Source organism: Myroides odoratimimus, assembly GCF_004337635.1.
Taxonomy (GTDB): Bacteria; Bacteroidota; Bacteroidia; order Flavobacteriales; family Flavobacteriaceae; genus Flavobacterium; species Flavobacterium odoratimimum.
On the sequence record NZ_CP037427.1, the window covers coordinates 587,843 to 645,513 of the forward strand.

Below are 57,671 nucleotides of genomic sequence, written 5' to 3' on the forward strand. Positions count from 1 at the left end.
AATAACTCAGCCATAATTCTCTTAGGATCTACTCCTAATCCGATTGGCTGAACGTGATTTCTATATGCTGTAATCATCTTGTCTTTAGACATGTCCATTGCATGTAAAGCTCCAGCCAATACTGCTTCCTGCCCATTATATAAATGCAAGAATCCTCTCACTTTTTGTTGAATATATAAAGCAGCAAGCTTATCTTCAAACTTTCTCCAAAATAGCATGTCTTCATACCACTTTAGATAAACTTCTTTTGTAATTTCTCTCATATGACTTTACTTTTCATAAACGGTCTCCCGTTTAAAATACAGACTTTCTCGTTTAACCACACTACTGTGGAGAAGCAAAAATAATATATCTACACTAGACTGAAAAATTTATTTGAAGTATTTTAGATTTGATAATATTTTAGACAATTAATTTAACAATACCTTATAATTAGATCGTTTAGTTACATTTCTATTTTTTAAAACTTAAACCTAAAAATCCCGTATATACTTTTTTAATTTTATTATAACAACCTTAATATTACTAATAACATCCTTATTTAAAGACACATAAATTATGCCATCTATCCAATAAAGGATAACTAGTCTGTAAAATCCTCTAAAAACTCCTATTATAGCTATTTTATAGTATTCACTGTATACTAATGTTATCATCTGGCTTCTATTAGCCCTAACTGTTCATCGCCTCTTAGTACATATAAGTTAATAGTACTTCTACCTCACCTCCATACTAAGTCCGTTTCTATCCTTGTATTAACGGACTCACTACAGACGCATAACGGACGCATAACAGACTCAACTCGCATCAGTTTAACATCACACCCAAATAAGTCTACATGAAATATCTAAAAAAGGAGAGAGTCTGTTTTCACAGACTCTCTCCTACATTATAAAATATATAATACACTATAAACACTCTCTAGCTTAATAAGCTATAATAGTGGATAAACTCAGTAGTTCTAGACAGAACTAATTTTGCCACCACATCTTATAATTAATATTATCGCCACCCATCTCTGCTACTTTTTTCTCATAATTACCTTTGTTCTGAGTACGTATATTGATTGGGTATGGGAATCTATTAGGCATATTCCCATCGTTTAGCATTGACTCTGTCTTAGGTAGCTTAGGATATCCTGTACGCTTATATTCGAACCACTGTTGATAATCGTTCATATACAATGCATAATACTTCTGTAACATAATGCGCTCTAATGTACCATTATACCTAGTACTTTCTAAAGTAAAATAATTAGTTGGCATCTCTAATCCCTTAGAGGTAATAGCCTCTTTCACCGCCTGCTCATAATAGCTCTTTGCATCTGATAAGTATCCCTTCTGAGCTAACTCCGCCTTTATAAATAATACTTCAGCATACGTTAGTATAGGTGCTTCTGTAGGATTAGCCGCCATAACATTATTCAATGTCGATGCTTCGTAATCAAACTGTGAATCCGAACCATCAAAGGCACTAGGTATTCCTTTATACCCTATATATACTTTATTCTTTCCTTCTACTCTATAGGCTTCTGTTGCATATAGTGGAAGTCTTGGGTCATTAAAATCATTTAAATTATCTATAAAGAAAGAAGCCATCTTACGACTCAATGTAAAATCTTGAATACGACTCCATGGAGAGATATTAGGTGTCACCCCTGTTATCTTTAGATTAGCCTGTGACTTCACGTCATTAATAATAGGATATTTATCTGGATCGTTAAGTATAGTCAGCATACGTTGATATGCATTCTTATTCTCTTTATTTGATATTCTCAACAGTAAACGCAAATGCAAACTATTCGTAAACTTCTGCCAATCATCCCAGTATGTTTTTGAATCTATGTATAAAATATCCGGATTATATAATAACTTTCTATTTAGGTCATATAAGCTATTTGCTCGTTCCAAATCCGCTAAAATACTATCATATATCTTCTCTTGTGAATCAAATTCTGGATAAAGAACTTTTTCTTCTCCCTTAGACGCCTCAAAATAAGGTACATCCCCGAATAAATCAGTTAAGTTAGAAGTGATCCACGCTTTTAGAGTTAGAGCCATCGCTTCATAGTTAGGATCGGCTACCTTCACAGCCTCATACTCCATATCTCTAGCATTCTTTAACCATCTGTAATAAGCATTCCACGATGACGCTCCTACATCATCACTTAGGTCATATCGTTGCATACCAGGTACATCACTAGGATAAACCACAATATCTTGCATTAAATGATTATTATGAGACCAACTGCGATACATATTATGACTAGCCATCTCGTAGATGATAGGGTTTAATAACGTTGCTGGGCTAATCTGTTGTAAACGGTTAGGATCAATATTCTTCTCTTCAAAATCAGAAGTACAACTCACAGTCAGCAATACTGTTGCTGATAATCCTAAAAATATATTTTTGATTTTCATCTGTCGTTTTCTTAATATTAGATATCTAGTTTAATACTAAAACCATAAGTAGCAGGTGATGGCATCTGCCCCATCTCTACTCCTGGCATCATAGAACCTCCATTTAAGGCTGCTGTCTCTGGGTCAAATAACGGGAAGTTAGACAACATCGCTAGGTTACGTCCATATACAGATACGCTTAGTTTCTTCAGGCGTAACTTATTTAATATTTGCTTAGAGAAATTGTATTCAAAACTCACTTCTCTCAATTTGATATAAGAAGCATCGAATGTATTAGACTCTAGATTAGCTCTTCTATAGTATTCTTTATAGTAGCTTGCTGGGTCTACCTTAGTCGTATTAGGTGAGAATGTACCATCTCCATTTCTCACTACTCCATCTCCGATGATATATCCTTGTTCTCTACCGTATAAGGTATGTTCTAGTTTACCTTGCTCACTCATCTTATGATGAGACTGTGAGTACACATTACCACCATACTGCCCATCTATCGTAAAGCTGAACTTAAATCCTTTATACTTAAATGTATTAGTCCATCCCATCGTCCAGTCTGCATAAGCACTACCGATATACTCTATTTCTTTAGATTGTTCAGGAAGTCCTTTATCTGTATATACGATTTGTCCTTGATCATCTCTCACAAATTTATATCCATATAAGTCTCCTGTAGTTCCTCCTACTTTAGCGATAATAGATGCCGTACCCGATGTAGCTAATACTTGCTGATCTCCTCCTTCGAACTCTTCTGCTAGGCTTAAGATTTTATTCTTATTCTTAGCCCAGTTCACTGAAGTATTCCAAGAGAAATCTTTTGTCTTAATAGGTGTACCACTTAACATTAGCTCAATACCTCTATTGCGTACATCTCCACCATTAATTACAGCCTTATTATATCCTGTTACATAATTTAATGGTACGGTAATAATTTGATTTTTTGTATTGGTTTCATAGACTGTCACATCAAAGCCCAATCTGTTGCCAAACATCTTATGCTCATATCCAATCTCAAATGAATTAGTACCTTCTGGTTTTAATTCACCATTATGTAAAGTGGTAGCAGACGTAGCAGAGCTAGCAAAGGCACTATTAGAATAATATTTCAATGTTTGATATGGTTTAGTACCATTACCTACTTTTGCTATAGACACTCTCAGTTTTGAATAATCAATACTCGCAGGCATTCTAAAAATATCATTCAACACAAAACTTGCGTTTAATGAAGAATATAAAAATGACCAATTCATTTTAGGCAATGTACTCGACCAGTCATTTCGAATAGTTCCATCTAAGAATACCATATTCTTATACCCTACCGAAGCCATCCCATAGACAGAGTTCACTTTATAGTCATCATCTAGAACATTAGTGATAGGATTATTGATACCATTCGCTAACATATATACACCAGGCGTAACTAGTCCATCTACATAAGATGTAACGCTGTGATATTTAGAATCAAGCATATTCCCTCCTATAGACCCACTATATGTAAATATATCTGAGTCATTATCAGTATAAGTTAATAAGACATCAGTATTAATCTCTTGGAAGTTTATCTGTTGTGTTCTAAAATATCCTTTACCAAACTTAGTGGTGCTATAAGGTCTGCGCTGCTCACGTTTATCATTACGCGAGTTAAGTGAGGTACGTAACATTAATTTTAATTTAGGTGCAAGAGTAATATCAGTCGATAGGCTTCCTGTTATAGTGTTTGTATTTACTGGATTGGTTGTCTCATAAGCGATTAGATAAGGATTTTCTATGTATGAGCTAAACGGATGAATCTGTTGTGTTTGATAGTAATCTTTCTGCCAGATAGGTCTATACCATTCTAAGTCAACATTAGGATTCTGAAAGATCATAAAATATCCTATCGTATGGTTACCATATCCTGTACCTGGTAGGTTATCACTCTTTCTGTTCGTATAACTAACATTCGCGTTTAAAGTAACTGCATCAGAGATATTATACTTAGCCTTCGTAGATAGTGTAGTTCTATCAAATCCTGTATTAGGCATTATCCATTCATTCTTAGAGTGCGTTATCGTCGTTCTAATATCTCCTTTATCACTTCCTCCTGATAGACCTAAAGTATTAGTTGTAGTAATACCAGTACGCCAGAAGTCTTTTATATTATTCTTATAAGGTTTCCATAAAGTTCTTTCTGCACCTTGAGACTCTGTTGTAGGATCGTATTGATAGTAATATTGTCCTTCAAACTTAGGTCCGAATGCACTACTAGTACTTCCTGTATTCGCACCATCATCTGATAAACCGTAAGAATAATACGGATTACCTTCTTTATCAAAGCTATTTCCACTACCTTGGCCATATTCGTATTGATACTTTGGCCACCTCTGAATTACATCAAAACTAACATTAGAGTTAAATGAGATACCTAATCCTTTATCTTTTTTTCCAGATTTAGTAGTTATCATTAATACCCCATTACTAGCTCTAGAACCATATAATGCAGCTGCACCAGGCCCTTTAAGCACAGAGATACTTTCTATGTCATCCGGATTTATATCAGCTATCCCATTTCCATAATCTACAGGAGCATCAGTACCTATATAAGAATCACCTGCTCCACTGCTCCACAAAGTACTATTGACAATCACACCATCTACTACCACTAATGCTCCATTGGCATCAGCATTCAATGATCGATCTCCACGTAACTTAATTTGTGTCGAATTCATTGGACCAGAACTAGCAGATGTCATAGTCATACCAGCCACTTTACCTTTTAATGCATCTGACCAAGTATTAGAACGAGTATTATCAAGTTGTTCACTGTTCAAAGTCTGTTGAGAAAATCCTAATTGTTTCTCTTCTCTCTTAATACCTAAAGCCGTTACTACAACTTCATTAAGCATGCTACTAGACTCTACTAAGGTCACATTCACAAAATCACCTTTACTAACGATCATTTTCTTCTCTTCAAATCCCATAAAAGAAATGATGATTTCACCTTTTAAGAAAGTATCAGGCACAGCTAGTGTGAAGTTACCATCTAGATCTGTCGATGTGATGTGCTTAGATCCTGACAGCTGAACTACTGCACCAGGTAGAGTCAATCCAAGGTTATCAATTACTTTTCCTTTTACGATCGAGCCACTACTTTGCTCAGAAGAAGATTTAGTGATAATACTATCTAACGCATCAGTTGAAACATTAGAAGCGAATAATGAATTTGATTGTAGTAATAAAACACTTCCTATAATCAAACAAATTTGATGACAATTACGTCTAACTTTTTTCATTACTTAAAATTGTGTTGTTGTTGGTTGTATTAAATACCTCACTTAATACAGTCACAAAAGAATGAAATGCCATTAGTCGGCACAACGTTTAATCATTACTAAACAGTTAATAACTGTTATATAATTGTAAACAAAAAAATACCTAAATTATTTTTTAGTCTAATCTAAATTATTAATTTAGCCATGTCTAATAAAAATAAAACTATAAGTAATGAAATTCAAACTTCCTGATTTGCCATATGATAAAAATGCTTTCAATTCTTTTATATCATCTGAAGGATTCGATTATCACTATGGAAAACATCATCAAACGTATGTAAACAACCTTAACCATTTAATAACAAATACAAAATGGGAAGATGAATGTTTAGAGAATATTATCACAGGTACTCAAGCAGAAGGAGAAGTAGCCATATTTAACAACGCTGCACAGCATTATAATCATTCTTTTTTCTGGAAATCCATCACTCCTAACCAAGGTGGTCAGCCTAGTGAAGAACTACTAGACATGACAGGAAAATACTTCGGATCACTAGATGAACTAAAAACTCAATTCATTGACAAAGCGACCAAATTATTTGGAAGTGGATGGGTATGGTTAGTACTAACTCCAGAAAATAAGCTGGAACTTATGAGTCTAAAGGATGCTGACACTCCCTTAGTTTATGGGAACACGCCTTTACTAACTATAGATGTATGGGAACATGCGTATTATATAGACCACAGAAATGCAAGGCCAAGCTTTATCCAACTATTTTGGAATGCAATCAACTGGGAATTTGTCAATAAAAATTTAGCAAAATGAGTATAGAATGTATTATGCACATAGAGAAAAGCTGTCAACTAAAGCAAGATCTTGCTAACGAGCAGCTCCAAAAAGGGAACAATAGTTTAGCAATTAACTATTATATCGAAGCCATAAGTCGACTAGAAGTATTGTGCGCTTCATATAACGCGTATCTAAAAACAGGTCCCAAACTCTATCTACAATACATAGATACATCTATTAGGTTAGTCACCTTATATAGAAAAGAACAAGAGACTGACAAGTACAAAAAACTAGTCTCTAAGCTTAACAGTTATATTGACAATGTCAAAGAGCTAATAAACAATGATCATGAAATGTCCATTACACTAGCTAACTTCAAGCTAAAGCTTAATAATATTTAAAACTAAAAGAGATTATTCCAATTAATTAGTAAAGCCATAATTCTAAAACAATAAGAATAAAAAACTCTTTTTAAACAAAAAAGGTCTACATTTAATGTAGACCTTTTTCATTTTGTTGATATTAAATCAACTATTCTATCGGATTTATGCTTCTCCTTTCGTACCAAACTTTATAGCTGACAATTCACTAGTAGCTTCAACATCAACTATACTTCCATTACTACCTTCATAGCGCTGGATATTCTCTTGTAAAGCAGTCATTAATCTTTTCGCGTGTTGAGGCGTCAAAATAATTCTAGACTTTACTTTACCTTTTGGCATTCCAGGCATTATGGTAACAAAATCAACCACAAATTCAGTATTAGAATGATTGATAATCGCTAAATTAGAATACACTCCTTCTGCTGTTGCCTCGTCTAATTCAAGGCTAAATTGATCTTGTACTTTTTCCATAATACTAGAAGTTTAAATCTGTTTCTTTATTTGCAAACCCTTCGTCATCTGAAGTACTAACAAGGATACTTTCGTACTCTCTCATACCTGTACCTGCAGGGATTCTGTGACCTACAATAACGTTTTCTTTTAATCCGTTTAATCCATCTACTTTACCTGCAACAGCAGCTTCGTTTAACACTTTCGTTGTTTCCTGGAACGACGCAGCAGAAATAAATGATTTCGTTTGTAAAGACGCACGAGTAATACCTTGTAACATTGGAGTACCAGTAGCAGGCATAACATCACGACTAACTACTAAGTTCTTATCCTCACGTTTCAATAATGAATTCTCGTCACGTAATTCACGCATAGTAATAATCTGTCCTTCTTTCAAATTATCAGACTCACCAGCATCAACTACAACCTTCATTCCATATAATCTATCATTCTCAGCAATGAAGTCAGCAGCGTGTGCTAATTGATCTTCTAAGAATAAAGTATCTCCTGGATCTTCGATTTTTACTTTACGCATCATTTGACGGATAACTACCTCAAAGTGTTTATCACTAATCTTAACCCCTTGTAGACGGTATACCTCTTGAATCTCATTTACTAAATACTGTTGAACAGCAGAAGGTCCTTGGATTCTTAAGATATCGTCTGGAGTGATAGCTCCATCAGAAAGTGGCATACCAGCTTTCACGTAGTCATTCTCTTGAACTAAAATTTGATTAGATAACTTAACTAAGTATTTTCTAACATCTCCTGTTTTAGACTCAACAACGATCTCTCTGTTACCTCTCTTAACTTTACCGAACGATACAACACCATCAATTTCTGAAACTACCGCAGGGTTAGAAGGATTACGAGCTTCTAACAACTCAGTAATTCTTGGAAGACCTCCAGTAATATCCCCAGCTTTAGATGTATGACGAGGAATCTTAACTAAAACTTTACCAGCCTTAATTTTATCACCATCATTTACCATTAAGTGAGAACCTACAGGTAAGTTGTATGAACGAATTAACTCACCATCTTTACCATAAATTAATAAAGTAGGAATTAACTTTTTATTTCTAGACTCAGTAATAACTTTTTCTTGGAATCCTGTTTGCTCATCAATCTCAACCATGAACGTCTGTCCTTGTTCGATATCTTCATAAGCAACTTTACCAGTAAACTCAGAAACAATTACACCATTATAAGGGTCCCATTTAAATAACGTAGCACCTTCCTCAACAACATCTCCGTCATTCACATAAATAGTAGAACCATAAGGAATGTTATTTGTTGTTAATAGGATACCAGTATTAGTATCAAATAATTTAGCTTCAGTAGAACGTGAAATAACGATATCGATAGCATTACCTTCATTATCCTCTCCTTTTACTGTTTTAAGATCTTCTATTTCTAAACGACCATTAAATTTAGCAGTAATACTAGATGTTTCAGAGATATTACCAGCAGTACCTCCCACGTGGAATGTTCTCAATGTTAACTGTGTACCAGGCTCCCCAATAGATTGAGCAGCAATAACACCTACAGCTTCACCTTTTTGAACCATTCTAGCAGTAGCTAAGTTACGTCCGTAACATTTAGCACATATACCAACTTTAGCCTCACAAGTCAATGGCGAACGAACCTCAATTGATTCAATTGGTGCCGCATTGATTGATTTAGCGATAGCTTCAGTAATTTCTTCTCCAGCTCCAACTAATACATCAGAGTTAAGCGGGTTAATCACAGCATTAAGAGCAACACGTCCTAAGACTCTTTCTCCTAATGATTCGATAACTTCCTCATTCTTCTTAAGTGGTTTAACTTCAATACCTCTCAATGTACCACAGTCAACAGAGTTAACGATAACATCTTGAGCTACATCATGTAGACGACGAGTTAAGTATCCAGCATCCGCTGTTTTTAACGCTGTATCCGCAAGACCTTTACGAGCACCGTGAGTAGAGATGAAATACTCTAAAATCGAAAGTCCTTCCTTAAAGTTAGAAAGAATTGGGTTTTCGATAATCTCTCCACCACCAGCTGTAGATTTCTTAGGCTTAGCCATCAAACCACGCATACCAGTTAACTGACGAATCTGCTCTTTAGAACCACGGGCTCCAGAGTCAAGCATCATATATACTGAGTTAAATCCTTGTTTGTCTTCACGAATGTTTTTCATTGCTAACTCAGTTAACATAGCATTTGTAGAAGTCCAAACGTCAATAACTTGGTTGTAACGCTCATTATTTGTGATAAGTCCCATGTTATAGTTCATAGTAATATGATCTACTTGTTGGTTCGCATCATCAATTAATTCCTGTTTACGCTCAGGAATCATAATATCCCCTAAACTGAAAGATAATCCTCCACGGAATGCGTAACCGTATCCCATGTTTTTAATATCATCTAAGAATGCAGCAGTAGTAGGTACATCAGTAATACTTAAAATACGACCGATAATATCTCTTAATGATTTCTTAGTTAATACCTCATTGATATATCCTGCAACTTCAGGTACTACTTCATTAAATAAAATTCTACCTGCAGAAGTCTCAATAATTTGATATACTAATTCTCCTTCAGCATTGTAATCTTTAGCTCTTACTTTAACGTTAGCGTTAAGATCAAGTTTACCTTCATTTAATGCAATATGTACTTCCTCTACAGAGTAGAAAGTCAATCCTTCACCTTTGATGATGTGCTCTGGAGTTGATTTACGTGACTTAGTCATGTAGTATAACCCCAGTACCATGTCCTGAGATGGTACAGTAATAGGAGCACCATTTGCAGGGTTTAAGATGTTGTGAGAAGCTAACATTAATAATTGAGCTTCTAAGATTGCCTCTGGTCCTAGAGGTAAGTGAACCGCCATCTGGTCACCATCAAAATCGGCGTTGAATGCCGTACACACTAATGGGTGTAATTGAATCGCTTTACCTTCGATTAACTTAGGTTGGAACGCTTGAATACCCAATCTGTGTAACGTAGGAGCACGGTTAAGTAAAACTGGGTGTCCTTTAATTACGTTTTCTAAGATATCCCAAACAACAGGTTCTTTTTTATCTATAATCTTCTTAGCAGATTTTACTGTCTTAACAATTCCTCTTTCGATTAACTTACGAATAACGAATGGTTTGTAAAGCTCAGCTGCCATATCTTTTGGCAATCCACACTCGAATAATTTTAATTCTGGTCCAACAACAATTACCGAACGAGCTGAATAATCAACACGTTTACCAAGTAAGTTTTGACGGAAACGTCCTTGTTTACCCTTTAATGAATCAGAAAGAGATTTTAATGGACGGTTTGATTCTGTTTTAACAGCAGAAGATTTTCTAGTGTTATCGAACAATGAATCAACAGCTTCTTGAAGCATACGTTTCTCATTACGTAAGATTACTTCAGGAGCTTTAATTTCCATTAAACGTTTCAGACGATTATTTCTGATAATTACACGACGATATAAGTCATTTAAATCAGATGTAGCAAAACGACCTCCATCTAGTGGAACTAATGGACGTAATTCTGGTGGAATAACAGGAATAACTTTCAAGATCATCCACTCTGGTCTATTCTCACGATTCAAATTAGAATCACGGAAAGACTCAACTACTTGAAGACGTTTTAACGCCTCTGTTTTTCTTTGTTTAGATGTTTCGTTATTAGCAGCGTGACGTAGAGTATAAGATAACTGATCTAAGTCTGTAGTTGCTAATAAATCCATAATACACTCAGCACCCATTTTAGCGATGAATTTATTTGGATCTGTATCATCTAAATATTGATTTTCCATCGGAAGAGTATCACAAATGTTTAAGTACTCTTCTTCAGTTAAGAAATCTAATCTATTGATAGGTTCACCATCAACGTTTTTAGCAATACCAGCTTGGATTACCACATAACGCTCATAGTAAATGATCATATCTAATTTCTTAGAAGGAAGACCTAAGATATAACCAATTTTGTTTGGCAATGAACGGAAGTACCAGATATGCGCAATTGGCACAACTAAATTGATGTGACCAACTCTATCTCTACGTACTTTCTTCTCAGTAACTTCAACACCACAACGGTCGCACACGATTCCTTTATAACGGATTCTCTTATACTTACCACACGCACATTCGTAATCCTTTACAGGTCCGAAAATACGCTCACAGAAAAGACCATCACGTTCTGGTTTATGAGTACGATAGTTGATTGTTTCAGGTTTTAAAACCTCACCTCTCGATTCTGCAAGAATAGACTCTGGCGATGCTAAACCTATTGAGATTTTATTAAACCTTTTTACGGTATTTTTCTCTTTATTTTTATTCATGGTAAACTTACTTGTTAAAGTGTATGATAAAGAGTAAGCAGTGCAACACTGCTTACCCTATAATCTTAGTTTATTCTTCTAATCTGATGTCTAGTCCAAGACCTTTTAATTCATGCATTAATACATTGAATGATTCTGGTAATCCTGGTTCTGGCATAGTCTCTCCTTTAACGATTGCTTCGTAAGTTTTAGCTCTACCAATAACGTCATCCGATTTTACCGTCAAGATTTCACGTAATGTACTAGATGCTCCATAAGCCTCTAATGCCCAAACCTCCATCTCTCCGAAACGTTGACCACCAAACTGAGCTTTACCTCCTAATGGTTGTTGCGTAATCAATGAGTAAGGACCTATAGAACGCGCGTGCATCTTATCATCTACCATGTGACCAAGTTTCAGCATATAGATAACCCCAACAGTTGCACGTTGGTGGAATCTCTCTCCTGTTCCTCCATCATATAAGTAAGTATGTCCAAAACGTGGTATACCTGCCTCATCTGTAAGAGCATTGATTTGATCTAATTCAGCACCATCGAAGATTGGAGTCGCATACTTTTTACCAAGTTTTTGACCAGCCCATCCTAATACTGTTTCATAAATCTGTCCAATGTTCATACGAGAAGGTACCCCTAATGGGTTCAATACGATATCTACTGGTGTTCCATCTTCTAAGAAAGGCATATCCTCATCTCTAACGATACGAGCTACAATACCTTTGTTACCGTGACGTCCAGCCATCTTATCTCCTACACGTAATTTACGTTTCTTAGCAATATATACTTTCGCTAATTTCAAAATTCCAGATGGTAACTCATCCCCTACAGTAATCATAAATTTCTCTCTTCTTAGAACTCCCTGAAGATCGTTTAATTTAATTTTGTAGTTGTGGATCAAATCAGTAATCATACCGTTTGTCTCCTCATCAGTTGTCCATTGTCCTTTAGTTAAGTGAGCAAAATCATCTACTGCAAATAACATTTTTTGAGTAAATTTCTTACCTTTTGGTAAAATCTCTTCTCCTAAATCATTCAATACACCTTGAGATGTTTTACCATTCACGATGAAGAATAATTTTTCAACTAAACGCTCTTTCAACTCATTGAATTTAACTTCAAATCTAGTTTCTAATAAAGCCAATTCGTCTTTATCTTTAGAACGTTTACGTTTATCTTTTACTGCTCTTGCGAACAATTTTTTATCTAAAACAACTCCTCTTAATGATGGAGAAGCTTTTAATGAAGCATCTTTAACGTCTCCCGCTTTGTCACCAAAGATAGCTCTAAGTAATTTCTCTTCTGGAGTAGGATCAGACTCTCCTTTTGGAGTGATCTTACCGATAAGAATATCACCAGGCTTAACTTCAGCACCAATACGGATCATACCGTTTTCATCTAAATCTTTTGTTGCCTCTTCAGAAACGTTAGGAATATCATTAGTTAACTCTTCGTTACCTAATTTAGTATCTCTTACTTCTAAAGTATAGTCATCAATGTGGATAGATGTAAAGATATCTTCACGTACTACTCTTTCACTAATTACGATAGCATCCTCAAAGTTGTAACCCTTCCATGGCATAAATGCCACTTTCATATTACGACCTAGAGCAAGCTCTCCTTGTTGAGTAGCATATCCTTCACAAAGTACTTGACCTTTAGTAACTCTATCACCTTTTCTTACGATTGGTTTTAAGTTGATACTTGTACTTTGATTTGTTTTTCTAAACTTAATTAAGTTATATGTTTTCTCATCTGGATCAAAGCTAATTAAACGCTCTTCATCCGTACGATCATACTTAATGATAATCTTCTGAGCATCCACATACTCAACAGTACCTTCTCCTTCAGCATTAATTAAAACACGAGAATCTGAAGCTACTTGTCTTTCTAATCCAGTACCCACGATTGGAGATTCTGGACGTAATAAAGGAACTGCTTGACGCATCATGTTCGATCCCATCAACGCACGGTTGGCATCATCGTGCTCTAAGAAAGGAATTAACGAAGCAGAAATAGAAGCAATCTGGTTCGGTGCAACGTCAGTATAGTGAACATCTTTTGGCTCAACTACAGGGAAGTCACCCTCTTCTTTTACCACTACTTTTTGCTCAGTGATGAATCCTTTTTCATCAACAGGAATGTTCGCTTGAGCGATTAACATACCTTCTTCCTCTTCTGCACTTAAATAAATAGGATCATTAACGATATCTACTTGCCCTTCAACAACTGGACGGTAAGGAGTTTCGATGAATCCCATATTATTTACCTTAGCATATACTGCTAAAGATGAAATCAAACCAATGTTTGGTCCCTCAGGTGTCTCAATAGGACATAAACGTCCGTAATGAGTATAGTGAACGTCACGCACCTCGAAACCTGCTCTTTCTCTAGATAAACCTCCAGGTCCTAAAGCTGATAAACGACGTTTGTGTGTAATCTCTGCTAATGGATTCGTTTGATCCATAAATTGAGATAACTGGTTCGTTCCGAAGAATGAATTAATAACTGACGACAAAGTCTTAGCATTAATTAAGTCGATTGGAGTAAACACCTCGTTATCACGTACATTCATACGTTCACGAATTGTTCTCGCCATACGAGCTAAACCAACACCAAACTGAGCAGATAATTGCTCACCTACAGTTCTAACACGACGGTTAGATAAGTGGTCAATATCATCAATCTCAGCTTTTGAGTTAATTAATTCAATCAAGTATTTAACAATAGTGATAATATCCTCTTTTGTTAAAACTTGTTTGTCAATTGGAGTATCAAGATTAAGTTTTTTGTTCATTCTATAACGACCAACTTCACCTAGATTGTAACGTTGATCTGAGAAGAACAATTTATCAATAATACCACGTGCAGTTTCCTCATCTGGCGGTTCTGCATTACGCAACTGACGGTAGATGTGCTCTACTGCCTCTTTTTCAGAGTTAGTAGGGTCCTTCTGTAATGTATTATGTATGATGGCATAATCTGCCTGATTATTATCTTCTTTATGTAAAAGGATCGTTTTGACGTTAGCCTCAATGATTTCTTCGATATTATCTTTATCTAGGACTGTATCACGGTCTAAGATAATCTCATTTCTCTCAATAGAAACAACCTCTCCTGTATCCTCATCTACGAAATCCTCATGCCAAGTGTTTAACACACGTGCAGCAAGACGTCTTCCGCTATATTTTTTTAGTCCTGTTTTTGATACTTTAACTTCCTCTGCTAGGTCGAAAATCTCTAGGATATCCTTGTCTCTTTCGAATCCTATAGCACGGAATAATGTTGTAACAGGTAACTTCTTTTTTCTATCGATATAAGCGTACATTACACTATTGATATCGGTAGCAAACTCAATCCATGATCCCTTAAAAGGAATTACTCTCGCCGAATATAACTTAGTTCCATTTGCATGGAATGACTGTCCAAAGAAAACACCAGGTGAACGGTGTAATTGTGAAACCACAACACGTTCTGCTCCATTGATTACGAAAGTACCACTTGGCGCCATATACGGAATTGTTCCTAAATAAACATCTTGAACTATTGTTTCAAAATCTTCGTGTTCAGGATCAGTACAGTACAATTTTAAGCGCGCTTTTAGCGGAACACTATAAGTCAATCCTCTATCAATACACTCTTCGATTGAATAACGAGGAGGATCAACAAAGTAATCAAGGAACTCCAATACGAACTGGTTTCTTGTATCAGTGATCGGGAAGTTCTCCATGAAGGTATTGTATAAACCTTCCTTACCTCTCTCTTCAGATTTCGTTTCTAATTGAAAGAAATCTTTAAAAGACTTAACTTGAATATCCAAGAAATCTGGATACGCAGGTATGTTCTTTGTAGAGGCAAAATTTAATCTTTCAGTCTGATTTGTGATCATCAATGGACAAAAAATTTTGATTAGAATTTGAATTGTTTTTACGCAAAATCTCTTTATACGCAAAATGGTTTAGGCCTGTGGGAAGCTTCCCAAGACCTAAACCTAAAATATTTTTTAGAAAAAAACTATTTAAGCTCTACTACAGCTCCAGCTTCTTCTAATGCTTTTTTAAGACCTTCAGCCTCATCTTTAGAAACTCCTTCTTTGATGTTAGCTGGTGTAGAATCTACGATATCTTTAGCTTCTTTTAATCCTAAACCTGTTAATTCTTTAACAGCTTTAACTACAGCTAATTTAGAAGCTCCAGCTTCTTTTAATACTACAGTGAATTCAGTTTGCTCTTCAGCAGCATCACCTGCAGCACCTCCTGCAACTACTACAGCAGCAGCAGCTGGTTCGATTCCGTACTCATCTTTTAATATAGTTGCTAATTCGTTAACTTCTTTTACAGTTAAGCTAACTAATTGTTCTGCGAATTGTTTCAAATCTGCCATTTTTCTATCTTTTAATGATTTGTAAAAATATAATTTATTAATGTGCGTTCTAATGAACTTTAAAAACTAGATTTAGTCGTTGACTACTCTTCGTCTTTAAATTGGTTTTTAAGAGCTGAAATAACTCTTTGAGCTGGTGATTGAAGTAATCCAATGATTTCTCCAATAACTTCTTCTTTAGATTTAATAGCAACTAATGCATCTAAATTGTTATCTCCGATGTAGATTTCCTCATTGATATAAGCTCCTTTTAAAGCTGGAATATCAGATTTTTTTCTAAAGTCTTTGATAATTTTAGCAGGTCCATTTGCAACATCTGCAAATAAAACAGCACTGTTCCCTTTTAAAGTAGAAGGTAGCTCTTCATAATTTCTATCTGAAGCTTCCATCGCTTTTGCAAGCAATGTATTTTTAACTACTTCAATTTTAATTCCAGCTTTGTTACAAGCTCTTCTTAAGTTTGAAGTAACTTCAGCATTCAATCCTGATATATCAGCGATATAGAAGATATTAGCGTCAGCTAACTTAGCTTTTAATTCTTCTATCGCTACTGCTTTCTGTTCTCTAGTCATACGAATAATTTTTTATTTACCAATTATACTGCTTTAGGATCTAAAGCAATAGCAGGGCTCATAGTACTAGATATATTAATAGACTTGATATAAGTACCTTTAGCTGCAGTTGGTTTCAATTTGATTAATGTTTGGATTAATTCAGCTGCATTCTCAGTAATTTTATCAGCTTCGAAAGAAACTTTACCGATAGATGCGTGAACAATACCAGTTTTATCAACTTTAAAATCGATTTTACCAGCTTTCACTTCTTGAACAGCTTTCGCTACGTCCATAGTAACAGTTCCTGTTTTAGGGTTTGGCATTAAACCTCTTGGTCCTAAAATACGACCTAAAGGACCTAATTTACCCATAACAGCAGGCATAGTGATGATTACATCAACATCTGTCCAACCGTCTTTGATCTTTTGTAAGTACTCATCTAGTCCAACATAGTCAGCCCCAGCAGCTGTAGCTTCAGCTTCTTTATCAGGAGTAACCAATGCTAACACTCTTACATCTTTACCTGTTCCGTGAGGTAACGTAACCACACCACGAACCATTTGATTTGCTTTACGTGGATCAACTCCTAAACGTACAGCGATATCTACAGACTCGTCAAATTTTGCAGAAGCAACTTCTTTAATCAATGCAGATGCATCTTTCAAAGAATATAATCTATTCTTTTCAATTTTAGCAGCAGCCTCTTTTTGCTTTTTCGTTAATTTTGCCATTTCTTCTTTCTTTTACAATTAAAAAGGAGCTGTTCCTGTTACTGATATTCCCATAGATCTTGCAGTACCAGCTATCATACTCATAGCTGCCTCAACAGTAAATGCATTTAAATCAGGCATTTTGTCTTCCGCAATAGCACGAACTTGTTCCCAAGTTACGCTAGCTACTTTTTTTCTATTAGGCTCACCAGATCCAGATTTCACTTTCGCAGCCTCTAATAATTGAACAGCAGCAGGTGGCGTTTTAACAACAAAGTCAAATGATTTGTCTTTGTAAACAGTAATTTGTACTGGTAAAACTTTGCCTGGTTTATCTTGTGTTCTAGCATTAAATTGCTTACAGAACTCCATGATGTTAACTCCAGCAGCCCCCAAAGCAGGTCCAACCGGTGGCGATGGGTTCGCAGCACCTCCCTTAACTTGTAGTTTAACTACTTTACTAATTTCTTTTGCCATTTCTTAAAAAAATTTGGCACATCTCATTTGGAAGCCAAGATGTGACTATTGTAACATTATAATTTTTCTACTTGTGTAAAACTTAGTTCTAATGGTGTCTTTCTTCCGAAAATCTTAACCATTACTTCTAGTTTACGTTTTTCTTCATTAATGTTTTCGATTGTTCCATCGAATCCATTAAATGGTCCGTCGATAACTTTTACTGACTCTCCTATCTCATAAGGAATAGATCCTGTCTCTACTTTTACAGCTAGTTCATCAACTCTACCTAACATTCTATTTACTTCTGACTCACGTAAAGGAAGAGGATCTCCTCCTCTTTCTCCACCTAAGAAACCAATAACCCCTGTTATCGATTTAATAGCGTGAGGAACTTCTCCTGTTAAGTTAGCTTCAATCATAACATAACCTGGAAAGTAAACACGTTCAGTAGTTTTCTTTTTACCATCCTTTACAGTTACTACTTTTTCAGTAGGAACCAACACCTGTGATAAGTAATCTGATAAACCTAAACGAGCAATTTCAGTTTCGATATAATTCTTAACCTTATTCTCCTGTCCACTTACCGCACGAACCACATACCATTTTTTGACACTTGTATCAGCCATAATCTTTCTTTAATTTTCTCTATGCAGTAGCCCAATTATAAAATACTCCTAAAACTCTTCCAAACGCAGTATCTACACCCCACGTTGCTAAAGAAAACAAAATTGCAAAAATAGCAACTATTATAGTGTATCGTTGAACTTCTGACCACGGAGACCAAGTAACATTACTTTTTAACTCTGTGAAAGCATCAGATATGTAATTAAAAACCTTTGCCATGTTAATATTGTTTTTGCACGGGTGGAGGGATTCGAACCCCCATCAACGGTTTTGGAGACCGCTATTCTACCCTTGAACTACACCCGTTTGTTAATAAAAGTCAGTGGCCGTAACCACTGACTTTTGAAACTTATTTATACTAAATAATTAGTCAATAATTTCAGTTACCTGACCAGCACCTACTGTTCTACCTCCTTCACGGATAGCGAAACGTAAACCTACTGATAAAGCGATTGGGCTTAATAACTCAACAGTGATAGTTAAGTTATCTCCAGGCATAACCATCTCAGTACCTTCTGGTAATTGGATTGTTCCAGTTACGTCAGTTGTACGTACGTAGAACTGTGGACGGTAGTTGTTATGGAATGGAGTGTGACGTCCACCTTCTTCTTTTTTCAAGATATAAACCTCAGCTTTGAATTTAGCGTGTGGTTTTACTGAACCTGGTTTACAAATAACCATACCACGACGGATATCAGTTTTGTCAATACCTCTCAATAATAAACCTACGTTATCTCCAGCTTCTCCACGGTCTAAGATTTTACGGAACATCTCAACTCCTGTAATTGTAGAAGTTAATTTGTCAGCTCCCATACCGATGATTTCAACAGCATCTCCTGTATTAGCAACTCCAGTTTCGATACGTCCTGTAGCAACAGTTCCACGTCCTGTAATTGTAAATACGTCTTCTACTGGCATTAAGAATGGTTTCTCGTTGTCACGTACTGGCTCTTCGATCCAGTTGTCAACTTCTTCCATTAAATGTAATAATGCATCAACCCATTTTTGCTCTCCGTTTAATGCTCCTAAAGCAGAACCTTGAACTACTGGTCCATTATCACCATCATATTGGTAGAAAGATAATAAATCTCTTACTTCCATCTCAACAAGTTCTAATAACTCAGCATCATCAACTAAGTCAACTTTGTTTAAGAATACAACGATTCTTGGAATACCTACCTGACGTCCTAAAAGGATGTGCTCACGAGTTTGTGGCATTGGTCCATCAGTAGCAGCAACTACTAAGATAGCACCATCCATTTGAGCAGCACCAGTAACCATGTTTTTCACGTAATCCGCGTGACCTGGACAGTCAACGTGTGCATAGTGACGGTTTTTTGTTTGGTACTCTACGTGAGAAGTATTAATTGTAATACCACGCTCTTTTTCTTCTGGAGCATTATCAATTGAATCAAATGAACGAGCTTCTGAGAATCCTGCGTCAGCTAATACTTTAGTAATAGCAGCAGTAGTAGTAGTTTTACCGTGGTCAACGTGTCCGATAGTACCGATGTTTAAGTGCGGTTTCGAACGATCAAAAGTTTCCTTTGCCATGATTTAATAATTTAATCTTAGTTATATAATTAGTGTTCAAATATAATAAAAAAACCTGAGCCAATGACGGGATTTGAACCCGTGACCTCTTCCTTACCAAGGAAGCACTCTACCCCTGAGCTACACCGGCTTGATGCTTCTTATTCTCTGTGGGGAGAGCAGGATTCGAACCTGCGAAGGTTTCCCAACGGATTTACAGTCCGTCCTCGTTGGCCGCTTGAGTATCTCCCCTCAAACCATGTTTGATATTACTTTTCTTTGAGCCGATGGAGGGACTCGAACCCACGACCTGCTGATTACAAATCAGCTGCTCTAGCCAGCTGAGCTACACCGGCAAATGACTCAATAGAAAAAGTCCGCTATTTCTAACGGACTGCAAATGTATATATTTTATTGATTAAAAAAAACAATTTACTTATTTTTTTAAATTAATGAGCTTTGATTTTCTCTTTGTGTTTTACCACTAATCGCTCTAGTGCATCTGCTCCAGCATCCACACCTTCCTCGAAAGTTTTACACGTTTTTTTAACAATCATCTCATCACCCGGAACCAATACTTTTATTTCCGTAATCTTATTTTCTTTTTCATTTGTGTTCTCTAATTTAAAAAAAACATCTACTGAAACTATCTTATCATAATACTTTTCGATTTTTAACAAACGCTCGTTTGCAAAATCTACCAACTTACGATCCACATTGAAATTAATAGCTTGAATGTTTACTTTCATAATTAACGGTTTTAAAAGGTTATTTTTCTTTATTCTTCCCTCTTGGATGCGAGTTTTGATACACTTTCTTCAACTCACTTAGATTAATCTGTGCATATCCTTGTGTAGTTGATAAGCTTTCATGCCCCATTAGCTCTTTAATCGAGTTAATATCCGCTCCTCCTTCCAGAAGATGCGTAGCAAAAGAGTGACGCAACATATGAGGGCTTTTCTTCTCCTTCGTTGTTGCATTACTAAAGTATGAATTTATTACTCGATAAACAAACATTTCATCAACTTTCTTACCCAATTCTGTCACTAAAAGTATCTTAATCCCCTCCACAGAACCCAAGACCAAACTCCTTGCTTCGAGATATTTTTTTAATAACATTTCTACACTTCCTAATAATGGTACTATACGCTGTTTTGACCCTTTTCCTGAAACGCGAACTTGATGCAAATAAAAATCAACATCTTCTACTTCTAAAGCAACTAACTCCGCTCTACGAAGTCCAAGACAATACAACATCTCCACAATCAACAAATCTCTCAAAGAATTAAAATCTTCTTTTCCTTCAAACATGGCACGCACTGTATCTATCTCTTTTACCGAAAAAGGCAATTGTAATTTCTTTTCTACCTTTAATGATCGATGAAGGTACAGCGGATTAGTCTCCACCTCACCTATCTTCAGTAAAAACTTATAAAAAGAACTAAGTGCACTTGTCTTCCTGTTGATTGATCGATTAGTCAAGCCTTCTTCAGACAACTTCACTATCCATAGACGCACACCATCATACCCCGCCTTTAGATAATCTAAAGACAGTTGCTCTAAGAAAGAAACATAATCTCCAATATCGTTCTGATAAGCTATAACTGTCTTGTCAGAATACTTTCTTTCTTTCTGTATATACTCAATAAACTTTTCTAAATTTTCAAACATAAAAAAACCGTTGCAACAAAGTTAATACTTTATTACAACGGTTATTTTTTAATATTCAATACTTATTAGATTTCTACTGAATCTCTCAAGTGTTGAACGTATGCAGCTTTTTGCATTTTGTCTCTTTTAAGTACAGACGGTTTTAAGAATGCCTGACGAGATCTTAACTGACGTAAAGTTCCTGTTCTGTCAAATTTTCTTTTGTAGCGCTTAAGTGCTCTATCGATATTTTCTCCGTCTTTAATTGGAATGATTAACATGTTTTCATACACCTCCTCTCATTAGTGGTGCAAAAGTAAAACTTTTTTAATTCATGACAATAAAAAAACAACTTTTTTTATTTAATCAAAAGAATACTAATTAAATTTAATATTAACTACTAACTAATCAATCCCTACTTCAGATATAGTATAATAAAAAAAGAGAAAATCAACTTCTCTATTGACCTTCTCTTTAATTCTATCAAATTAATTCTCCGCTAACCAGCTCTTAAATTCACTCACTCTTTCTCTACTCACAATCACCTCAGCTGTATAATTCTTCATCGTTAGTTTTAACCGAGAAGTAGATAATTGTATAATCTGCTCTATATAATCGATGCTCACTACTTGAGATCTATTCACCCGAAAGAACTTCTTCGGACTAACCGTTTTAATAACAGCCTCTAGAGACTCCTCATCTAACAGATGAATCTTACCTTCCACTGTCGAAATATACACTCCTCTATCCTCTCTATAAAAACATACTACCTCATCCACCAACACCATCTTTATCTGCATCCCCACTTTTATCATCAGCCGTTTTGCATAGTTACTCCCCCCTATACTGTGTCTGAGGCTCTCTACCGTCTGTGTTGTACTGCGTTGTTGTGTCTTGTATTTATTAATAGCACCTAACAACTCTATTGGCTCTATCGGTTTTAATAAATAATCAATGCTATTTAGCTTAAATGCCTTAATCGCATAATGATCAAAACTTGTGACAAAGATAATAGCGCTCCTAACCTCTACTTGCTCGAATATCTCTAAAGATAATCCATCTGCTAACTGTATATCAGCAAATATCAAATCTGGATGCTCATGTTGCATCAACCAAGGTATAGCCTCTCCTACAGAATACAATATCTGCTGTACCTCGAATCCTAGCTTCTCCAGCTCTCTTGTCAGCAGTCTCGCTGCAGGTTTCTCATCTTCTATAATTACTATTTTCATCAACTCTCTATTCTAACTAAAGGAATTCTAACACTAAAACTATCTTCCAAATCACTTATCTCAATATCTTGCTTCAACATCAACTTGTTGCGCTTAGACAAATTCTGTAATCCCAGTCCAGATGAATACACTTCTTTGGGCTTAGCATATTTTTCATTCCACAGTACTAACCCTCCTTCTTCTATGCGCAATTCTACTCTAATACTTCCCTCCGAAGGAATTACATTGTGCTTTACTATATTCTCAATCAATAGTTGCAAACTCAAGGTAGGCACTTCTACATCATCATACTTCATCACCTCTTCACTAATGCTAAATGCTATTGCATTGTCATATCTCACATTGAGTAGATAGACATAATCTCTTATAAAAGATACTTCGTCAGATAAGTTACACAAGGGATAGTCTAACTTCTCTAATACATATCTATATATCTTAGAGAACGAACGGGCAAACTGTTCTGCCTTTACTGGATCTTCTTGGATTGTACTGATGAGTACATTCATATTGTTAAACAAGAAATGGGGAGACAGTTGTTCTTTCATCCCTTCTATTTGACTTTTTTGTAGCTCTATCTCCATCTCTCTATTCTTTAATTCTAACAACCTAAGTTCATCGTGATAGGCAAACGTAAACACAATAAGCAAAATAAAAGTACTTAATAACAATGCTCCTAAAAAATTGCCAAAACTTAAATGTTGCCCAAGAAAGAAAGCTTTAAAAGACAAGCTATAAAATAAATTCAAAAGTAGCGCCAAGAATAAGTAATAAGAAACTATAGATGTCATAATGCCATTGACAAAAAAAACAGCGTTACGAGTAATCTTACTCATAGCTATTTCATTTTTAGCATCTCGTTTATCCATTACCCTACACACCCATGCACTCGTTAATACATTAGCTGCGTAAATCAACATCGACAATACAAAAGACAAAAACGTATTTTTCAAAAAACGATAATTTATCAATAGCTCACCCAAGCTTAACTCGCTATTACGAAAAGTAAAATACGAAATAACCAAACTGATCAGTACCGATATACTACAGGCCAATACAATATGTCTACGCCAATTAATATTCATTTCTACTTTTTTCATATACTAATTTACTACAAACTCATCTAATTTACTTCACTTTACACATTTCTTGTGTTTTTAATGCCCAATCTTTCCCCCATGATGGATAGAATGGCACATCACTCTCCTGTTTATCGAATAGCTCTATCGACTTCTCTAGCATCTTACAGTAATAATCCATATCTACCTTCATAAACTTAGCACTATTAATCTGAAAACTTGCCACAGAATACACTGCTCTCGGATTAGTAGGATCTAACTCTATCGCCTTATCATACGCTTTATTAATAATTGGAGTCTGCACCATTCCCTTATTCATCGGATCAGTAATTAACTCTAGCGTCTCATTCATCCCTTTTAACACATACCACTCGCTTCCCCCCGTTTCTAACCATTGGTCTATTAGTACGCGATTAGCCATCACGATATCTTCTACGGCATCAGCCTGTGGATTACTAAACCCTCCTGTGATACTAATAAGCACCTTGTAGTACACCGGTATCCAGTTCTCTTTATCAGACATCGCTATACGGTCTAACATAGCCACTGCCTCTTTCGATTGCCCACTTTGCCATTGTTGCATCGCTTTTTGCATTCCTGCTTCGTATTTAGATTGTCCGAAACTCACTACACTAAATACACCGAATAATAAAATTAATAACTTTCTCATCTTTCTAATTATTTAATTACACAATAAATCTACACTGACGATTAAACCTTTAAAAAACGAACTGCGCGAACTGTTGTTTCTAATGTCTCTACTGTTTCTAATGTCTCTACTGTTTGTATTGTTGTTTTACAAATTCTCTAATTGGTTCTTCTTTTTATCTGCACTTATCGTCCACATAAATCCTACATATATAAATCGCTTCGCAGAGGCATTCGTTACATCAGGTTGTCCTCCACGTTGATTAAACTGATAAGCGTATACAGGATTTCTACCTAACAAATTATCTACTGATAAGTACACTATCTTTTGCCCACTGAATAGATAAGCCCAACTCATACTCACATTGTGTACCGGACTACTTTCATAAGTAGTTTTATTAGTAGTATTTATATCGTGGAAGTGACGTGGACTACTGTAGTTATACGTCATACTCACCTGAGATTTCCATTGATCTATCCAGTACTTCGTCACCACAGAGAGGTTGTGCTTTACTACATAAGACGGCTGTATCCATTCGTTCCAATACATCTCTTTGCGTTGAGAGTCTATGTAAGTATAGGTTACCCAATAGCTAAAATTCTTAAACGTGATATTATCTTTCCAAAACAAGTCAAATCCCTTTGCATATCCCTCTCCTAACTGTGCATACTCACTTGGCTTACCTAATGGCGTTAAGAGCAACTTACTATAATCTTTATAGAACATCTCTGCTCTCAATAGACGCTTTCTAAACTCATAAGTATAGTTCAGTATATAATGGTTAGCCTGCATCCAGTCTTCTTGTTTCACTGCTAATGACTGCTCTAAGTTCACAGCCTGATTAAACACGCCATACGAAAAAGACATCTGATGCTTAGGTGTCATCTGATAAGTCAACATCGCACGTGGCTCTACTGTCCAATCTGATATTTCTGAATACTTACTCGTTCTCAAACCTGCCCTCAATGACAAGTCTGACGTTATCTTCCAATTGTTCTCAAAAAACAGTGCCCATCTATTCGCATCCGTACCAAAGGCTTCTGCTCTACTCCCTTCACTTCTCGTCAAATCTAATTTAGAAGCCTGTACATCTACCCCTACAAAAGACTGAAACTGCCCATTCCACTGATAAGAAAACTTCACCTTCTGATTCACATCCCAACTAATCTTCTTTAAGCTCATATCATTGCTATCTCCTGTATAATCCATATACCCTAACCCTGTACCAATATCAAGTCGCATATAAGGAGTAAGCTTCTTAAAGAACACACTATTCATATACACATTACTCGACTTAAAGCCTAGTGTATCTACTCGATTACTTGGCTGTATCTCTTGCTCATACTTGATGGTAGAGAAGTCCACAGCAGTATATAGTTTATATCCACCATCTTTAATCTCGCGCTTATACATCATCTCTCCAGAAGCTGTAGAGAAAGGCTTTTTAGTATTATATCGCTGTTTTACCACTGTAGTATAGACTCCTAAGTTTAGATAGTTTAGACTATATGACAGCGAGTTCTTGCCCCACTGATGTGTCTGTGCGAAGCTCCCTCCTACAGTAGAGATAGAGTAGTCTCTACGCGATGGATCTATCTCATCCGAAGTATCTAACTGTAATACTCCCGATAACGCATCTCCAAACTCTGCACTATACCCCCCTGCTGAGAAAGATATTCCCTTAAACAGAAACGGATTAAACTTAGAGCGCACAGGCACATTACCTACAGAAGAAGTATAAGGCTGAAACACCCTTACACCATTGACGAATATACCACTCTCCTCTGCTCTACCTCCACGTATCAGTAGTCTACCATCCTCTCCATTCGTCTGCGCCCCTGGCATGGTACTTAGTACTCCCATAATATTACCGGGACTCCCTGCAGTACTCACTACATCCATTGCATTTAACCCAATACTCTCTGCGCGTTCTCTTTTATTCTTGCTATTCGCGATGATAAGGATTTCTCCCATCACCTCATCTTGACTACTTAACACAAAATGTTCATTATAATTCTCCTTTGTATTGATTTCTACATCGAGATTGCCATACTGTGCATGCATTAACTTCAGCACGCCACTCACTACTGTATCTGTAACTATAAAACTGAAATACCCTTTCGCATCAGTCAATGCTCCCTCGAAGCTATCTTCAAGGTACACATTCACATTCTCGATTGGTTTATTCTTATCGTTTACCACTGTACCCGATAGCAGAATCTGTTGTGCCTGTACAGCACCTATACATAAGGTTAATAACAAACATAGTAGTGTTCTCATCTTTCTTCTTGATTAATTCTATCACAAACGTAATCTGACAACACAACTTCTGAAAAAATGAGTGCGTGAATGGGAGTATTTACTGCGCGAACGGAGATTAGTTAACAGTTTATTGTTATCACTTCACGGTTTTAGTGATGTGTATAAACTAGAGCTAGGTATCTTGAGATGCTTATTTATTCTTGCTGACTTATAGCCATAAAAAAAACGATTAATAGCTTTTAACTATTAACCGTTTTGTTAAACATTTCGTCTACACTACATTTTACCATATAAATAATTCATATAATCAAATGCAAAATCAGACAGTACGATAACAGGTAAATTCTCATATGGTTGATTTTCCAATAATATTCCAGACTCTTTCTTAACTCTAGTTTCCCCAATAATATTCTCCGACTTAAAAATCAAACCTAAAGTTACAAGTTCATCTAAAATAAATCTAAACTGGCCTAAATCCAAAGAGAGTTCTTTTATTTTTAAAACATTATACAACGTGTTATAAGATAAATCTCCTATAAGTTCTTCTATACTGCAATTTTTGATATTTCTCAACAGCTGAATATGTTTTATAGTTAGTCTATCTGTAAGATTCAAATATGTAATACTGATATCATAATCAACTTCTTGATTTAGAAAATATCCTTGAAGTAATTTCTCAAACATACTTATCTTTTCATCTTGATGAGTCTTCATTACATTTTGATTTAAAACCAACAAATAACTAACTAATTCCTCTTCTTTATCTTCAGAAATCCACATTCCTCTATTTTGTATACTCTTACAAATTTCAATTACTTTTGGTATCCATAGCTTTTCTCTTTTAGACACAGGACTAATGAGGTTTCTATAACTCAACATAATTGCAGAAGTAACTGCAGGTATATTCTTTGAAGCTAAATAAAAATCAGCAAGAACTGCTCCTACCTCAAAAATATCAATATTTTTATCCAAACTATTTTCTTGCATATTAACACTTTTACAACAAAGATAAATAAACTAAGATTACTCCATTAACTACATACTCTACCTAAAAACTCAAATAATCTACTGTACCAGTCATTTCAGCCCATCGTGCTGATAAGAACTTAGCATATTGCTGTGCTGATAATCCATAGCTCCCTAAAGAGTGTCCTTCATTTACCTCAACTAATACAGTATCTCCTGTCTCAGTCACTCCAAAGTCTAAAGCATAGGCATTAGGTTGGTTGTCAAAATCAGCTATCGCCTGTCTCACTACCTCTACATCTATTACCTTATCCCAATCTCCTTTATATCGTCTGATATCAAGTATATCTCTATAGCGAATAAAACATCTATACTCTGCCTTAAAATCTACCAATTCAGAACACAACACTACAGTTGGTTTACCTTCATCTATTAATCCTATAAAATCTAGTTCACTATTAAATACCTTACCTGCAAACTTCTTAGTCTCTACATCAGGTTTGACGAATATACCAAAGCGTTTTTGTTCCAATATCTCTTCCAACGTACTTGTCCAAATCTCCCTCTTTAGATATTTTCTTAACTCTTGTGGATAATCTATTCCTGTCAAATCTAAATCAATCCCAATATTCTTTAATCGTCTTCTTACATTGCCTATTCCTCCTACAACAATATCTTCTGGATTAGTATCTACTATATCCTCTACATCAACGTATTTTATGGTTTCATACCCAAAATGTTTAAACCCTTCATTGGCGATAAAGGCATTCACATTATAATAGTTTCCTTCTTTATCTGTCTGTATATATGTTCTCATTATTATTCAGCTTTTTTAAATATTTAGTCAAAAAGTATTGCCACCTTTACCGTGTTATTACATACAATACGCCTATATGATCATCGAAGTCAAAATCGTTCTCATAGACTAGTCCTATCTTCTCTAATACTTTAATCGATGCAATATTCTCTTTCATTGCTCTACCAATAATCACCTCTAGTTTTAATGAACCGAAGCCATACTCAAGGCAAGCCTTAGCACTCTCTGTAGCATACCCCCTATTCCAATACTCCTCAAAGAAGCGAAAGCCTATATCTGTCCTATCTATATCAGCATTGTACTTCAGTCCACACCACCCTAAAAACGCATTATCTTCCTTTCGAATAACTGCCCATCGTCCATATCCATTTCTCTCATAATCACTATAATGAGCTAAAAAAGTATACGCTTCATCCACACTCTCAAAAGTATCATCTCCTGTGTAGCGCATCACATTAGGATTAAGATTTAACTGATAAAAGTGTTCAGCATCTGCAGTAGTTAATTCTCTTAGTACTAATCGATCTGTTTCTAAAACGCTCTTCATGCCTAGTCATATTTCTAATAGGTTAATATTACGAATATTTAATGAAGTAACAATTCATAAACTCCTTATAAACATCCTATTCATTTTACAGTTGACCTACTTTGGAGTAAATGATCTGATTTGGTTAAAATAGGTATTTATGAAAAAACGATAATCCTTATCACCTCTTTATTGACAAGGCTTATAAGAAATCTGTTATGCCTTACTAAGCACGTTGTTCGGAAATTGTTCGGAAAAACATCGGTATTTAGTAGGATAAAGACCCCTTTTCCGAACGATACTAAATCTGTCTCCGAACCAAACTATATCCACAAAAACATATCATTACGAACATCCTATATTATACCTCGTCCCCTCCACTACCATATATATGGTATATTCTGAAAATGACTAATAAAAAACAAGGTTTATAAATATCTTTGCTTTGAATAATTTAGTACTTTAATCAAAAATATAGGTATCAGAACATGAAGAAATTCTTTAGTAATACAATAGTAAAACTTTTACTAGGGGTGATAGTTGGGCTAGTCATAGGCCCATATCTTACAGACAGCTTACTACAAATCATCTTATCTACTAGACATATACTAGGACAAATTATACTTTTCTTAGTACCACTAATCATATTAGGATTCGTGGTTTCGTCTATCGCTAAACTAGACAAGGGAAAGACTAGCATAATCGGTTTCTCTATTATTATTGCTTACTTATCTAGTATCGGAGCAGGGTTCTTTAGTAGTACTTTAGGGTTTAACATTATCCCTCACTTACAGATAGAGAAAAATGTAGAGACTCTTAAGGAGCTTCCAGCAATGTTATTTAAGCTAGATATACCTCCTGTATTTGGAGTAATGACTTCTCTGACACTTGCCTTAATGATCGGTATCGGTATTCTATGGACAGAGTCTAAACCACTAGAGCGTGCCTTCGATTCGTTTAAAGATATCGTATTGTTATTAGTAAATAGAGTATTAGTACCTGTATTGCCATTCTATATCATGGCGAACTTTGCATTACTTAGTTATGAAGGGTCTATACAGTCACAGCTACCTGTGTTCTTAACTGTGATTCTTATCGTGATAGTGGCACACTTTATTTGGTTAGGTGTGTTGTATACGATAGCGGGTATATACTCTGGGAAGAACCCATGGGAAGTAATTAAACATTATCCTCCTGCTTATTTAACAGCAGTAGGTACGATGTCTTCAGCAGCTTCTCTAGGTGTAGCACTACAGTCTGCACACAAAAGTAAAGTACTGAAGCCTGAGATCACGAACTTCACTATACCGTTCTTCTCTAATATACACTTATGTGGATCAGTATTGACAGAAGTATTCTTCGTGATGACCGTATCTCAAGTATTATATGGCGGATTGCCAACTATGGGGACAATGATCTTATTCGTACTACTACTAGGTATCTTCGCTATCGGAGCACCTGGTGTACCTGGAGGTACTGTAATGGCCTCATTAGGTATCATTGCTTCCGTACTAGGTTTTGACGATGCTGGTATCGCACTGACCTTAACGATATTTGCATTACAAGATAGCTTCGGTACCGCATGTAATATTACAGGAGATGGAGCACTTAGCCTTATGGTAACAAAATACAGTGATAAATAAAGATAATGAGGGAAGGCCTGTGCTTTCCCTTTTTTATACCTCTATACTATGCTAAAGAAATTAGTAAACAATACTATCGTTAGACTACTATCAGGAGTAATTATCGGTCTATTTGTAGGGCCTTATCTAAATGATATTCTACTTCAAGTCATCTTATCTACGAAACATATTTTAGGGCAACTAATCTTATTTTTAGTTCCTTTAATCATCTTAGGATTTATCGTATCGTCTATTGCTAAGCTAGATCAGAAGTCCTCTGTTATTATAGGGTTTTCCTTAGCTATAGCTTATATATCGAGTGTCGGAGCAGGGCTATTCAGTGGTTCATTAGGCTACACTATATTGCCTTGGTTAGACATACCCTCTACCGCTGCTACGGGAAGAGCATTACCAGAGATGCTCTTTAAACTAGACATTCCACCTATATTCGATGTGATGACTTCCTTAGTACTTGCACTCATGATAGGTTTAGGTATTCTATGGACACAGTCTAAACCATTAGAAGTAGCCTTCGATCACTTTAGAGAGATCGTGTTACTCTTAGTCAATAGAGTACTAGTTCCTTTATTACCCTTATACATTGCCTGTAATTTTGCTTTGCTTAGTTATGTAGGTAGCATACAGTCACAATTACCTATCTTCTTAATCGTGATTATCATCGTGATTTTAGCTCATATCGTATGGATCACCATCTTATACACGATCGCAGGTCTGTATGCTAAAAAGAACCCATGGGAAGTACTCAGACATTATGGACCGACCTATCTAACAGCGTTAGGAACGATGTCTTCAGCGGCTAGCTTAGGTGTAGCACTACAATCAGCACATAAGAGCAAGGTACTAAAGCCAGAGATTACGAACTTCACTATTCCATTCTTCTCGAATGTACATTTATGTGGTGCTATGGTTACAGAGACCTTCTTTGTAATGACAGTATCCTTAGTCCTTTATGGGCATTTACCTAATGTTAGTACATTGATTCTATTTGTGCTTTTACTAGGTATATTTGCCTTAGGAGCACCTGGTGTACCTGGCGGAGCGCTAATGGCATCTTTAGGGTTAATAACCTCTATGCTAGACTTCGATGATACTGGGATAGCATTAGTATTAACCATATTCGCACTACAAGACAGTTTTGGTACTGCGTGTAATATAGTGGGGGATGGCGCCTTAAGTCTTATGGCAACAGCCTTTCACGAACGACAACAAAAAAGGGAAGCTCAGTAGCTTCCCTTTCTTCTATATCATCTAATCTGATTAGTCTTTTAAAATATTACGAGAAATAACTAATTTTTGAATCTCTGTAGTTCCTTCTCCGATAGTACACAACTTCGAATCACGGAAGAACTTCTCTACTGGGAAGTCCTTAGTATATCCATATCCTCCGTGGATCTGGATCGCTTCTGTAGATACTTTCACACATACTTCAGACGCATACATCTTCGCCATAGCTCCGATCTTAGTCATCGGTTTGTTATTGTTCTTTAAGAAAGCTGCTTTGTGTAATAATAACTCAGAACATTCAATCTCTGTAGCCATGTCTGCTAATTTAAAACCGATAGCTTGGAATTGGCTAATTGGTTTTCCGAATTGAACTCTCTCTTTCGAGTATTTTAATGCTGCTTCATAAGCTCCTTTAGCAATACCTAATGATAATGCACCAATAGAGATACGCCCTCCATCTAATACTTTCATCGCTTGAATGAACCCTTCTCCTACTTCTCCTAAACGGTTAGCATCAGGTACGCGACAGTTATCAAAGATAAGTTCTGCAGTCTCAGATGCACGCATTCCTAATTTGTTTTCTTTCTTACCACTAGAGAATCCTGGTGTACCTTTCTCTACTACGAAAGCTGTCATTCCGTGAGAATCACCTTTCTCTCCTGTACGAACGATAACAACTGCAACGTTACCAGAGATAGCGTGAGTGATAAAGTTCTTCGCTCCATTTAAGATCCAATGATCACCATCTTTCACAGCTGTAGTACTCATACCTCCTGCATCAGATCCAGTGTTGTGCTCTGTCAATCCCCATGCACCGATCCACTCCGCTGTCGCTAGCTTAGGTAACCATCTTTTCTTTTGCTCTTCATTCGCAAATGATAAAATATGATTAGTACATAGTGAGTTATGTGCTGCTACTGATAAACCAATAGACGAGTCTACTTTAGAAATTTCTTCTACGATAGTGATATATTCGTGGTAGCCTAGTCCAGATCCTCCGTACTCTTCAGGAACTAAAACTCCCATATATCCCATCTCTCCTAGTTTTTTAAATAAATCTACAGGAAAGATTTGAGCTTCGTCCCATTCCATAATATGTGGACGAATATGTTGTTCTGCAAAGTCTCTTATAGATTGAGCAATCATTGCTTGAGTTTCATTGTATTCAAAATTCATGGTTGATAGTTTTAATTCGTAAATCTCAAATATAAACTAATTATATCAATTTTGTCAATAGGGAATTTCTCAATTTGTAGTAATCCTTCTTTATTAACAAAATCTCCATTCATACTCCTATGCTTAACTACTTCTCTTGCGATATAGTAATTCATATAGGGTAATTCTTTCAATTGATTTATAGATGCTTCATTGATATTTAATGTTGTGACAATTGGTGCATTCATCACTTTAAAATGCCTATATAATTCATTTACAACTTCTTCTGAAAGCCCATACACAAACTTCAGCTGCTGTACGGACACAAAACCACCGTACTTCTCCCTTTCTTTCATAATCTTATCTGCATAATACGGCCCTATTCCTCTGACTTTCTGTAAGTCATCTAAAGTTGCACTATTTATACATATTGCTACTATGGGGACTTCTACTTTAGGCTTACTATAATCAACATATTCTCGCTGCACCTTAGGGGTATTCACCCAATCTGGGAACTTAAAATAAGTACTATAGGTCTTTAGCCATTCGTCAGATACTTGAGTAACTTGTTGAAATTCTTTAGCAGAATTGACATACTTATTCTCCTTTCGAAATGACAATAACCGATCTATCTCTGCTGTAGACATACCTAAAACAAAGCCACGATAATCTGTAATAAAGTTGGGGTTAAAAGGGTAGATCGTATCTCGCTTAGCTATGGCAATAGTATTAATACTATCTAATAAACTAATCTGCTTCTGATACTCATCGTTAAAAAGGGTGGAATACTGATCAACTATATGCTCATCAGATGACCTAGGGTAATAGATATACAACTGAATAGCAATCACAAAGAGTACTAAAAAGAAAAGGCCTCGCTTCTGTGACTTCGTGTAATAGTAAAATCTTTTTTTGTAATTAGATAGCATCTCCTATTTTTACAGGAAAATTACAAGATTACTAGCCAACTCACATATAGTATTCAAAGAGATTTATAGGTCGAATACTGATGTTCTCTTTGTATAGATTAAGTCTTTAATACGAGCTAAAAAAGCTAAAGTAAGGTATAAAGCAAAAGCTAATCCCAAGGTAAAGAATGATAAATAGATAAAAAATAGACGTACACTAGTAGCGCGCATCCCTAGTCTGTCTCCTAGACGGCTAGATACTCTGAATCCTCTTTTCTCAAAATAGTGTCTTAAACTAGTAACCATACTTATATCATATTAACTATACAAAGATAAACAATATCCATCACAGCAAAGTGAACTATGGTGTATGATTAGCTTTTTTTGAGAAATTCTTTCCCTATAGCACACTCTATACATCGATTACTATCACAGTATTTCTTCTTTAGATGAACTAGAGCTTGGCTATCTACAGCATTAATCGCTGTTACATTATAATTAGAGAATAAGCTTACGATACTGTTCTTCTCTGCTCTTACGCTTTCGGCTAGTGCTATAATATCACTAATATCAAAATCTTCATGTGATACGGACTTCTGATAAATAATCTGCATAGGTAAGATGACATTGATAATTACTAAATCAATAAAGTCTTTAGTCAGCTTTTTAACCTGTTTCTTACTTACTTTATTAAATACATAATGCGTCTCCCAATACGAACTTACTTTTATGTCAAATAATTTATAGAAGTAATTTAAATCTGTTGTTGTCACCATCTTTACAACAGGAATCTGCTGATGATATAGCCAACTACTCAACTGTGCTAATCTAATAGTAGGGAAATTAGGTGGTCTAAGCTGAAAGAATCTTATAGATAATGTAGTTGATACAACGATATTATACTTACTCTTTAAGAAAGCCCACTCTCTTTTTATTTCTTTTATATAGTCATCCTCTAGTTCTTGTTCTTCTTCTAACAGACCAGTTACTCCAAATAATAGAGCTTCTATCTGCAACAAGGATTGGGATTGTTTATAAATAGATTGTATCGGTAAATGTCTTACTGCATCATAGAATGCTTCGCCATTCGCGTTTAAGCCAAAACTCTTAGCTAGAAAACAAAAGAGTACATGTTCCCAATGATTATTTGTTTCTAAAAGCAATTGTTCCATTGGTATGGTTTTTTCTATCAACCGCTCTAGAAACAACTTCTCTTTCCAAAATGTCCAGATACATGGATCAACTGTTCCTATGCTATCTTCACAGTTTAGGTGATTTTTACGCAAAAAGAGTTGAGTACATTTCTCTACTACTTGTTGATCTACATAGTTCTTCAAAACGAAAACAGTTATCTCACTACCATCCAATCTAAAAACTGGAATGTCATACTCCCATACCACATGTAATATCACACTGTCATAACGCTGATCTCGCTCATGATGATGTGCATACCAATCAGAAGCCTTAATATGTATCTCAATATTACCCGCCCATTCCTGATCTCCAATGCATATTCTTGCATTAAAAAAGTCAGGTCCATCTAGACCAGTAAAAGTTCCTGTAGAAAGTATACTGAGAGATTCGTTAGATGTAGTATATAGGTCTTTAAAATTGAACAATTGATTTGCCCAAACATAATGTAGGAAAGCTTCTTTCATAAATATATTCGCATATTAGTTATATTCAATTCGTTTTCTCTATTTTTATAAAAACTATAATCACACCAACCAATCTTATGAGAATACTATTCTACATCATCAGCATTACTATGACCTTGTCTTCTAGTATTATATACGCACAAAAACCTAACCAAAATACACTTATAGAATACTATACTTACTCCAACAATAAAATAATCAATGTAGAAGACCCCATAATCCTGATAGCAAATGAGGATAATGCTTTTATAGCTAAGAAAAAACAACTCGACGTAGGACTAGAGAAATATCCTTATGAACAGACTTATATCGACTATAAAAACAATATTCAATACAGTGTGGCTCATCTAACTAAGAAGAATAAAATAAAGATGGTGCTTCCAAATACTGACCAATCCTTCACACATCATAAAGAGACCAAAACAATACAAGGCTATAAGTGTAATAAAGCGACTATAACAATTAATTCTAATAAAATCACCTTATGGTATACTAATGAACTAAAGATTAAAGGAAGTCCTATGTTATTAGGTGCTAACCTCGGTCTAGTGTTAGAAATAGATCGCAATGGGACATACAAAACAATAGCTAATAAAATAAACAAAGATTTAAAGCTAAATATAAAAGACTATATACAGCTAGAGGATAGTCATGAGGTAGATACTAAAACTTATAAAGCTGAACTATGGAAAAGCAGGTTTACTACAATTAAGTTATTCGAAGATGATTTGGTCAATTTCTCTGACTCTGTTATTAATAAGCCAAATCTAATGCGCTTCGCTAAAGGAACAGTGATTGTTACGAAAGTAAAAATACCTGCTATAAAACCGACTGATCAGATATTTGTCAACTTAACAGAACAGTCTAATGGTGATGCATATGATAGAACAGGTAGTGTGTTCTTAATACCTCATTATCACGAAATTTCTTTTATGGATGCTTTAGAACAAGGTATAGAGGTACTCCCAATCTATCAAAACCAAGATTCTACAGAGAAATTTCAAGGTGTTATCGCTACTCAAAACTATACTCCTCCTATAGAGTTAATGCGCTTCTTCACTCCATTTGGTGTCAAAGGCTTTAATCATATAGATGTACTTGATTATAAATGGCAAGAGAAGGTGTATTATAGACAAGAGATTTCTGAGTTTCAACCTCTACTAAGTAATAGTGAATGGTATGTAGGGGTATATATAGGCAATTATGATAAAGGTGGCCATAAGATAAGTGCTGATATTACTATCCATCCTGACGGACTGAGCAATGCTAATAAAACGACAACGATGATGCCTATCTTTAACACTACTAATCTAATGGAAATGGCAGGTCAGAACTATCCGATTATGTTTGCATCTCCAACAGGTTTAAAAATAACCTTTACGACAACTACTGATATCAAAAATGCTAGATTAAGGTATATCACTACGGGACATGGTGGATGGGAGAATGGAGATGAATTTAACCCTAAACTAAATACAATTACCTTAGATTCTACTAAAGTGTTAGACTACTTCCCATGGAGACAAGACTGTGGCTCTTATAGAGAATACAATCCAGCTTCTGGTAATTTTGAGACTGGATTATCTTCATCTGACCTCAGTCGTTCTAACTGGTGTCCGGGCACTGTCACACCACCTATTTGGGTTCCTTTAGGAGATATAAAGAAAGGTACACATACATTAGAAGTCAAAATACCGCAAGGAAGAAGAGAAGGTAATAGCTTTAGTTATTGGAATGTATCAGGTGTTCTCTTTGGAGAATAAAAAAAGCGCAGTTTTACAAAGAGTAAAACTGCGCTTTTTTTATTTATAAATTCTTATGTAAAGAAGTTCCAAGTTATCCCAAATCTCAAAGTAAAATCCTTATAAGGATTATTAGGAGCTGAATAATACTTATATCCTGTCATACTAGAGTTAAAGTGCTCTAACATAATATATATTCTAGCTGTTCTAATCTTCATATTAATAAAGAAATCGAATACTGGATAATTCCCTATTTCTACTTTATCTTGTACAAAGAAGTCTCCTATCAATGGATTATAGTCATTTCCATAGTACTTCGTAAAATAACTCAAGGTGATACCTGTCTGAAACTTTAAAGCCTTATCAAAGAATGCATCTGTGAAATATAAAGTATTGCGTGTCACAAACTCTGGCACATTTAAGATATTATCTTTTTGATCAACCTTCTGATACAAGAATGTATTATCTAAGCCAAACTTACCAAATCTAAAGTCTTTCTCAGCTTGAATAGATAGATAGTTTATTGTACCTCCATATTGTTTAGGTGTAACTAATACTTGCTGTGGTATACCAAACTTATCAAACTCAGTAGCGTCGTTTGAAAAATATAATTTATCTTTTAATACTGAATATGTCCCTGACAGCTTTACCCATGGTGTAGTCACAGAAGCGTCGAATTGATTAATCTTTTCGTTCTTAAACTCATTATACCAATTGTAATTAACATAATCACTTTGATATAAATAATAGTTTAAATTCCCCATTCTATTTAGATTTTGATAACCTAACTGAAATGCAATGTCTTCTGAGTACTTATAATCTAAATTAGCTTCAAAATTCCTTGTTTCGTCATTACCTAAAGATGTGCTCGCTAAAACATTTGCTTTCCAATTCTCTTTATGATAAATATATCTACCACCTAACATTGTTATATTCTTCTCTAACTGATCAGGTATTAGACCACCGCCAATATGTGCTATGCTCTTATAATGGTATCTATATTTATAGAAATCAACAAATCCTTCAAAACGACCTGCCACATCTGATTGATACGCTGCTCCTACTCTATTAAATACGTTGTAATATCTAGTTTTATTATTTATACTACTATTAAATGCTTCTCCAAAGTGTGTCTTATCTGTAAATTGATTATTAATATCAGCTTGTTGATACTCAAAAAACTTATCCTCATAGGTAAACTCATGAGTCAGTAGAATACCATTCTTAAAAGAATTATTTAATTGATATTGATGATTTAAGTATAAACGCTTTCCTTTCAACATCGTTTCAACATCTCGATAATACACATTAAGACGTTCACGTTTATTATATGGCTTAACACTACTTTCGAAAAGATCTAAGTCACGTATTCCTCCATTTTCTTTGTTCATGATGTCTTGAGCTGTAAAGTGAGCTCTCATCAAATACTTTTTATTTTCTGATTGATAACTAGATCCTATTCTAAAATTTCCTGTTGAAGACAGTTGATTAATGTATTTCCCAAGAGAACGCAATCCTTTATATCCTACAAAGAAATTTAAGTTCTTACTTGTATTTAAGGTAATAAAAGCATCTAGATTTTGTCCTTGTTTCATTACAGATCTATAGTATAAATCAGTATAAGGCGTAGGTGCAGAATAATACTTAATATCTTCTACGTTTAAGTATGCAAATTGTTTTGCTTCGAAACCAAAACCTGGTAAAACATGATTTGCTTTATAATTATATTTTAATACGTTATAGGTCTGGCCTTCATTAGCAAACTGTAGTAACCCAAAAGGATCCTTTCTTAAGTAATTAAACTCATAGTGCTTCTTTACAGATAGAGCTGTATCAACAGCTATCGTATCATTCTTAATCGAGATTATCTTATAGTCACTGATAGGTGCCACAGAGTCTTTCTTTACCTTCTGTCTAAGGCTTCCTATTTCTTTCTTCTCTTTTTTATCTTGGTCTCCATCAGGTCTATAACTTCCTTGCATATCTAAAGTTTGAAACTGTGCATGGATAGTCATACAACAAAAAAACAATAGAAAAACACCTAGGTACTTTCTCATAAAAATATAATTTGGACAAAGGTAAATTTATTTTTGAATTAAATAAAAAAAGCCATCCGAAGATGGCTTTCTATTTTATACTTAATAAGCTAATTATTTCTTAGCCCAGATAAGTTTTGTATCCATTTTGTCACCACCCATACGAGCAGCTGCAGCATCTTTATTTGCCTTATTTACAAGTTCCATATCAGAAGGATATGTAATTCTTTCAGGTAAATCTTTCAGATCTACTTTTGGCACAAATGTATACTGAGTTTCTCCATTTGGTCCAGGTGCAACAAGATCTCTTGTTTCACCAGGTAAAAGGAATGTTTTAGGGAATTTAGTTCTTCTGTATTCTGACCATGCTTCATAAGGCTGCATATAAAGAGCAATATACTTTTGTGTCATAACGTTCTCTTCATTTGCCGCTGGCACACTTTTCAGATACTTATCAATCTCTGTCTGATCGATTCCCCAACTAAGCATAGATGCTCTAATTCCATTTTTATAATTAGTATCATTCCATTTATTTACTTCTGATAGAATAAACTCTACTTCTGAATACTCCATTAGCACCTCTACCTTATCGGCTTTATAAATAGCACCACCAAATTGAGATACACTTCCTATCTGTGAGCCAGTAAAAGCACCTTCAATCCCTATAGGCAATCCAACATAAAATTCAACAGGGCGATCTATATAGTTCATTCCTTCAATACTAGGAATATCATCAGTTGCTCTAAAACGCACAGTAACCTCTTCCATTTTTACTGAACCATCATCTTGCTTCACAGGTAGATATTGTGTCTTAGGAGCCACCATTTTAAATAAACGCGGATCCACAATACCTTTAAAAGGATTCTTTTTACCTGTCATTTTTTCCTCTCCTTTTAATAGCTCAACAAACGTATTTGTAGGAGCGAAGTCATTACGATTATCTATAAAAGCTCCTCTATAAAAAGGTGCTGGATTAACTTTATCATTCTGAAACTTTAATCCAACTGTATCGTCATTAGACTGCATAACACCTCCCTTAACAGCATCATCAATATGTGCCTGAGCTTCAGGAATAACACTTTTAACACGATTTGCAATTTTCAATCTAAGTGAATTTGCAAATCTTTGCATCTTAAGAGGACTTTGAAAAAGAAAATCTCCAGCATTAAAAATCTTTGCATCCAATTCTATACTTTCTGCTGCTTCCTTCAATTCCTTCAACATATCTTTATAAATTTTCTCCTGAGGAGCAAATTTAGGTGTTGGTTTTGCATTTGCAGTACCCACAGTCATTGCTTCAAAATCAGGATCATCACTACCATATGAATAATAAGGTATATCACCATACGTCTCTAAAGCTTGTAACTGAGCATATACGATCATTATACGAGCCGCAGATAGCATATTTCCAGGATGTCCATAAGTTTGAACTTTTATCTGATTATTCTCATTAGTAACAATATCTATTATTTCTTTATAGTTTTTTGCTGCTAAAAAAATATTCGTGTATAAACTATTATTCACTCCTGTACGGAATAAATATAAATCCTCATCAGTATAATTTCTTTGAGCTGAATACTGAACCCAAGGTAACGACATACGCCCTGAAGGGAATACCCCTCGTGTATTAGTCATTAAATCTTTATTCGCTTTATTAAACAACCCTCCCGTTGGTACCTCCAAAGGTTTATTAGGGTTAACATTGATATCTTCTAAGTCTTTATCACAGCTCACAAAAGCTATAACGCAAGCTAAAAGAGATATCTTATACATATATTTTTTCATGTGAGTTTCTAGAATTTAAATTTAACATTCATACCATAAGTTCTTGTAGAAGGCAATGAAGCCCCTTCAATAGCTTGAATATTTCCACTTCCGTAAGAAGCCATTTCTGGATCCATTCCTTTCCAGTCTAAGTTCCATGTAAACAAGTTACGCCCATAAGCTGAGATAGTAATCCCTTTGAAAGGTCCTATCCATTTAGTAGGCAAATCATATCCTAAAGAAATCTCGCGTAATTTTATATAATCAGAGTTAAAAACGTTTTGTGCATCAACACCGCCATAGTGGCTTTGTGCCCACTTCTGCCCAGAAACTACTTTATCATTTTTAGTCCCATCTTCTTTAACCCCATCAAGAATAATTCCATTTTCACGTACGCCATTTTCTGCAGACTTGTCTAACATACCAGTATACATACCAAACATATGTGAAGTAGAGAAGTATTTACCTCCTTTTTGCATATCGATTAACACGCCTAAGCTAAAGTTTTTATACTTAAAACTATTTCTAAGTCCCATATTATAGTCTGGTAAATAAGAACCTAATGCCTGAATACCTGTTTTTTGATACAGACCATCTGCACCTACAACTTTATTTCCATGATCATCATAGACAAAATCAGTTCCATAAATTTGACCATAAGTTTCTCCCACTTGTCCTTGTAATGAAACTTGGAATGGAGCACGTGTGATTTCTACAGATTTAACACCATCCGCTAAACGAGTCAACTCATTTTTATTCTTAGAGAAGTTCCAAGTAATATCCCATGAGAAGTCATCAGTACGTACAGGCGCTAAATTCACTGTAGCTTCAATACCTTTGTTTTTCATATCTCCAGCATTCTGCCATTGATAAGCAAATCCACTAGCTGCATCATACTGAACACGAGTAATCAAATCCTTTGTGTCAATTTGATAATATGAAACCTCAAACCCTACTCTATTATTTAAGAAACCAGCTTCTAATCCAATTTCTTTAGTAGTCATCATCTCTGGTTTTAAATCAGGATTATTTGCAGTTGCACTTAATGAATAAGTAGGACTTCCGTTAAATGGTCCATCTAAATTATAATAATCTGCTGTTCTATAAGCTTCTGTATCATTTCCAACTTGCGCCCATCCTAAACGAACTTTACCAAATGATAACCAGTCAACTTCTGGCAATAATTGTGAGAAAATAAATGTTCCTGTTACAGAAGGATACGTAACTGATTTTTTAACAGTTGAAAACCAATCCGTACGCATAGTTCCCTCTAAGAATAAAAATTCCTTATAATTCAAACTAACAGACCCAAAAATACTATTCGTTCTTGAATGAAATTTCTCATTACTTGCTTTCGCATCAGAAACACTATTACTTAAGTTATAAAGATTAGGTAAGTCTAACCCACCAACAGTAGTACCATAAACATAGTCTCTGCGCTTTTCACTTCTATTAACACCTACAAAAGCGTTAAGTCCAAAATCTCCAAAGTGATCATCATAATGCACACGCCCTTCGTAATTGTACTCTGACACATCACGTTTCATAATACTATACTTAGACGTAGCTTGGGATCCTTTAGCAACACGCTCCTCCACTGTAAAACTATAACGATCACCATATACAGTACCTACAGCATAAATTTTATCTGTAATATTATATGTTAACTTCACATTCCCATACATTCTATTACGAACATCTTGAGATGTATTTTCATTAACAACCCAATAAGGATTATCAGAATAAGCAGGAGTACCATCATCCCAAGCATTTCTATTCCAAGAACGTTGATCTCCATTAGCAAGTTTATAATCTTTTAATTTCTTAAAATCAACTTGACGTTGTCCCCATTGAAAGAACTTTTGTGCAACAGAATTATCACCATATCCTACCTCAGGGCGATTAAATCCTTTTGTATAAACGTAATTAAAGTTAGTCTCTGCCTTTAATTTATCTGTCAACTGCGTAGAAGCATTAACCGAAAAATTGTTACGTTGCAATTTAGAGTTTGGAACTACTCCTTCTGTAACATTGTTACTAAAAGACATCCTTACATTACTCTCTTTAAACGATTTTCCAACAGAAACAGATTGACTATGTGTAATTCCAGTATCGAAGAATGATTTAACGTCATTTTTAGCTTTTTGCCAAGGCACTTCTTTCATATAATCATCAGCAAACTCAGGATCGAACGCATACCATGGTAAATATGGTGTACCATCAAATTTAGGTCCCCAACTTTCATCTACTTTATACTCCGCAATGTTATACGTTTTACCACCTATAACAGCAGTAGGTAATTTACTAGCAGACCCCCCTCCATACAAGGTCTGAAGTTTCGGCATAATATTAATGCTCTCAAAACTCAATCCAGTATTAAACTCGATATCAGTACGTCCATTTTTAGCAGACTTAGTAGTATAGATAATTACACCATTACCTCCTCTATTACCATAAAGTGCAGAAGCAGGCCCTCCTTTTAATACTGTTACAGATTCAATATCATCTGGATTAATGTCGGCAGAAGTATCTCCGTAATCACGACCTCCAGCTCCACGTTGCATATTGCTATCAGCAAAGTTACTATTATCCAATGGCACTCCATCCACAACAATTAACGGTTGATTATTCCCCGTAACAGACTTCACTCCACGCAATACGATACGCGCAGAACCACCCATAGAAGAAGGTGATGTTACTTGAAGACCAGCAACATTTCCTGAAAGTGCATTAACAGCATTTGTCTGACCTGATCCAGATAAATTATCTCCCTTAACTTCTTGTGAAGAATAACCTAACTTTTTCTTGTCACGCTTAATACCTAAAGCTGTTACTACCACTTCGTCAAGCATTTCTTCATCGCTCGCCATAGTCACATTGTAAACAGCTTCACCACCTACAGTGTGTTTAATGTCTTTCATTCCTACAAAAGAGAAAATAATGACATCTCCCTTTTTAACTTTTAATGAATACTTTCCGTCAAGGTCAGTCTGAGTACCTTCTGAAGTACCAGAAATCGTAACGGAAACACCTGGAAGAGGAAGCCCACCTTCGCTTACAATCCCATTAAAAGTCTTTTCCTGAGCAAAACCTACTTGCACCAAAAAAGCAAGAGACCCTACTAAGATCCATTTAAACTTTGATTTCATTTTAATTATTGATTAGTTAGTATCACAAATCTAACAAAAGATTTTAAACATGTTAAGTTTTCTTTAATTATTTTTAAATAAAAAAATTACAACCTACATTATTAAATCATCCAAACTTGTGTTTTTTATCAAAAAAAAACAACAAAAAGAAAACATAATCCAAAAACAAATAAACATTAAATTAAAAACAAAAACATTTTTAACATTAAAACAAAAAGGCTACTATCTAACATAGTAACTTTTCTTTTAAACAAGACTCTTAATCTTCTATTTATAAGCCTGATTCTGTTCTACCTTACTAACATTTATCTCTGATTGTGGTATAGGAAAAACTGTCAGCTTATCACCAAACTGAATTGTTTTTACTGGAATATCAGGATTTTCTGACAATTTTGGATTATTAACTTTAGTTTCCCAACGCATAATATCTTCATAAGCGAACCCTTCAAACATTAACTCTTTTACTCTCTCATCCTTGTATTCAGATATAGAAAGGGTAGAATAAACTTTAGGAATTCCTCCTTCAAGCACGCGCTCTTCTACAATTTGATTGAAAAAATCTAAAGCCTTAGCCATATCTGCATTTGATGCTCCATAAAGCGCCGCTTCAACATAATTAAGCATAATTTCCTCTATACGTAACATTCTAATATTAGAACTACGACTCGTATATTTGCCAATATTTCGATACACATCATTCTTTTTTAAAGTATCAACTACAGCACTTCTAATATCATCTATACGAACATTATTCTTTTTTGTTGGAAAGATATTTTCTTTTGTTGCTTCTATCCATACTAAATCTCCATAACCTTCTCCTGTATCAGGTTTCTTCACATAAATGTTATACAGGCTATTATTACCTTTGTTATCAGTACCACTTTGAGTTAATTCAAACAAAGAATTTGACATAATTCCATCTCCTTTATAAGCATCTAAAAAACTACTTCGAGACATTACTTTAACATTAGAACTATTAATAGCTAACAAAGAACTCTCTATCACAATATCATATTTACTTTTATCATATTTACCAAAGAACAATGCTATTCTTGATTTAATCCCATAAGCACTCGCTAAATTTATACGATGTTTGTCGCCATTACCAAGTTTTGCATCTTTTAGCAAATCAATACCTTGATTCAAATCAGCAAAAATGGCATTCATGTTTTCTCCAACATTTGGACGTGATAATATTTCATCAATATCTTTAAAGCTTGTCTTATATGGAACACCTAAAGCATTCAAGCCTTTACCATCCACATATTGCTCTCCATACAAACGCAATAAGTCATAGTGTGCTAATGCTCTAATCACATAAGCTTGTCCTCGATAATTTTTCACTTCAGGAGAATCCTCTACTTGAGCTTCTAAAATTCTATTTGTATTAGATATTACCATATAAATTTGCTTCCAAGTATCTCTTGGATAGGCAAACGTTGGATTCAAAGAAAAAGCTGATACTACTCCAAATCGACCAGTTCTATCATCTGAGTACATATAAGACGACCTACATTCAGAAAAAGCAATAATATCTCTTCCATAATAACTTGCAGAAGTCATTCTTGCATAAGATCCATTTAAACTAGCCAACATGTCATACTTGTTTTTAATAGGATCTTTTGTGTTGTCTTTATAATTTGATTGACTAGGTTCTATGGAGCATGAATTAAGCACACCACCCGTCAAAGTTATCATTCCTACTATCAGGAAAATACTAAATTTCTTTTTCATACTATCTAGAATTTAACATTTAATGTAAATATAAAAGTTTTTAAAGGTGGTGTTGCCATCTCAATATAACCATCTGCTTTCACTTCTGGATCCCACTTTAATCTGCTATCTTTAACCCATGTTAATGGATTACGTGCTGTTAAAGATAAATTTACTGCATCTACGCCGATAAATTTAACATCTTTCTTGTTCAAACTATACCCAACAGTTAACTGCTTTAATCGTATATGATCTCCTTTATAAAGAAAACGAGTACTTGCAGAAGTATAGCTTCCTCCACCACCTTTTGTTAACTTTGGTACATCAGTAACGTCACCTGGTTTCTGCCATCTATCCAATAATTCCGTAGTTCCATTATATGTGTTTAATGTTCTTGAATTTACTCCATTAGTATAACCTGCCCAATAATCATATACACTATACCCCCCTGCAAAAGAGAATAATGCATCAATATAAGCCCCTTTATACTCTAGCCTAGTATTAACACCTCCTGTAAATTTTGGTAATGCACTTGTGTTTTGGAAGCGAATTTCAGCTTGATTATACGAAGTAGTTTTAGTTCCATCTTCTTTATACCACTGTGCCAAACCTGTTTGACTATCAACACCTGCAAACTCTCTTAGCCTCCATGTCTCTAAGGCTTTACCATTTACTGTCCCCTTAAAACTCCCCAAAACCTCTAATGGTTTGCCATCCACTATTGGCATATTAACCATTTCGTTTTTAACAGTTCCTAAATTTGCACCTATTGACCAATTAAAATTATCTTTTCTTATCACGTCAAAATTTATTTCAAACTCAAAACCACTATTTTTAAGATCCCCCATATTCATCCATTGAAATTCAAAACCTGAAGTCAATGATAAAGGTCTTCTATATAATAAATCCTTACTTTTACTTTCAAAATAAGCTACGCTACCTGAAATTCGATTATTAAACAAACCAAACTCGATACCGAAATCTACTTTAGTTTGTTTCTCCCAGCCTAATGTGCCTCCAAACTGAGTTGAAACTAAAGCCGACTCATTATTATAATATCCTGTACCTACAAGCTGCACATATCTATTTGCTTCAATTTCAGAATTCCCTGTAGTTCCATAAGACCCTCTCAGTCTAAGTAAGTTAATATTCTTTATATCTTTTAGAAAGCTTTCAGAACTCAGGTTCCAAGCACCACCGATAGCATAGAAAGTCCCCCAACGATTGTCATTTGAGAACCTTGACGAACCTTCTCTACGTAAAGTAAGGTCAAGAAGATATCTATTTTCATAACTATAATTCATTAATCCTAAAAAACCTAACTGCGACCAATCAATATATTCTGCACTAGTGTGAAAATTAGCTGCTGCCGTTCCTAAACCTGTCATTCCAGGAGGTATCACTTCTCCATAACCATTTAATAGATTTGATTTATTTTTTTGGAACTCCATAATAGCACGAGTATTAAAACGGTGTCCATCTCCTAAATAAAACTTATAATTAAAAGAGTTTTGCCAAACATAATTAAAACGCTGATTTACTGCATTTTGAGCATAACCATTTACACCAACACCATCTCCATGATTAGGGTTTTTATATTCTTTATAATTAGCTAAGATATAATCTAAACCCAAGGTAGATTCAAACTTTAAATCATCTGTAATCTTAAATCCTAGAGAGTTGTTCGAAATAACCCTAGAAATGTCATTTTCAGTAAAATCATTTTTAACAGTATACAAAGAGTTATGAAGTCCACCAATATTAGTATTTAAACTACCATCCTCATTATAAATAGCTACCCATGGACTCATAAACATACCTGTTAAATTCGGATTAGAAAAGTATGCTCCTCCTTCTAAAATTGCATTTTGCTTAATATTAGATACATTCGCTCCGATTTTTATATCAAACCTATCTGACAGGTTGCGACTCATATTAAAAGAACCTGTTACCTTTCTAAAGTCAGTTCCTATCACCACACCATCATACTTCTCATGTCCAACACTGGCAAAATAAGTTCCTTTATCATCACCACCAGTTACACTTAACGCTACGGAACTCATAAAAGCGTGTTTATTTAATACAGCATTTCTCCAATCATTATTTACAGAACCATTGTCTACCCAATTTTTTAATTGACTTTGTGAACCTTCTCGGGTTTGAACATACCAATCATAAGTACCATCTTTTGTAAACCCATTCGCCTTTCCATCCGTATTATAAATAGCTTCTAACCAAAGTTCTTTTTTCTGTTCCCCATTCAAAAACTTAGGGCCTTTTACAGCAAAATCTTGAAAACCTACTGTAGCTTTAAAGTCAAAACTAGGTTTTCCTTTTTTCCCACGTTTAGTGGTTATCAAAATAACACCATTTCCACCTCTTGCACCATATGCAGCAGTTGCTCCAGCATCTTTTAGCACACTAATACTTTCAATATCTTCGCTATTAATACCAGATATAGACGAAATTGATGTAGAACTATTACCTACTTCAGTCTTACTACCAGAGATATCGCCACTTGTAAGAGGTACTCCATCTACTACAAATAATGGTTCATTATTAGCAGACAATGAATTACGTCCACGTATACGAATATCTTGCATAGCACCAGGTGATCCCGAAGTAGCTGCCATTTGTAATCCTGCTACACGACCTTGCAAAGCTTGATCAACAGATGCCACTGGCACACTAGAAATAACGTCTCCCTTAACTGATACTACATTACCTGTAACCTCATTTCTAGCTTTATTTTCTCCATAAGCTGTCACAATAACTTCCGCCAACTGATTATCCTCAGCCAATAAATTGACATTATACATAGTATGAGCACCCACTTCATAAGTAACTTCTTGCATACCAATAAAACTAAATACAAGCACATCTCCTTGCTTAACATTTAAAGAGTACTTACCATCCAAATCAGTTTGTGTCCCATGTTGTGTTCCTTTTATAGTAACCGAAACACCAGGAAGAGGCGTTCCTCCATCACTCACTTTCCCTGTAAGTGTTTTGTTTTGTGCGTGTCCTACACTTACTGAAAGTAATAGTAAACTAGCATAAAACCAATTAAGTCTAAATTTCTTCATAAAAACATTGATTAGTTAGTATGACAAATCTAAACACAGTACTTAACATTAAATTAACATAAACAAAGAACTATAAAGTATTTGTAATAGAATTCAAATAAAAAAGCCCATCCAATATTTGGATGGGCTTTAATACAATTCTAAAGAAAAATTAGAAATCTAATTTTAATTAATCATTATAAACAGTATTGTTTAATAATTCAGCTTGCGGAACCTTAAAAGTTAAACGATCATCATTATACTGAAATCTACCACTTGGATTGGCCAAATGATTAGAAGCATATTGGAATACTCCTTTATTTCTCTTTATAGCAGCATAAGCTTTACCTTCACCCCATAGCTCTATACGAGTTTGGAATAAAATCTCATCAATTAATGTTTTACCTGATAAATTATCAACATGTGAAGTATCATCAAGACGAATAGATAACAAATCTTTTAAAACTTGCTTAGCATTAGCTTCATTACCAAGCCTAGCATTTACTTCTGCATTTAATAAATACATTTCTTCTATTCGCATAAACACATAATCAGACTCTATGTAGCGTTGTCCATCTAAAATCTTTCCTTTTGCTGAATAAAATTTATTTGCTGCAATAACAGCTTTAGTTCCATAATCCCTAGAAGTTCCTTTATCATCAGTAACCGTATTCACAACATATTGATTCTTTCTTACATCATTTACTGGAATAGCATTATATAATTCAAATGCCATTCCTTTAGTATCTCCAAGACCGGCATAACCATAAGTAAATACATCTATTTGTCCATACCAAGAAATAAGATTCAATTTATTGTCTAGTGTCAATGTAGCTGACCACATCCAGTTTGGATTACTTACAGCTTTATTAAACCCTCCTAATAATACTTCTTTAGTAGCTAGAGGATATCCTCCTTCATTGATAATAGATTCAGTTAATATGGCTGCTTCTTGTAAAGCATCAGTTGTTCCCTTAGCTGCATAGACATAAGCTAGAAATGCTTTAGCCACATAATAATTTATATTCGGTCCCTTCGTGAAATTAGCCTCCTCATATAACGATAATGATTCTTTTAAATCTGCAATCATAAGCTCAAAAACTTCTTGTGTTTGTTTTGCAGGTTTATTTGCTAATGAAGGATCTGTATAAACTGGCAATAATTTTTCATTAGCATCATATCCCTTTGTATACATCATAACCAAGTTATAATACATATATGCACGAAGAGCTTTAGACTCAGCTAATACTTTCTTTTCACTATCATTCAAACTAGTTTTTCCATTGTAACTAACAATAATATTATTAGCTCCACGAATCATATAATAATAAAAACGCCATCCTTTATAATTCGGTTGACTAGCAAAGTTTATCAAACCACTAAAATTTCCTATTTCTCTATACCAACCGTAGCCATTTTGATTTTGATTCATATCGCCACTTAGAATATCCATATATACATCATACCCCTTTTGTCCGAAATCATCATGTCCTGTAGTTCCACCTCCACCAGCACGTACGTTATAAGCATACAATCCATTTAACGTTGCTTCTCCTAAATGAGGAGAGTTTTCTGAAATTTTATCTATATCTGACTTAGAGAGAGTAGAAGTACTTGATGTCTCTAAAAAATCTTTAGAACAAGCTCCTAAAAGCATACTTGCACTAAGTGCTATCATTATTTTTGTCTTCATTATCTTCAATTTAATACTTAAAATTTAACTTTAACACCTCCTGTGAATGTTGTCAATGGAGGATATTGGTACATAGAAGAAGAACCAAACTCTGAGGCTGCAGGATTAAATCCATCACGTTTTGTAAACAAGAATAAATTATCACCTGAAACAAAGAAACTTAAATCCGCTAATCCTAATTGTTTTACATATGTTTTAGGTAGTGTATAACCTAATCTGATATTATTTATCGCTAAGTAATCACTTTTAACTAAAAACCTTGTAGATGTTGAATTTACATTTGTATCAGCCTCACTAGATAATCTTGGAACATCTGTGATATCTCCTGGCTTTTGCCAGCGGTTAGCAATATCATTGTGCCAATTATTACTACCTATTTTATCATTACCCATCAATTGAGCATAAGCACTGTCATACGCATATCCTCCTAGACTATACAACATCTGAACGCTTAAATCCCATCCTTTGTACCCTGCACTTAAATTAACACCTCCTCTAAGTTTAGGTATTGCAGACTTACCAGTATGTTGTAAAGTAGCATTAGAATAAGTTGTTGTAGTTTCTTTTGTTAATTTCCCTTTCATTTCAGGATTACTTTCTAAAAAATCTACCATTGACCCTACATGCTTCTTTTTACCATCATCCCCCATATAGGTATAGGTATACCATTGAGCTTGTCCCGTTTCTGAATTAACTCCTGCCCACTCTCTCATATAGAAATCTCCTAAAGAATGTCCTTTAGCTCTTCCATAAATACCACTTACATCAAGAACCTTCTCCTTACCTGTAGATGGATCTATTGGCATTCTCTTTAATTCATTTTTTAAATACTCTCCGTTGATAGATAAATCGATATAAGCATCTTTAGTTTTTAACAAATGACCAGTAACATTGAATTCTAATCCCTTATTTAATAACTTACCGTCATTTACCGTCATTGAAGCATATCCTGCAGAAGGTCCAACAGCACGTGTAAAGATTAGATCATCAGTATTTTTTATATAATAATCAATATTTACATCTAAAAATTGTTTAAGACTGAACTCTACTCCTACCTGAAACATTTTACTTTTTTCCCAAGTCAAAAGAGGATTTCCAATACTCGTTTCATAGATTGCTAAAGCACCTCCATAACTATCTACTTGCCACATATTTTCCCCTGGATAGTAGCTACCTACAGCTTGATCACCAACAGTACCATAACTTGTTTTAAACTTTAAATAACTGAATAAGTCTTGATTTAACATAAAGTTTTCCTTTGAAGCTACCCAAGAAAGACCTACAGAAGCAAATGTTCCCCATTTATTTTCTTTAAATCTAGAAGACCCATCTCGTCTAATAGACCCAGTTAAATAATACTTATTTGCATAATCATAATTTACTTGTCCAAAATAACTTTCTAAAGTATAATCACTAATATACCCTGTAGCATTGATCGTAGTACTTGCATTATTTAATTCTGTACCATTCGGATCTGCAAGACCACTCTTATTCATCGTATTATATCTATACTCATATGAATAATTCTCATGTGCAGCTAAAGCCTCAAGTCCGTGTTCTCCAAAAACATTTTTATACCTTAACATCTTAGTCCAGTTATAAGAAAAAACCTCACTTTTTACTTTATAAATAGACCCTTTCATCGCAACAGCTGATCCATAAAAACGGTCACTTCTTTGATTATTCGTATTATTGTAATACTGACCTCCAATAGTTGTCTCAAAGGTTAAACCATCATATAAATCAACAACAAATGATGCGTTTGCATTTATCTCATCACGAATACTTCTATTTAAGCCATAATGAACATCTCCAAGAGAGTTGGTTAATGCACCAAATCCTCTACCAGCACCATAGTCGTACTGATTCCCACCATAAATATCTTTAACATAATTTCCTTCTGAATCTCTTAAAAACAATGGATAGATTGATGGTATATTATCTGTGAACCAAAACACGCTTCCAGAATCACTAGCTTGCCCACTGTTATTACTTTGAGAATGAGTATAACCAATATTCATTTTTGCATCTAACCATTCTTTTGGCTTATGTTGCAAGTTTAATCTAGCAGTTAATCTTTCATAATCAGATTTCACTGAATATCCTTCATCTTTTAAATATCCAATAGAGCTAAAATATGATGTCTTATCACTTGATCCACCCATATTTAAATTTCCCTCTATACGTCTAGAAGACTGAAATGCATAATCATCCCATTTTTCAGGAGTGTATTTTCTCGTCACACCTGGGCGAACTTTACCAGTAGTCGGATCAATTAACTCTCCTCCATTAGCAACATTCCACATATTATAATTTGGACGAATACCATAATCAGCTAGAAATAAATTCTTATTCGCCCATAAAGTAGCATCAGCATCAGAAAAATTACCTTTAATTTTACCATAATTTTTCAATGCTTCGTAAGAATACTCTATATAGGTTTCAGGGGATTCAATCTTATCATATTTAGGTAGAGCTCTCCAGTTAACACCAGTTTTTGCTTCAACCTCTATAAAAGATTTCGAGCCTTTCCCAGTTCTTGTATTTATTATGATTACCCCGTTAGCTCCTCGAGAACCGTAAATTGCAGTTGCAGTAGCATCCTTAAGCACAGTCATTGAACCAATATCTGCTGGATTAATAGAACTAATACTACCACTATAAGGTACGCCGTCTACAATATACAATGGGCTACGGTTACCATTAACAGAACCAAAACCACGAATACGTACAGTTGGCTCTGCCCCCGGTTGTCCAGTTGGATTTATAATACGTACACCTGCAGCTTCTCCGGCCAATGCGGCTACAGCATTAGAAACACTTTTTTTCTCAATTTGAGCAGAACTAATTTGAGATGCTGAACCTGAAAATGACTCTTTAGTTGCAGTTCCATACCCCACAACTATAACCTCGTCTAGGATGTTCTCATCTGTAGTTAGATTTACATTGTAAGTATTTGCATTACCTACTTTATAAGTGGTGTCTTGCATACCAATAAAACTAAAGACTAATACATCTCCTGGTTTTACATTCAAAGAATAATTACCATCCAAATCTGTTTGTGTCCCATGGTTAGTACCTTGGATTGTAACAGAAACCCCTGGAAGAGGAGTTCCTCCCTCGCTTACAACTCCCGTAAGCTTCTTGTCTTGTGCATAACCTGCGCTTACCGAAAGTAATAGCAAACTAGCATAAAACCAATTAAGTCTAGATTTCTTCATTAATAACATTGATTAGTTAGTGAAACAAATCTAACAAAATATTTGAATTATTTTACAATAATATTAAGAAACAACAGTAAAACATATTTGTAGTAAAAAATAATAGATAACTAAAACACAAAAAATAAAAACATAACTTATATAATTAACAAAAAAATAAACTTATAAATATTTTAAACTTATAAATTCATCGTAAAATACGAATAATTATATCTTAATTTTTTTCATAAAAAAAACCTATAAGAAATTCTTATAGGTTTTTTTATTTTAGATACTACATAGGATTATTTCTCTGGCTCTCTAATAATAACATAATCAAACTTAAACAATTTAGAAGTATCTTTTCCTTTAACTTCTATACTAGTAGGATACCCAAATTCATGAGAGGCAGTCGTTTTAAATGTATATATCTCTCCTGTCTTTTTATTAGTAGCTGTCTCTATATTGTTCTTAGAACTTTGAACAAAACGGATTAGATCACCACCGGGAAAATACTCAAATGTCAAATTATACTCACTGTGTACAAATGGATTATATCCTGCACCATAAGTATAGGTAAATAATTCACCTGTATCGTCCGATACTGAAGTCAGATTACCACGGTTATCATAGTCATAAGTATAAACTTTATCACTACTAGATGCCTTAACTACATTACCGCTTGAATATTCATACACAAAAGAACTCTTCTTACCTGTCAAATCATTCAAATAATCATTTTTATAAGAAGCTATTAATTTATCATACTCAACTTCTTCATCTGTTGTTATAACAATTGAATTTAAAGCATTATTCTTCAAATAATCAAATTCATACTTTAACAATGGTTTAGAAGGTACCTCTGCTTCATTATAATTCTTATACTCAGATATCTTTCTTAATTTCAAGAAACTATTGTACTCAATATCATATCTAACTTCTACTATATTTTCATTATCATCACTACTTACCGTCATACGAGCGACTTTGACGAAGTCTCCTTTATTTGGGTCTGGCTTGTAAGGCTCATTATCACTAGAGCTACACGATACGCCTATAGCTCCCATAATCACAGCAAACAAAGCTATTTTTACTTTTTTCATAATATTTGGTTTTAACTGCTACAAAATAATTCATTTTATCGAATAAAAAAAGGTTGTTTTTCAACAACCTTTTTTTATTTATTACAACTATTTATAAGGGTTTTGCTCTAAAGCGCCTTTATAAACGTTAATCTCATTTAATGGGAATTGCAATATAAAACTATTTGAACCTACTGGTAAATCAAATAATCCTGAATTATATTTATGGTTAGATAAAGTACCTTCAGTTGCATTTCCTTCATCATCTTTACCTGCTTCACCATAAACACGTTTTAATTCAAGTCCCCAACGTTTCATATCAAGTAATCCGAAACCTTCACCCCAGAACTCAACACGTTTTTGAAAACGAATTTCATCGATTAATGTCTCACGAGAAAGACCAAAATCTTTTCCAGATTTATCTCTATTTGCAAAATCATATTTCGCATCACGAGTTTTCATGTAATCTTCAAGTAACTGTTGAGCGAGGGCATCTTGTTTACTATTAGCTAAAGCTTCCATATAATTGAAGAACATCTCTGTTTTTCTCATATAGATATAATCCCCTACAAAGTTAGTTTTATCAACAAACTTTGTATTATTATATTTCTTCAACACTCTCTTACCTTTCCAATTACCTCCTTCATATTCTTTTTTACCATCAGCAAACCATTGTGCTTTACGTACATCTGAGTTGCTCATTCCATCGTATAAACGTCTATCAATAGATTTTGGTGTAGCTGCTGCTCTACCATACCCTTGGTTAAACACATCCATATGAGAGAAATAAGAAGCGAAGAAACCTGAATTCATATTATCGATAGGATATCCCCACATCACATCAGCGTTATTCAACTCACTAAATGTTCCCGCATTTACAACATCGAAACTATTAACAGCTACTTCACCCATAGCTTTTTGAGCAAATTCAGCTGCTTTATCCCATTTCTTAGTATATAAGTAAAAACGAGATAATATTCCTGAAACTACGTTTTTATCAATATAAGATTTATCACGACGTACATAATCAGTACTTTTATCAAAAATACCGTACGCACTAACCAAATCCTTCTCAATATTCTCTAACATTACTGTTTCTGGGATTCTACCTTCAGTTCTATGACGCTCACCAGTATTATCTACATAGCTATAAGGAACACTTTTTCCATCATGGCTATATAACTGAGTAAGGTATAAATATGAATAAGCTCTAACTGCCAATAAACGTGCATATATAGGTGTTGATGCATAGTTCTTATCTCCTTTCATCAACATTTGAATAGCATTATCACTTAGTGCAATAGACTTTGTATAATAATTATAAATCGTAGCAGTATTACCTGTCTCTACACGATCCTGATAAGTATAAGCGTAAGCAAACCAATCATTTCTAGGGAATACCATATCATTACTCATAGCATCCATGTAAATATCTACTGCTTTTTGTCCGAAATCTTCGTGGCTTCCCACTTCTGCAAATCCAGACATAGCACGTGATCTTTCTTCACCACGCTCTAAAGCATTTACAATAACTGTAGCAGACTCAGGTTTGGCTAACATCCCTTCTATTTGCTCAGTAGAGAAATAATTCCCTTGTTGAGTTTCAGTAAACTCCTTAGAACAAGAAGTCATTAAAATTGCTCCTAAAACTAAAGAGCTATATATAATTTTTTTCATTTTTACCTACAAATTAAAAGTTTAAATTAACTCCAAATGCAAATGTTCTATACAATGGATAACCAGTCCCTGAAAGACCTGTTAAGTTAACACGTGGGTCATAACCTTGACGTTTTGACCATAAAGCTACGTTATCAACCACTCCATAAATACGTAAACGATCTACACCTAATTTTGAAGTTACTTCTTTAGTGAAAGTATATCCTAAAGTAACATTTTGTAAACTTAAATAATCTGATTTGATTAATGCTAAAGTTGAACCACTATAAGCATTTCTCCAATCTGATACATCTACTCTAGGTAAGCTTCCTTGTTTTGTAACAGGATCCCATGTTTTGCTAAAGTCATTATGAAGATTGTATCCTGGCTTAACACCAAAGAAACCAGTATACTTAGTATCATAACCATATCCACCTAATTGGTAAGCAAAGTTAGCACCTAAATCAAATCCTTTATACTCAGCATTTAAACCAAATCCACCATATACAGATGGTAAAGCAGATTTATTTAAATCTTGGTATGTCGCTTCATTCCAGTTCTCTGTAATAGTACGCTCTCCTGTTTCATCATCAATTGCGATAAACTGAGCATTACCATTTTCTTGATTCACACCTACATACTCTTTTAAATAATAGTTATAGATAGAACCACCTTCTCTACGGATAAATTGTCCAGATACGATATCTTTCTGTCCGTCAGGTAATGAAGTAATTTTGTTTTTATAATGTGTAGCATTAGCGTTGAAGTTTAATTTAAAATCTTCTGTTCTAATAATTGCTACATTAACTCCTACCTCAAAACCAGTATTTTTCATGTTACCAGCATTATAAGGTTGAGTTAACACTCCTGTTGTAGACGACTGTGGAACAAAGAACAACATATCATCAACTTTTCTTTCAAAGAATTCAGCATCTATAC

42 protein-coding genes and 4 tRNA genes (2 of these 46 running past the window's edge) are annotated in these 57,671 nt (G+C 34.8%); 5 read left to right on the plus strand and 41 right to left on the minus strand.

What is annotated here, in order from left to right; translation table 11 throughout:
- The 3 genes from pdhA to E0Z07_RS02850 all read right to left on the minus strand — a co-directional run.
- A protein-coding gene (gene pdhA, locus E0Z07_RS02840) for a pyruvate dehydrogenase (acetyl-transferring) E1 component subunit alpha (RefSeq protein ID WP_131540222.1) crosses the window boundary here: on the minus strand, window positions 1–263 show its start. 736 nt of this gene lie to the left of the window's left edge; 263 of the gene's 999 nt are visible here — the first part of the coding sequence; it begins with the start codon at window positions 261–263; its stop codon lies off the left edge, out of view.
- Window positions 264–971: 708 nt separating this feature from the next.
- Window positions 972–2,420, minus strand: coding sequence for a SusD/RagB family nutrient-binding outer membrane lipoprotein (locus E0Z07_RS02845; protein WP_131540223.1), 1,449 nt, complete (start codon window positions 2,418–2,420; stop codon window positions 972–974).
- 17 nt (window positions 2,421–2,437) lie between these two features.
- Window positions 2,438–5,686, minus strand: a complete 3,249-nt coding sequence (locus E0Z07_RS02850; RefSeq protein WP_131540224.1) for a SusC/RagA family TonB-linked outer membrane protein — start codon at window positions 5,684–5,686, stop codon at window positions 2,438–2,440.
- Between the two features lie 211 nt (window positions 5,687–5,897).
- Here E0Z07_RS02850 and E0Z07_RS02855 point away from each other — a divergent pair, with 211 nt between their 5' ends.
- Both E0Z07_RS02855 and E0Z07_RS02860 read left to right on the plus strand, forming a co-directional pair.
- A complete protein-coding gene (locus E0Z07_RS02855; RefSeq protein ID WP_131540225.1) occupies window positions 5,898–6,491 on the plus strand; it encodes a superoxide dismutase in 594 nt (197 codons plus the stop codon).
- Window positions 6,488–6,856 carry a hypothetical protein gene (locus tag E0Z07_RS02860; protein ID WP_131540226.1) on the plus strand — a complete coding sequence of 123 codons (369 nt, stop codon included), beginning with the start codon at window positions 6,488–6,490 and terminating at the stop codon, window positions 6,854–6,856. Before E0Z07_RS02855 ends, E0Z07_RS02860 begins: the two co-directional genes overlap by 4 nt.
- A 144-nt stretch (window positions 6,857–7,000) precedes the next feature.
- Here the strand turns inward: E0Z07_RS02860 and E0Z07_RS02865 are convergent, their stop codons facing one another.
- From E0Z07_RS02865 to E0Z07_RS02980, 24 genes are all read right to left on the minus strand, one after another.
- Window positions 7,001–7,309, minus strand: coding sequence for a DUF3467 domain-containing protein (locus E0Z07_RS02865; protein ID WP_131540227.1), 309 nt, complete (start codon window positions 7,307–7,309; stop codon window positions 7,001–7,003).
- A 4-nt stretch (window positions 7,310–7,313) separates the two neighbouring features.
- Window positions 7,314–11,609 (minus strand): DNA-directed RNA polymerase subunit beta', encoded by a 4,296-nt coding sequence (gene rpoC, locus E0Z07_RS02870; protein ID WP_131540228.1) that lies wholly within the window; start codon window positions 11,607–11,609, stop codon window positions 7,314–7,316.
- Window positions 11,610–11,679: 70 nt separating this feature from the next.
- A complete protein-coding gene (gene rpoB / locus E0Z07_RS02875) occupies window positions 11,680–15,492 on the minus strand; it encodes a DNA-directed RNA polymerase subunit beta (RefSeq protein ID WP_131540229.1) in 3,813 nt (1,270 codons plus the stop codon).
- Window positions 15,493–15,617: 125 nt separating this feature from the next.
- Window positions 15,618–15,986, minus strand: coding sequence for a 50S ribosomal protein L7/L12 (rplL, locus tag E0Z07_RS02880; RefSeq protein WP_131540230.1), 369 nt, complete (start codon window positions 15,984–15,986; stop codon window positions 15,618–15,620).
- An 83-nt stretch (window positions 15,987–16,069) separates the two neighbouring features.
- Complete coding sequence (rplJ, locus tag E0Z07_RS02885; protein WP_006259590.1) at window positions 16,070–16,558, minus strand: 50S ribosomal protein L10; 489 nt, start codon at window positions 16,556–16,558, stop codon at window positions 16,070–16,072.
- 23 nt (window positions 16,559–16,581) lie between these two features.
- Window positions 16,582–17,271, minus strand: a complete 690-nt coding sequence (gene rplA / locus E0Z07_RS02890) for a 50S ribosomal protein L1 (protein WP_006259591.1) — start codon at window positions 17,269–17,271, stop codon at window positions 16,582–16,584.
- Between the two features lie 18 nt (window positions 17,272–17,289).
- On the minus strand, window positions 17,290–17,727 hold the full coding sequence (rplK, locus tag E0Z07_RS02895; RefSeq protein ID WP_006259593.1) for a 50S ribosomal protein L11: 438 nt from the start codon (window positions 17,725–17,727) through the stop codon (window positions 17,290–17,292).
- Between the two features lie 56 nt (window positions 17,728–17,783).
- Window positions 17,784–18,335: a transcription termination/antitermination protein NusG gene (gene nusG, locus E0Z07_RS02900; RefSeq protein ID WP_131540231.1), complete on the minus strand. Its 552-nt coding sequence runs from the start codon at window positions 18,333–18,335 to the stop codon at window positions 17,784–17,786.
- 19 nt (window positions 18,336–18,354) lie between these two features.
- Window positions 18,355–18,552, minus strand: a complete 198-nt coding sequence (gene secE / locus E0Z07_RS02905) for a preprotein translocase subunit SecE (RefSeq protein ID WP_006259595.1) — start codon at window positions 18,550–18,552, stop codon at window positions 18,355–18,357.
- A 16-nt stretch (window positions 18,553–18,568) separates the two neighbouring features.
- Window positions 18,569–18,639: transfer RNA gene (locus tag E0Z07_RS02910), tRNA-Trp, on the minus strand.
- Between the two features lie 60 nt (window positions 18,640–18,699).
- Window positions 18,700–19,887 (minus strand): elongation factor Tu, encoded by a 1,188-nt coding sequence (gene tuf / locus E0Z07_RS02915; RefSeq protein ID WP_131540232.1) that lies wholly within the window; start codon window positions 19,885–19,887, stop codon window positions 18,700–18,702.
- 58 nt (window positions 19,888–19,945) lie between these two features.
- Window positions 19,946–20,017: transfer RNA gene (locus tag E0Z07_RS02920), tRNA-Thr, on the minus strand.
- Between the two features lie 20 nt (window positions 20,018–20,037).
- Window positions 20,038–20,118 (minus strand) — tRNA-Tyr (locus E0Z07_RS02925).
- A gap of 30 nt (window positions 20,119–20,148) precedes the next feature.
- Window positions 20,149–20,222 (minus strand) — tRNA-Thr (locus E0Z07_RS02930).
- 93 nt (window positions 20,223–20,315) lie between these two features.
- Complete coding sequence (hpf, locus tag E0Z07_RS02935; protein ID WP_131540233.1) at window positions 20,316–20,615, minus strand: ribosome hibernation-promoting factor, HPF/YfiA family; 300 nt, start codon at window positions 20,613–20,615, stop codon at window positions 20,316–20,318.
- A 19-nt stretch (window positions 20,616–20,634) separates the two neighbouring features.
- Window positions 20,635–21,537, minus strand: a complete 903-nt coding sequence (locus E0Z07_RS02940; protein WP_131540234.1) for a tyrosine-type recombinase/integrase — start codon at window positions 21,535–21,537, stop codon at window positions 20,635–20,637.
- A 65-nt stretch (window positions 21,538–21,602) separates the two neighbouring features.
- Window positions 21,603–21,797 carry a 30S ribosomal protein S21 gene (rpsU, locus tag E0Z07_RS02945; RefSeq protein ID WP_038987509.1) on the minus strand — a complete coding sequence of 65 codons (195 nt, stop codon included), beginning with the start codon at window positions 21,795–21,797 and terminating at the stop codon, window positions 21,603–21,605.
- A 207-nt stretch (window positions 21,798–22,004) separates the two neighbouring features.
- The gene (locus E0Z07_RS02950; protein ID WP_131540235.1) at window positions 22,005–22,748 is read right to left on the minus strand and encodes a LytR/AlgR family response regulator transcription factor; all 744 of its coding nucleotides are present in this window, start codon (window positions 22,746–22,748) and stop codon (window positions 22,005–22,007) included.
- Window positions 22,748–23,698 (minus strand): sensor histidine kinase, encoded by a 951-nt coding sequence (locus E0Z07_RS02955; protein ID WP_225581495.1) that lies wholly within the window; start codon window positions 23,696–23,698, stop codon window positions 22,748–22,750. Before E0Z07_RS02955 ends, E0Z07_RS02950 begins: the two co-directional genes overlap by 1 nt.
- A gap of 175 nt (window positions 23,699–23,873) precedes the next feature.
- Window positions 23,874–24,494 carry a tetratricopeptide repeat protein gene (locus E0Z07_RS02960; protein ID WP_131540236.1) on the minus strand — a complete coding sequence of 207 codons (621 nt, stop codon included), beginning with the start codon at window positions 24,492–24,494 and terminating at the stop codon, window positions 23,874–23,876.
- 126 nt (window positions 24,495–24,620) lie between these two features.
- Window positions 24,621–26,753: a TonB-dependent receptor gene (locus E0Z07_RS02965; RefSeq protein ID WP_131540237.1), complete on the minus strand. Its 2,133-nt coding sequence runs from the start codon at window positions 26,751–26,753 to the stop codon at window positions 24,621–24,623.
- A 258-nt stretch (window positions 26,754–27,011) separates the two neighbouring features.
- Window positions 27,012–27,722: a hypothetical protein gene (locus tag E0Z07_RS02970; RefSeq protein WP_131540238.1), complete on the minus strand. Its 711-nt coding sequence runs from the start codon at window positions 27,720–27,722 to the stop codon at window positions 27,012–27,014.
- A gap of 61 nt (window positions 27,723–27,783) precedes the next feature.
- Complete coding sequence (locus tag E0Z07_RS02975) at window positions 27,784–28,518, minus strand: ATP-grasp domain-containing protein (protein ID WP_131540239.1); 735 nt, start codon at window positions 28,516–28,518, stop codon at window positions 27,784–27,786.
- Window positions 28,519–28,564: 46 nt separating this feature from the next.
- Window positions 28,565–29,065: a GNAT family N-acetyltransferase gene (locus E0Z07_RS02980; RefSeq protein WP_131540240.1), complete on the minus strand. Its 501-nt coding sequence runs from the start codon at window positions 29,063–29,065 to the stop codon at window positions 28,565–28,567.
- 467 nt (window positions 29,066–29,532) lie between these two features.
- Here E0Z07_RS02980 and E0Z07_RS02985 point away from each other — a divergent pair, with 467 nt between their 5' ends.
- Entirely contained in the window at window positions 29,533–30,687 is a 1,155-nt protein-coding gene (locus E0Z07_RS02985; RefSeq protein WP_131540241.1) for a dicarboxylate/amino acid:cation symporter, read from the plus strand.
- Window positions 30,688–30,735: 48 nt separating this feature from the next.
- The gene (locus E0Z07_RS02990; RefSeq protein ID WP_131540242.1) at window positions 30,736–31,914 is read left to right on the plus strand and encodes a cation:dicarboxylate symporter family transporter; all 1,179 of its coding nucleotides are present in this window, start codon (window positions 30,736–30,738) and stop codon (window positions 31,912–31,914) included.
- 30 nt (window positions 31,915–31,944) lie between these two features.
- Here E0Z07_RS02990 and E0Z07_RS02995 read toward each other — a convergent pair whose 3' ends face one another.
- The 4 genes from E0Z07_RS02995 to E0Z07_RS03010 all read right to left on the minus strand — a co-directional run bounded on the left by E0Z07_RS02995 (window position 31,945) and on the right by E0Z07_RS03010 (window position 35,632).
- Window positions 31,945–33,087 (minus strand): acyl-CoA dehydrogenase family protein, encoded by a 1,143-nt coding sequence (locus E0Z07_RS02995; RefSeq protein WP_006259611.1) that lies wholly within the window; start codon window positions 33,085–33,087, stop codon window positions 31,945–31,947.
- A gap of 11 nt (window positions 33,088–33,098) precedes the next feature.
- A complete protein-coding gene (locus E0Z07_RS03000; RefSeq protein ID WP_131540243.1) occupies window positions 33,099–33,995 on the minus strand; it encodes a ComEA family DNA-binding protein in 897 nt (298 codons plus the stop codon).
- Between the two features lie 63 nt (window positions 33,996–34,058).
- Window positions 34,059–34,280 (minus strand): hypothetical protein, encoded by a 222-nt coding sequence (locus E0Z07_RS03005; protein WP_006259613.1) that lies wholly within the window; start codon window positions 34,278–34,280, stop codon window positions 34,059–34,061.
- Between the two features lie 68 nt (window positions 34,281–34,348).
- Complete coding sequence (locus tag E0Z07_RS03010; RefSeq protein WP_131540244.1) at window positions 34,349–35,632, minus strand: DUF2851 family protein; 1,284 nt, start codon at window positions 35,630–35,632, stop codon at window positions 34,349–34,351.
- 77 nt (window positions 35,633–35,709) lie between these two features.
- On the opposite strand from E0Z07_RS03010, the gene E0Z07_RS03015 reads away from it, so the two are divergent.
- Window positions 35,710–37,395, plus strand: coding sequence for a PNGase F N-terminal domain-containing protein (locus tag E0Z07_RS03015; RefSeq protein ID WP_131540245.1), 1,686 nt, complete (start codon window positions 35,710–35,712; stop codon window positions 37,393–37,395).
- Between the two features lie 53 nt (window positions 37,396–37,448).
- Here the strand turns inward: E0Z07_RS03015 and E0Z07_RS03020 are convergent, their stop codons facing one another.
- The 10 genes from E0Z07_RS03020 to E0Z07_RS03065 form a co-directional block, all read right to left on the minus strand.
- Window positions 37,449–39,431 (minus strand): putative porin, encoded by a 1,983-nt coding sequence (locus E0Z07_RS03020; protein ID WP_131540246.1) that lies wholly within the window; start codon window positions 39,429–39,431, stop codon window positions 37,449–37,451.
- 93 nt (window positions 39,432–39,524) lie between these two features.
- Window positions 39,525–41,195, minus strand: coding sequence for a SusD/RagB family nutrient-binding outer membrane lipoprotein (locus tag E0Z07_RS03025; protein WP_131540247.1), 1,671 nt, complete (start codon window positions 41,193–41,195; stop codon window positions 39,525–39,527).
- An 8-nt stretch (window positions 41,196–41,203) separates the two neighbouring features.
- Complete coding sequence (locus E0Z07_RS03030) at window positions 41,204–44,323, minus strand: SusC/RagA family TonB-linked outer membrane protein (protein ID WP_131540248.1); 3,120 nt, start codon at window positions 44,321–44,323, stop codon at window positions 41,204–41,206.
- A gap of 267 nt (window positions 44,324–44,590) precedes the next feature.
- Complete coding sequence (locus tag E0Z07_RS03035) at window positions 44,591–46,057, minus strand: RagB/SusD family nutrient uptake outer membrane protein (protein WP_006259619.1); 1,467 nt, start codon at window positions 46,055–46,057, stop codon at window positions 44,591–44,593.
- Window positions 46,058–46,062: 5 nt separating this feature from the next.
- The gene (locus E0Z07_RS03040; RefSeq protein ID WP_131540249.1) at window positions 46,063–49,122 is read right to left on the minus strand and encodes a SusC/RagA family TonB-linked outer membrane protein; all 3,060 of its coding nucleotides are present in this window, start codon (window positions 49,120–49,122) and stop codon (window positions 46,063–46,065) included.
- A 169-nt stretch (window positions 49,123–49,291) separates the two neighbouring features.
- Window positions 49,292–50,794: a RagB/SusD family nutrient uptake outer membrane protein gene (locus tag E0Z07_RS03045; protein ID WP_131540250.1), complete on the minus strand. Its 1,503-nt coding sequence runs from the start codon at window positions 50,792–50,794 to the stop codon at window positions 49,292–49,294.
- 17 nt (window positions 50,795–50,811) lie between these two features.
- A complete protein-coding gene (locus E0Z07_RS03050; RefSeq protein ID WP_131540251.1) occupies window positions 50,812–54,015 on the minus strand; it encodes a SusC/RagA family TonB-linked outer membrane protein in 3,204 nt (1,067 codons plus the stop codon).
- Window positions 54,016–54,299: 284 nt separating this feature from the next.
- Window positions 54,300–55,097 (minus strand): hypothetical protein, encoded by a 798-nt coding sequence (locus tag E0Z07_RS18180; RefSeq protein WP_225581494.1) that lies wholly within the window; start codon window positions 55,095–55,097, stop codon window positions 54,300–54,302.
- Between the two features lie 87 nt (window positions 55,098–55,184).
- A complete protein-coding gene (locus tag E0Z07_RS03060) occupies window positions 55,185–56,753 on the minus strand; it encodes a RagB/SusD family nutrient uptake outer membrane protein (protein WP_131540252.1) in 1,569 nt (522 codons plus the stop codon).
- A gap of 13 nt (window positions 56,754–56,766) precedes the next feature.
- Window positions 56,767–57,671: the 3' portion of a SusC/RagA family TonB-linked outer membrane protein gene (locus tag E0Z07_RS03065; RefSeq protein ID WP_131540253.1), read on the minus strand. 2,242 nt of this gene lie beyond the right edge of the window; 905 of the gene's 3,147 nt are visible here — the last part of the coding sequence; its start codon lies off the right edge, out of view — the gene reads right to left on this strand; it ends in the stop codon at window positions 56,767–56,769.

Bases quoted from the DNA above. Each gene is read 5' to 3' on its own strand.
- E0Z07_RS02845 (WP_131540223.1), bottom strand. From the start codon at position 2,420: ATGAAAATCAAAAATATATTTTTAGGATTATCAGCAACAGTATTGCTG.
- E0Z07_RS02850 (WP_131540224.1), bottom strand. From the start codon at position 5,686: ATGAAAAAAGTTAGACGTAATTGTCATCAAATTTGTTTGATTATAGGA.
- E0Z07_RS02855 (WP_131540225.1), top strand. From the start codon at position 5,898: ATGAAATTCAAACTTCCTGATTTGCCATATGATAAAAATGCTTTCAAT.
- E0Z07_RS02860 (WP_131540226.1), top strand. From the start codon at position 6,488: ATGAGTATAGAATGTATTATGCACATAGAGAAAAGCTGTCAACTAAAG.
- E0Z07_RS02865 (WP_131540227.1), bottom strand. From the start codon at position 7,309: ATGGAAAAAGTACAAGATCAATTTAGCCTTGAATTAGACGAGGCAACA.
- rpoC (WP_131540228.1), bottom strand. From the start codon at position 11,609: ATGAATAAAAATAAAGAGAAAAATACCGTAAAAAGGTTTAATAAAATC.
- rpoB (WP_131540229.1), bottom strand. From the start codon at position 15,492: ATGATCACAAATCAGACTGAAAGATTAAATTTTGCCTCTACAAAGAAC.
- rplL (WP_131540230.1), bottom strand. From the start codon at position 15,986: ATGGCAGATTTGAAACAATTCGCAGAACAATTAGTTAGCTTAACTGTA.
- rplJ (WP_006259590.1), bottom strand. From the start codon at position 16,558: ATGACTAGAGAACAGAAAGCAGTAGCGATAGAAGAATTAAAAGCTAAG.
- rplA (WP_006259591.1), bottom strand. From the start codon at position 17,271: ATGGCAAAATTAACGAAAAAGCAAAAAGAGGCTGCTGCTAAAATTGAA.
- rplK (WP_006259593.1), bottom strand. From the start codon at position 17,727: ATGGCAAAAGAAATTAGTAAAGTAGTTAAACTACAAGTTAAGGGAGGT.
- nusG (WP_131540231.1), bottom strand. From the start codon at position 18,335: ATGGCTGATACAAGTGTCAAAAAATGGTATGTGGTTCGTGCGGTAAGT.
- secE (WP_006259595.1), bottom strand. From the start codon at position 18,552: ATGGCAAAGGTTTTTAATTACATATCTGATGCTTTCACAGAGTTAAAA.
- tuf (WP_131540232.1), bottom strand. From the start codon at position 19,887: ATGGCAAAGGAAACTTTTGATCGTTCGAAACCGCACTTAAACATCGGT.
- hpf (WP_131540233.1), bottom strand. From the start codon at position 20,615: ATGAAAGTAAACATTCAAGCTATTAATTTCAATGTGGATCGTAAGTTG.
- E0Z07_RS02940 (WP_131540234.1), bottom strand. From the start codon at position 21,537: ATGTTTGAAAATTTAGAAAAGTTTATTGAGTATATACAGAAAGAAAGA.
- rpsU (WP_038987509.1), bottom strand. From the start codon at position 21,797: ATGTTAATCATTCCAATTAAAGACGGAGAAAATATCGATAGAGCACTT.
- E0Z07_RS02950 (WP_131540235.1), bottom strand. From the start codon at position 22,748: ATGAAAATAGTAATTATAGAAGATGAGAAACCTGCAGCGAGACTGCTG.
- E0Z07_RS02960 (WP_131540236.1), bottom strand. From the start codon at position 24,494: ATGAGAAAGTTATTAATTTTATTATTCGGTGTATTTAGTGTAGTGAGT.
- E0Z07_RS02965 (WP_131540237.1), bottom strand. From the start codon at position 26,753: ATGAGAACACTACTATGTTTGTTATTAACCTTATGTATAGGTGCTGTA.
- E0Z07_RS02970 (WP_131540238.1), bottom strand. From the start codon at position 27,722: ATGCAAGAAAATAGTTTGGATAAAAATATTGATATTTTTGAGGTAGGA.
- E0Z07_RS02975 (WP_131540239.1), bottom strand. From the start codon at position 28,518: ATGAGAACATATATACAGACAGATAAAGAAGGAAACTATTATAATGTG.
- E0Z07_RS02980 (WP_131540240.1), bottom strand. From the start codon at position 29,065: ATGAAGAGCGTTTTAGAAACAGATCGATTAGTACTAAGAGAATTAACT.
- E0Z07_RS02985 (WP_131540241.1), top strand. From the start codon at position 29,533: ATGAAGAAATTCTTTAGTAATACAATAGTAAAACTTTTACTAGGGGTG.
- E0Z07_RS02990 (WP_131540242.1), top strand. From the start codon at position 30,736: ATGCTAAAGAAATTAGTAAACAATACTATCGTTAGACTACTATCAGGA.
- E0Z07_RS02995 (WP_006259611.1), bottom strand. From the start codon at position 33,087: ATGAATTTTGAATACAATGAAACTCAAGCAATGATTGCTCAATCTATA.
- E0Z07_RS03000 (WP_131540243.1), bottom strand. From the start codon at position 33,995: ATGCTATCTAATTACAAAAAAAGATTTTACTATTACACGAAGTCACAG.
- E0Z07_RS03005 (WP_006259613.1), bottom strand. From the start codon at position 34,280: ATGGTTACTAGTTTAAGACACTATTTTGAGAAAAGAGGATTCAGAGTA.
- E0Z07_RS03010 (WP_131540244.1), bottom strand. From the start codon at position 35,632: ATGAAAGAAGCTTTCCTACATTATGTTTGGGCAAATCAATTGTTCAAT.
- E0Z07_RS03015 (WP_131540245.1), top strand. From the start codon at position 35,710: ATGAGAATACTATTCTACATCATCAGCATTACTATGACCTTGTCTTCT.
- E0Z07_RS03020 (WP_131540246.1), bottom strand. From the start codon at position 39,431: ATGAGAAAGTACCTAGGTGTTTTTCTATTGTTTTTTTGTTGTATGACT.
- E0Z07_RS03025 (WP_131540247.1), bottom strand. From the start codon at position 41,195: ATGAAAAAATATATGTATAAGATATCTCTTTTAGCTTGCGTTATAGCT.
- E0Z07_RS03030 (WP_131540248.1), bottom strand. From the start codon at position 44,323: ATGAAATCAAAGTTTAAATGGATCTTAGTAGGGTCTCTTGCTTTTTTG.
- E0Z07_RS03035 (WP_006259619.1), bottom strand. From the start codon at position 46,057: ATGAAAAAGAAATTTAGTATTTTCCTGATAGTAGGAATGATAACTTTG.
- E0Z07_RS03040 (WP_131540249.1), bottom strand. From the start codon at position 49,122: ATGAAGAAATTTAGACTTAATTGGTTTTATGCTAGTTTACTATTACTT.
- E0Z07_RS03045 (WP_131540250.1), bottom strand. From the start codon at position 50,794: ATGAAGACAAAAATAATGATAGCACTTAGTGCAAGTATGCTTTTAGGA.
- E0Z07_RS03050 (WP_131540251.1), bottom strand. From the start codon at position 54,015: ATGAAGAAATCTAGACTTAATTGGTTTTATGCTAGTTTGCTATTACTT.
- E0Z07_RS18180 (WP_225581494.1), bottom strand. From the start codon at position 55,097: ATGAAAAAAGTAAAAATAGCTTTGTTTGCTGTGATTATGGGAGCTATA.
- E0Z07_RS03060 (WP_131540252.1), bottom strand. From the start codon at position 56,753: ATGAAAAAAATTATATATAGCTCTTTAGTTTTAGGAGCAATTTTAATG.